The organism is Brachybacterium massiliense (genome assembly GCF_900184245.1).
In the GTDB taxonomy this organism is placed as follows: domain Bacteria; phylum Actinomycetota; class Actinomycetes; order Actinomycetales; family Dermabacteraceae; genus Brachybacterium; species Brachybacterium massiliense.
The window spans coordinates 1-55,887 of sequence record NZ_FXXB01000002.1 but is presented as its reverse complement, the minus strand read 5'-3'; the positions used below and the strand labels follow the sequence as shown (position 1 = coordinate 55,887).

Annotated in this window: 52 protein-coding genes and 1 pseudogene (1 of these 53 only partly in view); 22 read left to right on the top strand and 31 right to left on the bottom strand. The window is 68.3% G+C overall.

Translation table 11 applies throughout. The features are described 5' to 3' along the window. From BN4251_RS00320 to BN4251_RS00280, 11 genes are all read right to left on the bottom strand, one after another. Nucleotides 1–825: the 5' portion of a ParB/RepB/Spo0J family partition protein gene (locus tag BN4251_RS00320; RefSeq protein ID WP_170931755.1), read on the bottom strand. It extends 486 nt beyond the left edge of the window; the window shows 825 of its 1,311 coding nt (coding positions 1–825); its start codon is at nt 823–825; its stop codon lies off the left edge, out of view. A gap of 436 nt (nt 826–1,261) precedes the next feature. Beyond that, nucleotides 1,262–1,684: a hypothetical protein gene (locus BN4251_RS18135; protein ID WP_170931754.1), complete on the bottom strand. Its 423-nt coding sequence runs from the start codon at nt 1,682–1,684 to the stop codon at nt 1,262–1,264. A 578-nt stretch (nt 1,685–2,262) separates the two neighbouring features. Further along, nucleotides 2,263–3,108, bottom strand: a complete 846-nt coding sequence (locus BN4251_RS00315; protein WP_087483188.1) for a hypothetical protein — start codon at nt 3,106–3,108, stop codon at nt 2,263–2,265. Between the two features lie 466 nt (nt 3,109–3,574). Further along, entirely contained in the window at nt 3,575–3,826 is a 252-nt protein-coding gene (locus BN4251_RS00310; protein ID WP_087483187.1) for a hypothetical protein, read from the bottom strand. Nucleotides 3,827–4,264: 438 nt separating this feature from the next. Next, nucleotides 4,265–4,408, bottom strand: coding sequence for a hypothetical protein (locus BN4251_RS18130; protein ID WP_170931753.1), 144 nt, complete (start codon nt 4,406–4,408; stop codon nt 4,265–4,267). Continuing rightward, nucleotides 4,405–5,004 carry a hypothetical protein gene (locus BN4251_RS00305; RefSeq protein ID WP_087483186.1) on the bottom strand — a complete coding sequence of 200 codons (600 nt, stop codon included), beginning with the start codon at nt 5,002–5,004 and terminating at the stop codon, nt 4,405–4,407. The genes BN4251_RS18130 and BN4251_RS00305 overlap by 4 nt, the downstream gene beginning before the upstream one ends. Then, nucleotides 5,004–5,774, bottom strand: a complete 771-nt coding sequence (locus tag BN4251_RS00300; RefSeq protein ID WP_087483185.1) for a ParA family protein — start codon at nt 5,772–5,774, stop codon at nt 5,004–5,006. Before BN4251_RS00300 ends, BN4251_RS00305 begins: the two co-directional genes overlap by 1 nt. Nucleotides 5,775–5,929: 155 nt before the next feature. Beyond that, entirely contained in the window at nt 5,930–6,496 is a 567-nt protein-coding gene (locus tag BN4251_RS00295) for a hypothetical protein (RefSeq protein WP_087483184.1), read from the bottom strand. A gap of 111 nt (nt 6,497–6,607) precedes the next feature. Continuing rightward, nucleotides 6,608–8,587: a hypothetical protein gene (locus BN4251_RS00290; protein ID WP_087483183.1), complete on the bottom strand. Its 1,980-nt coding sequence runs from the start codon at nt 8,585–8,587 to the stop codon at nt 6,608–6,610. Nucleotides 8,588–8,699: 112 nt separating this feature from the next. Next, entirely contained in the window at nt 8,700–8,933 is a 234-nt protein-coding gene (locus BN4251_RS00285) for a hypothetical protein (RefSeq protein ID WP_087483182.1), read from the bottom strand. A 59-nt stretch (nt 8,934–8,992) separates the two neighbouring features. Next, entirely contained in the window at nt 8,993–9,235 is a 243-nt protein-coding gene (locus BN4251_RS00280) for a hypothetical protein (RefSeq protein ID WP_140398351.1), read from the bottom strand. 449 nt (nt 9,236–9,684) lie between these two features. Here BN4251_RS00280 and BN4251_RS00275 point away from each other — a divergent pair, with 449 nt between their 5' ends. Continuing rightward, nucleotides 9,685–9,918: a glutaredoxin domain-containing protein gene (locus BN4251_RS00275; protein WP_010552472.1), complete on the top strand. Its 234-nt coding sequence runs from the start codon at nt 9,685–9,687 to the stop codon at nt 9,916–9,918. 102 nt (nt 9,919–10,020) lie between these two features. On the opposite strand, the gene BN4251_RS00270 is transcribed toward BN4251_RS00275, so the two are convergent. Genes BN4251_RS00270 through BN4251_RS00255 form a run of 4 tightly spaced genes read right to left on the bottom strand, consistent with a single transcriptional unit; the run spans nt 10,021 to nt 13,672 of the window. Next, the gene (locus BN4251_RS00270; protein ID WP_087483180.1) at nt 10,021–11,712 is read right to left on the bottom strand and encodes a MinD/ParA family ATP-binding protein; all 1,692 of its coding nucleotides are present in this window, start codon (nt 11,710–11,712) and stop codon (nt 10,021–10,023) included. Between the two features lie 16 nt (nt 11,713–11,728). Further along, on the bottom strand, nt 11,729–12,271 hold the full coding sequence (locus BN4251_RS00265; RefSeq protein ID WP_087483179.1) for a hypothetical protein: 543 nt from the start codon (nt 12,269–12,271) through the stop codon (nt 11,729–11,731). Further along, nucleotides 12,268–13,419, bottom strand: a complete 1,152-nt coding sequence (locus tag BN4251_RS00260; protein ID WP_087483178.1) for a C40 family peptidase — start codon at nt 13,417–13,419, stop codon at nt 12,268–12,270. Before BN4251_RS00260 ends, BN4251_RS00265 begins: the two co-directional genes overlap by 4 nt. Before the next feature lie 7 nt (nt 13,420–13,426). After that, entirely contained in the window at nt 13,427–13,672 is a 246-nt protein-coding gene (locus tag BN4251_RS00255; protein ID WP_140398350.1) for a hypothetical protein, read from the bottom strand. 273 nt (nt 13,673–13,945) lie between these two features. On the opposite strand from BN4251_RS00255, the gene BN4251_RS00250 reads away from it, so the two are divergent. The 10 genes from BN4251_RS00250 (at nt 13,946) to BN4251_RS00205 (ending at nt 25,270) form a co-directional block, all read left to right on the top strand. Further along, nucleotides 13,946–14,947, top strand: a complete 1,002-nt coding sequence (locus BN4251_RS00250) for a MinD/ParA family ATP-binding protein (RefSeq protein WP_140398349.1) — start codon at nt 13,946–13,948, stop codon at nt 14,945–14,947. 1 nt (nt 14,948) lies between these two features. Next, a complete protein-coding gene (locus tag BN4251_RS00245) occupies nt 14,949–15,245 on the top strand; it encodes a hypothetical protein (RefSeq protein ID WP_087483175.1) in 297 nt (98 codons plus the stop codon). Further along, the gene (locus BN4251_RS00240; RefSeq protein ID WP_087483174.1) at nt 15,245–16,015 is read left to right on the top strand and encodes a DUF8175 domain-containg protein; all 771 of its coding nucleotides are present in this window, start codon (nt 15,245–15,247) and stop codon (nt 16,013–16,015) included. The genes BN4251_RS00245 and BN4251_RS00240 overlap by 1 nt, the downstream gene beginning before the upstream one ends. Continuing rightward, nucleotides 15,999–17,738 carry a hypothetical protein gene (locus BN4251_RS00235; protein ID WP_140398348.1) on the top strand — a complete coding sequence of 580 codons (1,740 nt, stop codon included), beginning with the start codon at nt 15,999–16,001 and terminating at the stop codon, nt 17,736–17,738. The genes BN4251_RS00240 and BN4251_RS00235 overlap by 17 nt, the downstream gene beginning before the upstream one ends. Further along, a complete protein-coding gene (locus BN4251_RS00230) occupies nt 17,738–19,309 on the top strand; it encodes an SCO6880 family protein (protein ID WP_087483172.1) in 1,572 nt (523 codons plus the stop codon). Before BN4251_RS00235 ends, BN4251_RS00230 begins: the two co-directional genes overlap by 1 nt. Nucleotides 19,310–19,376: 67 nt before the next feature. Continuing rightward, nucleotides 19,377–20,876: an ATP-binding protein gene (locus BN4251_RS00225; protein ID WP_087483171.1), complete on the top strand. Its 1,500-nt coding sequence runs from the start codon at nt 19,377–19,379 to the stop codon at nt 20,874–20,876. Continuing rightward, the gene (locus BN4251_RS00220) at nt 20,873–21,502 is read left to right on the top strand and encodes a hypothetical protein (protein ID WP_087483170.1); all 630 of its coding nucleotides are present in this window, start codon (nt 20,873–20,875) and stop codon (nt 21,500–21,502) included. The genes BN4251_RS00225 and BN4251_RS00220 overlap by 4 nt, the downstream gene beginning before the upstream one ends. Further along, the gene (locus BN4251_RS00215) at nt 21,502–23,310 is read left to right on the top strand and encodes a type IV secretory system conjugative DNA transfer family protein (RefSeq protein WP_087483169.1); all 1,809 of its coding nucleotides are present in this window, start codon (nt 21,502–21,504) and stop codon (nt 23,308–23,310) included. The genes BN4251_RS00220 and BN4251_RS00215 overlap by 1 nt, the downstream gene beginning before the upstream one ends. A gap of 10 nt (nt 23,311–23,320) precedes the next feature. Then, nucleotides 23,321–23,914: a hypothetical protein gene (locus BN4251_RS00210; protein WP_087483168.1), complete on the top strand. Its 594-nt coding sequence runs from the start codon at nt 23,321–23,323 to the stop codon at nt 23,912–23,914. Between the two features lie 30 nt (nt 23,915–23,944). Next, on the top strand, nt 23,945–25,270 hold the full coding sequence (locus BN4251_RS00205; RefSeq protein WP_140398347.1) for a hypothetical protein: 1,326 nt from the start codon (nt 23,945–23,947) through the stop codon (nt 25,268–25,270). A 127-nt stretch (nt 25,271–25,397) separates the two neighbouring features. On the opposite strand, the gene BN4251_RS00200 is transcribed toward BN4251_RS00205, so the two are convergent. Next, nucleotides 25,398–26,339 (bottom strand): hypothetical protein, encoded by a 942-nt coding sequence (locus BN4251_RS00200; protein ID WP_087483166.1) that lies wholly within the window; start codon nt 26,337–26,339, stop codon nt 25,398–25,400. Beyond that, on the bottom strand, nt 26,336–30,778 hold the full coding sequence (gene mobF, locus BN4251_RS00195) for a MobF family relaxase (protein WP_087483165.1): 4,443 nt from the start codon (nt 30,776–30,778) through the stop codon (nt 26,336–26,338). The genes BN4251_RS00200 and mobF overlap by 4 nt, the downstream gene beginning before the upstream one ends. Before the next feature lie 1,020 nt (nt 30,779–31,798). Between mobF and BN4251_RS00185 the strand changes: the two genes are divergently transcribed. The 3 genes from BN4251_RS00185 to BN4251_RS18405 are packed head-to-tail and all read left to right on the top strand — an operon-like array spanning nt 31,799 to nt 33,446. Next, a complete protein-coding gene (locus BN4251_RS00185) occupies nt 31,799–32,398 on the top strand; it encodes a hypothetical protein (RefSeq protein ID WP_087483163.1) in 600 nt (199 codons plus the stop codon). Between the two features lie 14 nt (nt 32,399–32,412). Beyond that, the gene (locus BN4251_RS00180) at nt 32,413–32,976 is read left to right on the top strand and encodes a hypothetical protein (protein ID WP_087483162.1); all 564 of its coding nucleotides are present in this window, start codon (nt 32,413–32,415) and stop codon (nt 32,974–32,976) included. Nucleotides 32,977–32,987: 11 nt separating this feature from the next. Continuing rightward, on the top strand, nt 32,988–33,446 hold the full coding sequence (locus tag BN4251_RS18405; RefSeq protein WP_010552445.1) for a hypothetical protein: 459 nt from the start codon (nt 32,988–32,990) through the stop codon (nt 33,444–33,446). Between the two features lie 52 nt (nt 33,447–33,498). Here BN4251_RS18405 and BN4251_RS00170 read toward each other — a convergent pair whose 3' ends face one another. The 3 genes from BN4251_RS00170 to BN4251_RS00160 all read right to left on the bottom strand — a co-directional run bounded on the left by BN4251_RS00170 (nt 33,499) and on the right by BN4251_RS00160 (nt 35,543). Next, complete coding sequence (locus tag BN4251_RS00170) at nt 33,499–33,930, bottom strand: single-stranded DNA-binding protein (protein ID WP_087483161.1); 432 nt, start codon at nt 33,928–33,930, stop codon at nt 33,499–33,501. 113 nt (nt 33,931–34,043) lie between these two features. After that, nucleotides 34,044–34,265, bottom strand: coding sequence for a glutaredoxin-like protein NrdH (gene nrdH / locus BN4251_RS00165; RefSeq protein WP_087483160.1), 222 nt, complete (start codon nt 34,263–34,265; stop codon nt 34,044–34,046). Nucleotides 34,266–34,952: 687 nt separating this feature from the next. Next, nucleotides 34,953–35,543, bottom strand: coding sequence for a recombinase family protein (locus BN4251_RS00160; protein ID WP_087483159.1), 591 nt, complete (start codon nt 35,541–35,543; stop codon nt 34,953–34,955). A 258-nt stretch (nt 35,544–35,801) separates the two neighbouring features. On the opposite strand from BN4251_RS00160, the gene manD reads away from it, so the two are divergent. Next, complete coding sequence (gene manD / locus BN4251_RS00155) at nt 35,802–37,034, top strand: D-mannonate dehydratase ManD (RefSeq protein ID WP_425426169.1); 1,233 nt, start codon at nt 35,802–35,804, stop codon at nt 37,032–37,034. A gap of 72 nt (nt 37,035–37,106) precedes the next feature. Here manD and BN4251_RS00150 read toward each other — a convergent pair whose 3' ends face one another. Together BN4251_RS00150 and BN4251_RS00145 are read right to left on the bottom strand one after the other, a co-directional pair. After that, nucleotides 37,107–38,468, bottom strand: coding sequence for a PepSY-associated TM helix domain-containing protein (locus tag BN4251_RS00150; protein WP_087483158.1), 1,362 nt, complete (start codon nt 38,466–38,468; stop codon nt 37,107–37,109). Nucleotides 38,469–38,511: 43 nt separating this feature from the next. Further along, nucleotides 38,512–39,042 (bottom strand): DUF5134 domain-containing protein, encoded by a 531-nt coding sequence (locus BN4251_RS00145; RefSeq protein ID WP_140398346.1) that lies wholly within the window; start codon nt 39,040–39,042, stop codon nt 38,512–38,514. Between the two features lie 210 nt (nt 39,043–39,252). On the opposite strand from BN4251_RS00145, the gene BN4251_RS00140 reads away from it, so the two are divergent. The 4 genes from BN4251_RS00140 (at nt 39,253) to BN4251_RS00125 (ending at nt 44,767) form a co-directional block, all read left to right on the top strand. Next, a complete protein-coding gene (locus BN4251_RS00140; RefSeq protein ID WP_087483156.1) occupies nt 39,253–39,639 on the top strand; it encodes a BlaI/MecI/CopY family transcriptional regulator in 387 nt (128 codons plus the stop codon). A gap of 143 nt (nt 39,640–39,782) precedes the next feature. Then, nucleotides 39,783–40,481, top strand: coding sequence for a M56 family metallopeptidase (locus BN4251_RS00135; RefSeq protein WP_170931751.1), 699 nt, complete (start codon nt 39,783–39,785; stop codon nt 40,479–40,481). 78 nt (nt 40,482–40,559) lie between these two features. Beyond that, nucleotides 40,560–42,488 carry a cytochrome c oxidase assembly protein gene (locus BN4251_RS00130; protein WP_212647566.1) on the top strand — a complete coding sequence of 643 codons (1,929 nt, stop codon included), beginning with the start codon at nt 40,560–40,562 and terminating at the stop codon, nt 42,486–42,488. Next, the gene (locus BN4251_RS00125) at nt 42,485–44,767 is read left to right on the top strand and encodes a heavy metal translocating P-type ATPase (RefSeq protein WP_087483154.1); all 2,283 of its coding nucleotides are present in this window, start codon (nt 42,485–42,487) and stop codon (nt 44,765–44,767) included. The genes BN4251_RS00130 and BN4251_RS00125 overlap by 4 nt, the downstream gene beginning before the upstream one ends. Nucleotides 44,768–44,854: 87 nt before the next feature. On the opposite strand, the gene BN4251_RS00120 is transcribed toward BN4251_RS00125, so the two are convergent. The 5 genes from BN4251_RS00120 to nrdI all read right to left on the bottom strand — a co-directional run bounded on the left by BN4251_RS00120 (nt 44,855) and on the right by nrdI (nt 49,950). After that, a protein-coding gene (locus BN4251_RS00120) for an IS3 family transposase (protein ID WP_087483193.1) occupies nt 44,855–46,113 on the bottom strand; the annotation gives its coding sequence in 2 pieces (ribosomal slippage) (nt 44,855–45,777 and nt 45,777–46,113; 1,260 coding nt in all). Then, entirely contained in the window at nt 46,079–47,470 is a 1,392-nt protein-coding gene (locus BN4251_RS00115; RefSeq protein WP_087483192.1) for an alanine--tRNA ligase-related protein, read from the bottom strand. The genes BN4251_RS00120 and BN4251_RS00115 overlap by 35 nt, the downstream gene beginning before the upstream one ends. Nucleotides 47,471–47,792: 322 nt before the next feature. Next, nucleotides 47,793–48,386: an NADPH-dependent FMN reductase gene (locus tag BN4251_RS00110; protein ID WP_087483153.1), complete on the bottom strand. Its 594-nt coding sequence runs from the start codon at nt 48,384–48,386 to the stop codon at nt 47,793–47,795. A gap of 47 nt (nt 48,387–48,433) precedes the next feature. Next, nucleotides 48,434–49,444, bottom strand: a complete 1,011-nt coding sequence (gene nrdF / locus BN4251_RS00105; RefSeq protein WP_087483152.1) for a class 1b ribonucleoside-diphosphate reductase subunit beta — start codon at nt 49,442–49,444, stop codon at nt 48,434–48,436. Continuing rightward, a complete protein-coding gene (gene nrdI / locus BN4251_RS00100; RefSeq protein WP_087483151.1) occupies nt 49,441–49,950 on the bottom strand; it encodes a class Ib ribonucleoside-diphosphate reductase assembly flavoprotein NrdI in 510 nt (169 codons plus the stop codon). The genes nrdF and nrdI overlap by 4 nt, the downstream gene beginning before the upstream one ends. Nucleotides 49,951–50,161: 211 nt before the next feature. Between nrdI and BN4251_RS00095 the strand changes: the two genes are divergently transcribed. The 3 genes from BN4251_RS00095 to BN4251_RS00085 are packed head-to-tail and all read left to right on the top strand — an operon-like array spanning nt 50,162 to nt 52,736. Next, on the top strand, nt 50,162–51,097 hold the full coding sequence (locus BN4251_RS00095; RefSeq protein WP_087483150.1) for a metal ABC transporter substrate-binding protein: 936 nt from the start codon (nt 50,162–50,164) through the stop codon (nt 51,095–51,097). Beyond that, complete coding sequence (locus BN4251_RS00090; protein WP_087483149.1) at nt 51,094–51,837, top strand: metal ABC transporter ATP-binding protein; 744 nt, start codon at nt 51,094–51,096, stop codon at nt 51,835–51,837. Before BN4251_RS00095 ends, BN4251_RS00090 begins: the two co-directional genes overlap by 4 nt. Then, the gene (locus BN4251_RS00085) at nt 51,834–52,736 is read left to right on the top strand and encodes a metal ABC transporter permease (protein WP_087483148.1); all 903 of its coding nucleotides are present in this window, start codon (nt 51,834–51,836) and stop codon (nt 52,734–52,736) included. Before BN4251_RS00090 ends, BN4251_RS00085 begins: the two co-directional genes overlap by 4 nt. Here BN4251_RS00085 and BN4251_RS00080 read toward each other — a convergent pair. The 4 genes and pseudogenes from BN4251_RS00080 to BN4251_RS00065 form a co-directional block, all read right to left on the bottom strand. Beyond that, complete coding sequence (locus BN4251_RS00080) at nt 52,712–53,392, bottom strand: metal-dependent transcriptional regulator (protein ID WP_087483147.1); 681 nt, start codon at nt 53,390–53,392, stop codon at nt 52,712–52,714. The two genes, BN4251_RS00085 and BN4251_RS00080, sit on opposite strands and share 25 nt — an antisense overlap. 116 nt (nt 53,393–53,508) lie before the next feature. Next, nucleotides 53,509–53,823 (bottom strand): annotated as a pseudogene (locus BN4251_RS00075) (heavy metal translocating P-type ATPase); the annotation flags it as partial. A gap of 465 nt (nt 53,824–54,288) precedes the next feature. After that, complete coding sequence (locus BN4251_RS00070; RefSeq protein ID WP_087483146.1) at nt 54,289–55,251, bottom strand: hypothetical protein; 963 nt, start codon at nt 55,249–55,251, stop codon at nt 54,289–54,291. Nucleotides 55,252–55,257: 6 nt separating this feature from the next. Continuing rightward, nucleotides 55,258–55,797, bottom strand: a complete 540-nt coding sequence (locus BN4251_RS00065; RefSeq protein WP_087483145.1) for a thermonuclease family protein — start codon at nt 55,795–55,797, stop codon at nt 55,258–55,260. Nucleotides 55,798–55,887: the final 90 nt, after the last annotated feature.

The window sequence follows — 55,887 nt, the reverse complement described above, 5'->3', positions numbered from 1 at the left end:
CTTCCAGTCCGTGCAGATCTCCTGGGTCTGGGCCTCCCCCGCCCATGTGGCGGTGACGATGACTGCGTGGCCGGGGCAGGTGGTGTGCTGCTCCTCGTCCGCGTCGAGGGCGCGGAGCGGGGCGGCTGCTCCGCGGCCGTCGTAGTAGTAGTCCCACGGGGTCTTGTCGAGGACGGTGATGCCTTCGGCGGTGAGGCGGTCGACCTCGGCGGCGACGGCGCGTGCGGCCTCGCGCCGCTGGCGGAGGCGGGAGGCGGTGTGTTCGAAACCGCCGCGCTGGGCGGACTGGACGAGGGAGTCGATGGCCTCCTCGTCGTCGTCGAACTCCGCGAGCACTGCGGCCTGCTCGATGGTGAGGCCAGCGGTGAGGTGATCGCGGGCGATTTGACTCCGGCGCGCGGTGATTCCCTGCTCCACGGTCTCCTTGCGAGTGTGGGTGCACTTGGCGATCTGGGAAGCGGAGAGGCCGAGCAGGAAGAGCTGCTCGTAGCCGTCGGCGCGCTCGGCTTCGGTGATTCCGGTGCGCTGGTCGTTCTCGACCATCTGGGTGATGATCCGTCCGGCCTCGTCGGGGTTCTCGGCGAGGTAGACGGGGATGGTCTCGCGCTGGGTCTCGACGGCGGCGAGGGTGCGGCGCTGGCCCTGTAGGACGTGCACGGCTCCGTCGTCGTCGCGGTACCCGACGACGGGTTGCATGACGCCGTGGTTGCGGATGGAGGCGAGGAAGGCCTTGTCGAGGCGGGCGTCGGCGCGGACGTTGGTGTCCAGCACGATGCTGGCGGGGTCGACGTGCACGAGCGTGCGCGTGGTGTCGGTGGTGGTCATGGTGTGCTCCTTTCGGCCAGTGGCCGGGATCGTTTTTCCCCGTCCTCCTGGTGCTTGTGAACGGGCCCCGGAGCCGCGGAGCGCACCCGGAGGGCGGTGAGGCCGAGAAGTTCCCGGCGAAATAAGCGCAGCGCGTCGGGAAGTTCTCGGCCTCCGCCGACCCCGCGGAGCGGGGTTGCGTGCAGTCGCGGAGGGGTCATAGTGGAAAGCCCAGGAGGACGGGGAACATGAAGGGCCGATCCGGGGCGGGCCCCGGATCGGTGAGGGCCGGCGGAGCCGGCAGCCGTCAGGGTGCTGCCCGCTGGGCAGTGCCCCGAACTGCACGGAGTGCATGGGTCGCACGGAGTGCGGTGTGGGCACGGCACGAGCGCAGCGAGTTCCGATTGGGCGGCACGGACCGCCCGCACCGGACTGGTGCGTGCGGCCCGCGCAGTGGTCAGCTGCCGCAGGGGGTTCCGGCTGCTGCCTCGGCGTCGGCCGCCCAGGCGGCGGCCTCGCCGGCGTCGAGGGCCATACCGGTGCCGGGCGAGTTGTCGCTGAGGGTGCGTGCGGCCCGGGCGCAGAGGGAGGCGTAGCGCGCGAGGCGGGTGGCTCGGTGCGGGTCTGCGCCGTCGATCTGCTGCGCGGCATCCCTTGCGCGGTGCGCGTAGTCGGAGGTCCAGCGCACGGTGCGGTGCAGGGTCTGGGTGGTGATGGAGTCATGACCGACGTTCTCGAGGTAGTACGTCTCCCTTCCGCTTCGAACGGTGACGCGGGCGTAGCGATCTCCGCCGGGCTCGGCCATGGTCACCTCCGCCCCGCGCAGGAAGTCGATGGAGCCGGTGTAGGTCCGGCGGGTGATGGTGAACTCGCGGGTCATGGTGTGCTCCTTGGTGGTGTGGGACCGGAATCGTTTTTTCCCCGTCCTCCTGGTGCTTGTGAACGGCGCCGCGATCGAGCGGAGCGCACCCGCAGGGCATCGGGGGCGAGAAGTTCTCGGCGATGAGAGGGAGCGTGCGACCGCGTCGAGAAGTTCTCGCGCTCGGATGACTCCGCGGCGCGGAGTTGCGTGGAGGGAGGAGCGAGCACAGTGGGAAGCCCAGGAGGACGGGAAATCGAAGGGCTCGAGCCGGGTGGGCCCGGCTCGAGCTGAGGGGCCGGCGAGGCCGGTCTCCGTCAGTCGTCAGCGACAGCTGACGATATGCAGTGCAGATGGTGCACGCAGTGCATTGGGTTGAGGGCGAGCGGATGCGAGTGCGTTGGGAGGGGCGGCCAGGGATGTCCGCAGCGGCAGCTCGCAGGCGCGGAGCGTCTGCGCATAATGCTCGCAAGGCAGCACGGGTCGCCCCTCCCCCTCGCTCGCGCGGAGCGCGAGGACGTGCGCAGCACGGAAGTGCCCGCCCCGGAGGGGGCGGGCACTGCGGGACGGGCCGGGAAGGCCCGTCCCGCGTTGCCGGCTCAGCCGGTGAACCAGTCCGGGTACATCAGGGTGTTCACGAGCGCGCGTGCCGTGTTCGCGAGCGAGCACGAGCGGTCGTACAGCAGCGCGGCCGCCTGCATGTCGGTGGTGTGAGCGGCCACGTACTGAGCCGCGAGTGCTCCGGTGACGAGCTGTTCGCCCAGCGGGCGACCGCGTCCGCCCAGCAGCGCGGCCATGACGTCCTCGTCGGCGCTGGCGTCGTCGAGCTCGTCGAACCCGAGCCGGGCGACGGCCAGCAGCAACTGGTCTCGCGTAGACGAGTCGCTGATCGCCGCGGCGATCTGCCCGACCAGTGCCTGGTCGGGACGACGCCCGGTGACGACGGTGTGGACCCATGCGTCCACGACCGTCTCGGTGTCGACCGCGCCGACGTCCGGCTCGATCGGCTCGAAGGCGAGGCCGCGAACCGGTGCCCACCGCCGCAGCTCGGTGGGTCGGCCGAGCGAGGCCGGCAGCGATGCACTGGCGGCCTCGAGCGTTGTGGTGCGCTTGGTCTCGAGGTCCAGCAGGTACTCGCCCGAGGCGAGGATGGTGGCGGCGATGTTGATCCCGTCAAGCCGGCGGACGACGGTCTCGACGTCCTGCACCGCGGCCTTGAGCCCGCTCTCGTTGACGACCGTGAGCACCACCTCGTGCCCGACCAGTTGCGAGTACTCGTGCGCGGGCGGAACGGCCGGGTACTCGGCGTCGGGATCGACACCGGAGATGGCGGACAGACCGCCCCTGCCGGTGCTGACGAGGATGAAGCCGCGAGGCAGCGGCTCCATCAGCGATGCGAGCGTGTAGGCCGCGAACTGCGCGGGCGTGAGATTGGTCTGGGTCATGGTGTGCTCCTTCGGTTGTTGGCGCGGTAGCGCCTGGCGACCCCGCTGTTGCGGGACCTCCCCTTTGGGGACTCCGAAGCGGGGTGGGTGTCAACCCCGAAGAGTGCAGGTCTTGGGCGACTTTTTCGCCCGAGCTTGCGAGGGTAAAAAGTGGCTCATGACCTGCACGTGGGTTGACACTCGGGGTCCCCTCTCGGAGTAGCCTGAGAGGGCCTGCAGCAGCAGCTTGGTAACCACGCTGGAAGCCCCGCCGACGTGGCGGGAAGCGGAGCGAAGGCGGAGCTTTGACCGCCGCAGAACACCGCCCGCAGCGCGGGGCCTCAGCAGGCAAGAAAGCACGGTGCGTGCGACAGTGGCGAAGCCGCTCGCGCCGTTCCGCGGAGCACGGAGTGCTCCACAGACAGCACGAGCCACGCGAGTTCCGTTTCAGGACAGAGCGGAGCCCTCCTGAAAGGGCTCCGCTTGGTCAGTCCTCGAGGTCCCCGAAGAGGGAGTCCCAGCACTCCGTGTGGATCCCGGAGATGAACTGCTCGCGGACCGCGCGGGGCAGTCGTCCGGCGGCGTCCTGGATGGCGGCGCCGGCCTCGAGGTCGGCGAACTCCTCGTCGGTGAGGGTGATGGAGCCCGCGTGGCCGCAGAAGGTGCAGCAGGGGGTCTCCACCAGGGTGTGTCCGTCGAGCGTCTCGAGGACGCGGTTAGTGAGGTTGCGAGTAGTCATGGTGTGCTCCTTGTTCGGCGGGTCCCCTGGCGAGGGGTGCTGACGTGGAGCGGGGGATGCGCTGGTGGGGGTGGTGCACCCCGAAGGGTCGAGCCGTAGGCGAGAGCCCGGGCAGCCGGTGAGCATCCGAGAAGATTCCGGCGAAATAAGCGCAGCGCGTCGGCATCTTGTCGGGGACCGCCGGCCGAGCGCAGCGAGCCGGGTGTGCTCCTCCCCCACCAGTGCGTCAAGATCCCCCGATCCAGCACCCCGGGAGCCCGTCACCTCGGCATGGAGCACACTGCGCACCTCTCTCCCCTACCGATCTGGCGACGTGGCAGGGTTGGCTGGTCACTGCGCAATGCATCGCTCGCACTGCGAGCCGAAGTGCGAACGATGCACATAGTGCATTCCGTCCCCGCGCAGCGGTCCGGCTCCACAAGGCGGAGGGTCTGTGCTCTAGCGCAGCTCGTCAGGGACGTCGTTGAGGTCCGCGCGAGCGGCCTCGCCTCGACTGTCCTCGTGCGAGGGATCGAGCAGGAGGAGGGAGAGCTCGTCTTCGACGACGCTCCGTCGTGCGTCGGCGTTGTCGGCGGCGTTCATCGCAGATCCAATCGTGGCAGGCGAGCCGGAGGCTCGGGCAGCTGGTCCATTCCGGCGCGGCGGGCTGCTTCCCGAGCCTGCCAGCGCAGGGCGTAGCTGTAGAAGACGCTGCGGGAGCGGTCGACGACGCCGGCGAGCCGGTCCTGACGCATGGCGTCCCCGACGGCGCCCGCGACGTCGTCGGGGACGAGGAGCTGCTGCGAGCGGTTCGCGCCGGCACCTGCGGGGCCGAGGATCTCTCGAACGGCCTGGCGCTCTTCGACGGTGAGGGCGGCGAGCTCGCCGATGGCGCCGGCGGCCCACAGGCCGAAGCTTCCCGGCGAGCCGGGCCGGTGGTCGAAGTCGACGATGTACGCCGAGCGCACGTCGCGAAGATCGTCGGGCGTGAGGTAGACACTGCTGCGGCGGGTGGGCTCCTCGGAGGCCGGCGGCGCGGGGCTCACCGCTGCGGGGCGGTCTGCCGGAGCCGGTGCGGGCGGCTGGGGCGCGGGGGGCTGCTCCGCTCCCCCGTCCTCACGGGTCGACGTGTTGTCGACGGCGCCGGCGATCGCCTCCGCGTTGCGCTCGGAGAGGCTGCGTCGCTTGGGCTTGGCCATCAGTGGGCTCCCATCGTGAGGTTGAGCAGGTGATCGGTCGCGGCGCGGTAGTCGGCGGCGACCGCGCTGTCGGGGTCGTAGACGCTCACGCCCATGCCGGCGGTGTAGGCGTCGCGCACGGCGACGGCCTGCCGCACCGGCGGCGTGACGCGATCGCCGTAGCGCTGCGCGAGGAGCTCGAGGATCTCCCGATCGAGCAGGCGGCGGGAGTCGACCATGGCCGGGACGACAGCGCTGATCTGCAGGCCGGGGCGGATGCGGCGCGTCAAGCGCTCGGCGATCACGGCCTCGAGGCGGTCGAGCTGGTCGTAGGCCTCGGTGGCGGCCTGCAGGCTGACGATCACGTGGTCGGCGGCGGCGAGTCCCGCCATGGTCAGGGCGCCGACGTTCGGGGGCGTGTCGATGACGACGTGGTCCCACCGGTCCCCCACCGTCGGGAGCATGTCGCGCAGGCTGGTGACCAGGTCCGGCGGCGGCTGCTCCTCAAGGGCGGTCAGGTCGTGGGCTCCGACGATCACGTCGACGCCCTGCGCAGTCGGCGCGGGCTCGGCCGCTTCCCGCAGGGTGGCGGAGGCATCCAGCACCTCGGCGGCGGTCGCTTCGATGGGCGCCTCCGGGGTGATCCCCAGGCGGGTGGACAGGTTGCCCTGCTGGTCGAGGTCGATGGCGAGGACTCGGAAGCCGCGGCGCGTCAGGGCGAGGGCGATCTCGGCTGCGGTACTGGTCTTCGTGGACCCGCCCTTGGGTAGGGCGCAGGTGTAGACGGCCATGGGGCTCCTCTCGATGGAAACAGGTTATATCACTGTGTGCACTAGTGCGAACCGTGCAGGCGGTGCACAGCACGCACGGGCAGGTGGAGAGCGATGCACGCACCATCGACAGTGCAGGTAGTGTGCGTGCCGCGATTAGTGCATTCAAGGGATGACTAGTCCGCGATCTTGTACTGACGGGGCCGCTGCGCGGTGTAGTGGAGGCGCCGCGCCCACTGGTCGAGCTCGGGGACGATCTCGACGTCGGGCCGCACCAGGAGCGCGTTGGAGCCTGCGGTGCCGGCGGTCAGGATCGGACCGGGCACGCAGGCGATGCGTGGCGAGTGGGGAAGGGCGGAGTGCGCCTGCTCGATGACGAGCGCCGCGTCGGCGAGATGCGCGAGGAGGCGGCTGGTGGGTCCTTCGAGCACCAGGGCCCCGCTCGAGGCGAGCGTCTCGTGCCATGGGGTGACGCCGCGCCGGGCGATGACGACTGCGCGGTCGGGGGCGCTCAGGGTGAGCGCATCGAGCGCGGCGCCGGGGATGCCGGGGCCGTCGTGCAGCAGCACGCAGCTGTCGCTGTGCTCGACAACGGCCAGCGCAGCGTGCTCGGCGACGCATGCGCCGTGAGGGGTGGGGTCCAGAGATCCGAGGATGTGGACCAGCCGGGTCTCGAGAAGGTCGAGGCGGCCATAGGCGCGGACGGAGAGTCCATCGATCGCCAGGCGCGTGGGGATGGGCATGGGTCCTCCTGTCGAGGAAATACACTTTGTGCACTATCAGCACTCCGCACCCTAACTGCACTAGTGCATACAGTGCAAGTGGTGGCGAGAGTGCGGTTAGTGCAGGGGGTGCTAGCCCGCTTCCCGGGCCTGCCCCGGTGGCTCGTCGAGAGAGTCGAGGTACATCTGGGCGAGAGTCTCCTCGACCTCGGGGTCGGTCTCGTCGACGTCGCGGACGACGCGGATCCAGGGTCGTTCGCGGCGGAGCTGCTCGAGCTTGGCCCAGTAGGCAGCTCGCTCGCGGCGGTGCTGGTGGATGCGGCGCACGCGGGCCTCGATGGCACCGAGCTGCTGCGCCAGGAGCTCGAGGCGGGCGTCGTCGGCGGCGAGCTCGTAGCCGTCGCGGTCGTTGCCGGTGATCAGCCCGTAGGCGAGGGCGGTGTCGCGGGCGTCGCGATAGGCGTCGGCGCTCAGGCCGGTGACCAGGGCGATGCGCGCGCGTGAGGTGGCGCCGCGCTCGACGGCCTCGAAGAGCAGCCCGGTGGCCTTGCCGAGCACCGTGAACACGGGGCGGACGGCCTGGGTCTTCCCGGGCCGCCAGCGCAGCTCCTCGACGAGGGAGGCGTGCCGGTCGGGGATGCGCAGCTCGTACTGATCGGCGTAGATCCCGCGGCCGCGGGCGACGAGGACCACCCACGGGTCGTCCTCGGCCGCGAGAGCGCGCAGGAGGGCGGCAGCACCGGTGCGGGAGTCACCGAGGGCTACGGAGTGCCAGCGAACTCCCATGGCGGTGACAGTGGATCCGACTGTGCTGGCGGCCTGGCCGAGGGCGCGCAGTGCCATCTGGTAGTCCCAGCCCTGAGCTCCGGGGTACTCGCCGGCGGCGTAGCGCTCCACGAGCGTGATCCATGCGCGGATCACGCCGTACGTGTCGTGCACTGAGGGGGAATCCCCCCCGCCCCGGGTGTGTGTATTGGCGCTAGTGTCAGAGCTGACGGCAGTATCGTCCCTGGTCACGATGACTCGGCCGGCTTTCTGGCGTTCGCGGCGGGCGATCTCGGCGGCCGCGCGGGCGTACTCGTCGCGCAGGCGGTCGAGGCCCTTGTGCTCGAGCAGGGAGCGGAGGCCCGGCCACTGGGGCTCCTCGCCGAGCATGCGAGCGCGGACGTCGGTCTCGGTGAGGCCCGTGGCGATCGCGGACATGAGGACCGCGCGGCGGGCCTCGGAGGCGCTGGGGTAGCCGTGGGCTCGCCAGTCGCCGCGCTGGGCGAGGTCGGTGCACGTAGTGCTCATGTGGCGGCCGATGCCGCGCACGAGCACGGCGCGGATCTCCTCGTCGGTGATCGCGTCGGCGATCGGATCGGCGGAGCCGGCTTCACGCGCCCGTGTGCGGCGCTCTGCGCCGCGTTCACGGTCTTCCTCGAGGAGTGCGCGCAGCTCGTCCGCCAGGGCCGCACGGAGGCGCGTGAGGGCTCTGGCGGGGGAGTGGGGGCCGGCGGCGATCGCGCGCGCCGAGTCGGCGTCGTGCGCGAGCTCTCGGTGGCCGCCGCGCTTGTGGGCGCTGCCGGGGATGGTGATCAGCCCATCGCTGACGTTGCTCGTCGGCTTGAGGTCCAGGGTGGGGAGGCGCCGGCCGAGGGCGAGCACGAGCGAGTGCGCGTCCTGGGCGCCGAGGGGTTCCTCGAGCAGGACGTAGATGTGCGCGCCGCCGTGGGCCCGGTCCACGAGGTAGATGAAGCCGCACTCATCCAGGAGCGAGGTCGCCACGGCGAGGTCGTTCTCGACGGCGACGATCTGATCCCCGGTGCGGTCGTGAGCGTCGAAGTCCAGTGGGAGGAACCGGGTGCGGCCCTGGGCGTCGTAGACGTGGACCGCGACGGGCTGCGAGGGCGGCGCGTCGGTGAACCGCTCGACCCTTCGGCCGAGTCGTCGGGGGAAGGCGACGCTCGTGCTGCGCCGCTCTGCCAGGCGGATCAACGGTCGCTGGTTCAGCAGCTCGAGGCACAGCCGCCACGTGTCGGTGGGGGAGAGGGTGGCGTCGGAGGCGGCGCGAGACACACCGGTGGTGTCGTACTTGCCTACGACGACGCGACCCCCGTATCCTGGGGGCATCAAGTGAATGGACCTCCTTACTGGTTCGCCCCGGGTCGTCAGCGGTAACTGACTCCCGAAGACTTCTGAATCGCCCTCGCACCTGCGCCAACAGGTTCGGGGGCGAAGTCTTTTACGCGGTTCTTCGGTCGATGCTGAGGCTCTGCTGTGCGCCACCACTGCGAGCCTGTTCAAGGTCGAGAGCGTCAATCCACGGCACCAGCTGCTCCGCAGCGAGGTCTGTGACTGGACGGCCCACCAGCTCCGCGTAAGCGAACAGCTTGTCGCGGCGCTCCGCGGGGATGCGGACCTTGATATCGGCTCGCTCCCCCTTGCTGGGGCGGCCTGGGCGTCTGCTCTGGGTCATGTCAAGAACACTACACAGGCGAGCGAGTTCCGGGAACTGTGTGGCGCGGCGTGTCGTGGTCATGACTCGCGCTCCCAGGGGCTGTGAGCGCTGATCGCGCCGTCGAGCAGGTGGCCGTAGTAGGTCGCATCGCTGGCGAGGGTAGTCAGGGCGATCCAGTCGGCGGGCCATCCGGGGACGCCTCGGATGAGGGCGTCGCGGTAGACGTGGCCGTTGTAGTAGCCGGGGATTCCGTCGATGACGCGGAAGAGCTTGTCGGAGTCTCGGGGGACGAGCAGGCTCTCGCTCTGGCTCAGAGTCACGCTCCATTCGGCGATGTCTGGGTGCTCAGAGCGTGCGTGCTCGAGCAGGGCATCGACGAGTCCGTGAACGGTGGCGCGCTGGCCGGCGTGTGCGTGGTGCTGGGGGTCCATGGTCAGTGCCTGTTCATGCCGCTGCGGCGGAGTGGGTGCCTGGGGGTCCGTGCGGTGATGGGCGATCGCGGTGTGCGGGCTCCTGCCAGGGCTTGGGCGGTGAGCAGACCACGCTGCCACCTCGGGCGGTTCCGCAACCCGGCTCGCTGCGCTCGGCCCGCGGCGGGTGAGAACTTCTCCGACGCGGTCGCAAGCTCCCTTATTTCGCCGGAGAACTTCTCTCCCTTGGGGCTGCCCGGGTCCTCCGCTGCGCTGCGGCCCTGTGGGTGCTCCACCGCCTGATCGAGGCGGCGTCTGTGTCCTGTCACCACCCGGACAGCCCAGGCAGGAGAGCCACCATGAACAGCGAGATCGTCACCATCTACACCCGTCCCGACTGTGGTCCGTGCACCGCGACGAAGCGGGCGCTGGCGAAGGCCGGCCTGGCCTTCGTGGAGGTGTCCCTCGAGGACGTGACCGACGAGCAGCGGGCCGCGTTCCAGGCGGCGGGCTTCATGCAGGCGCCGGTCGTGCTGACCCCAGGCGGAGACGCTTGGGCGGGGTTCCGGCCGGACCGGATCAAGCAGCAGTGAGGCTGAGGGGTCCGTCCCTTCGGGGGCGGGCCCCGGGCCTCGCCCGCGGCCGCGGGTCGTGGCCGCGGCCACGGTCGCCTCGGAGGAGATGTCCATCGTGGGTCAGTTCCTCTTGGCGAGGCCGTCGGCGATCGCGGCGGTGGCTTCCTGGAAGGCGGCGCGGGTGGAGGGCTGCAGGGCGTCGAAGTCGATCTCGTCGCCGCTGTCGAGGGCGGGGTCGAAGGGGATCGGGATGATGGCTCGCACGCGCTGCTCGAACTTGGCGGCGATTCCGGTGGCGTCGCCGCGGCGGGTGGCGGAGTCGTTGAGGAGGACGACGGCGCCCTCGACCAGGTCGCTGTGGCCGAGGCTCTCGAAGGAGTCGAGCATGGCCTCGGCAGCGTGGGCGCCGTCGGCGCCGGCGGAGACGGGGATGACGAGCTGGTCGGCGGCCTCGAGCGCGGCCTTGAAGTGGGAGACGCGGTGGTTGTTGCCGGTGTCGATGAGGATCAGGGAGTAGAACCGCCCGAGGATCTCGTGGACCTTCTCGAAGGCGTCTGCGTCGACGAGGTCCTGGCGGTCGCGGGACTCGTCCGAGGCGAGGACGGTGAAGAGGTTGTCGCCCTGGGAGCGGGTGAAGCGCGCGAGGGTGGCGCGCTTGCTGCCCTCGACGGTGGTGAAGTCGTCGGCGGCTTCCTCGAGGAGGTCGACGACGCTGCGAGCGGTGGGGGCCTTCTTCGCGCGGAAGCCGAGGTTGCCCTGGGTCTCGTTCGCGTCCCAGGCGATGACGTCGCCGCCGCGGATCCGGCCGGCGGTGGCACCGATGCCGTAGGTGACGGTGGTCTTGCCCTGCCCGCCCTTATGGTTCGCGATGATGACCTTCTTGGGCTCCTCGAACGGGGTCTGGATGATGGCGCGCTCGGCGCGGTCCTTCTCGGCCGCGGCGCGTTCGCGGATGACACGGCGGGTCTCCCGCGCTGCCTCTTCCTGGGCCAGCTGCTCGGCGGCGCGGCGCGCCTCCTCCTCCCGTGCGATCTTCTGACGCAGGCTCTCGCGTCGCTCGGCGAGCTCCTCGTCGGTGGGGGCGAGCTTGAGCCCGACACCGTTGAGGGTGCCTCGGAAGCCGCGCGTAGCGGGCTGCTGCGAGATGTCGGCCCAGCGAGGGTCGGCGTCGACGGCGTCGGCAGCGGCGGGCGGATCGACGACCGGGGCGTGTTGGCTCTCGTTCTGCTGGGTCGGGGCCACGGAGGAGTGGACGTCGGCCTGCACCTCGCGGAAGGTGTGCAGCTCGTCGACGGGGGAGCCCTGGCCGGCGTCAGGGGAGGGGATCTGCGGCGCCTGAGCGGAGTGCCGTGGTGCTGCGGGAGGCTCGGTGGCGATCGCGCGGGGGCGCGTGGCCTCGAGGTCGTCCTGCGCTCCGGGGACCTCGCTGATGATGGGATCGGTGGCCGACTGCTCCCAGGAGGGCGCGGGCTGACCCGTGACGGAGCGGGAGCGCGTCACGTCGAGGTCCGCCTGGGCGTCGGGAATCTCGACGGACGGCGCACTGACGGTGCTCGGCCGCGCGGCTGCAGCGGCGTCCTGGGGGCGAGGGGTGACGGTGCCGTCTGTCGAGATGAGCAGGGGCCAGGTGCGGCCGTTCTCGGCGGCGGTCGCGGGAAGTGGGCGGCCGAGCTCGGCCGCGCGCTTGGCGATGCGCGCGGTGGCCTCCCGGCGCGCCTCGGCGGCGCCCGAGGCGGCGATCGTCGTGGTCTCGCCGTCGACGGTGACGGATCCGGTGCCGTCGTGGTTGATGGTGATCTGGGCGTCGGTCATCGCATGTCTCCTAGGGTCACTGCTCGGTGGTGGCGGGCTCGATGCCGCTGGTGAGCCATTGGTCGGTGGGGGTGGGACGGGTGACGGTGAGGGTGAGGTCGCCGGCGTTGGTGGGGATCGTGACAGTGGCGCTGGCCATCGTTGCGGCGACGATCTCGGGTTCGCCGGTGAGCTCGGTCTCGGCGACTCGGTAACCCCACCAGCGGTCGCGGTACGAGTCCTGCGCGATCGGAGTCAGGGTCTCCATGAGCCGCTCCTGCCACTCACGCTGATCGAGAGTCGAACCCTGCACCCAGATCTCTGCGGTGACGGTCGCGGCCGCGGCCGCGCCCTCTCGTGCGTCCTGGTCGGCCTCCTCGTCGATGAGGCTGTCGTCCGGGATGTCGTCGGGGCCATCGCTGGTCGGGGAAGGTGTGCTGTAGGTCCAGTCCGGCTCGTCCGGGGTGGACTCGGTCGGCGCCGGCGGGGGCGTCGTCGGAGTCGGCTCGGAAGGGGTGCACCCTGCCGCGAGCACGAGAAGCGCGGTGGCGGCGACGTGCGGGAGGCGTCGGCGGATCATGCGGCCTCCTCGGAGGTGCTGGGGAGACGGCGCACATCGACGAAGCCTCGACCGTCCTCGACCTGGGCATCGATCTCCTGCACGCCGGGCTCGGTGCCGCCGTTGTACCGGGTGGACTCGATCATCTTCCCGTCGCCGCTATAGATCGCGACGTGGCTGATGGCATCGGGAGACCCGACGGTGCCGGTGCGGCCCTTGGCGTAGAAGATGAGGTCGCCGGGCTGGATCTGGTCGGGGGGAACGCTGGTTGAGGCGAGGCTGTCGAACTGGGCCTGGGCCGTGCGACCGATCTCGTCGGGGTCAAGCCCGAAGGCGAAGAGCACGAAGCCGCTGCAGTCGATGCCGGTGTCAGGTCCGTGCTTGCCTCCACCGCCGAACTCGTAGGGCGTCCCGAGCAGGGTGCGGCCGCGTGCGATGGCCTCCGCGGCGTCTCCGGTGGCCTCGACGGCGGGGGCGGCGCAGGAGTCGCCCCCGGCGTCGCTAGCGCCCCCAGCGTCGCTGGTGCTGGCGCTGTCCACGTTGACGTTCGCGTTCGCCAGTCCCTCGAGGATTGCTTCCGCCTCGTCGAGGTGCTCGGCATAAGCGTCGGGATGGGCCGAGCGCTGCACGGCCTGAGCTGCTTCGGCAGGGGGCATGGACTCCCACCCGGAGATATCCGTCAGGCCAGGGATGTGGCCGTAGCCAGTGCCACCGCCCACCGAGCCGTAGTCGCCGGCACTCTCGGCCGTCACGCCGTTGTAGAACGCCGTCGCGGCGTAGGAGACATCGTTGACCTCTTCGAGGGAGCCGTACCAACCATCCAGCTGTCGCTGCTGGAACACGCCGGCGTCCCCGTTCTCGTCGGGGCTGGCGGTGCTGGGGTTGTTACCGAGTTGACTCTCCTGCATCGCGGTGATCAGGGCGATGAGCTGTCCCTGCTTTCCGACTCCCAGCTCCTCGCCGACTTGGGCGATGACTGCGGCGTTGTGGAGCGCGTCGCCGCTGTAGCCGGCGATCTCCTCGGGCAGGCCGTCGACGTTGACGGTGACCGCTGCGCCACCTGGGAGGCATGCCGCTGTGACGTCCTGTTCGTCGAGCACAGCAGCGCCGACGACGGTCACGCCGAGGAGCATGACTCCCCCGACGCCGAGTGCGAGGACCTTCTTCACGCTGCCATCACCCCTGTGCGCTGAGGCCCTGGCGAGGGTCGAGCTGTGCGAAGACGAGCTCGCGGGGGATCAGGACGGTCGACTTCGGGGCGTCCGAGAGCGTCAGCGCTCCGGTGAGCTGTCCTTCCTTGATCCAGTTCAGGATCGTCAGCTTCGTCCATCCGGTGAACTCGGCGATGTCGGCGGCGTCCATCATCATCGGCCAGTCGCGGCGCATCGCCCGATCGAACTGAGGTTGTGCAAGTTTCCGCATGCTTGCATGCTACGGGAACATGCGAGACTATGGAAGCATGATGAGAGGTAACTACAGGGGGCTACGGTGAACGACTGGCAGGGCGGGAGCTACGAGCGTCGTCAGAGCGCTGCCCATGAGCTTCTTCAACAGTCCGGGCACCTCCCTGGTGCGGCCACCCCCGCGGAGGCGGAGACGGCAGAGTCGCGGGAGGACCGAGCGGATGCGACGAAGGGGCCCGCTTCCCCCTCGATTCCCCCGAATCGTTCAGATGCCGCGCAGACTTCCACAGGTGTGAGTGAGCGCACAAATCAGCCGTCATACGCCGCCCTCGAGGTGGCCCCTTCCGGGGACCACCGACTGGTGGCGTCGGAGGGGTGGCGTCGCCGCCTCGCGCTGGCCACCTTCGGTCTGGTGAAGCTGCGTCCGGGCAAGGAGGAGCTGTCGCGGCTCGACGACGAGCGGGACGCGGGCCTGCAGCTCTCACGCCCCATGACGGTCGCGGTCGCGAACCACAAGGGCTCGGCCGGAAAGACTCCCGTGGTGGCGCTGCTCGCCGCGATCCTCGGTGAGCATCGCGGCGGCGGGGTTGTCGCCTGGGACAACAACGAGAACCAGGGCACGCTGGGGTTGCGCACCGCAGCAGGGCGGTTCCCCACCACGGCGGTCGACCTCCTGGACAGCGCGGAGCTCTTCGAGACGGGGCGTGGAGGGATGGGCGATCTGGGCCGGTTCCTGCGCCACCAGCAGGTGGGCAAGTTCGACGTGCTCGCCTCCGCGGAGGACTCCCGCAGTATGCGGATGATCGGCCACGACGAGTTCATGAGGCTGCACGCGATCCTCTCGCGCTTCTATCAGCTGATCGTGGTCGACACCGGCAACTCGCTGCTGGCCCCGAACTGGACCGCGGCCGCTGATACCGCTGACGTGCTGGTGATCCCCCTGCGCTGGTCGTACGACCACGTTCGCTCTGCGCAGCAGATGATCGTGCAGCTGCACGAGATGGGCCGCGACGACCTGGTCCGCAACGCGGTCACGGTGATCTCTCACGTGCGCGGCGCCGCGGTTGATCGTGAGAACGCACCGAAGTGGCGGGAATGGTTCGAGGAGAACACCGCTGACGTGCTCGAGATCCCGTACGACTCGCACATCGACGCCGGCTCACGGCTGTCCTTCGATCGTCTCGCTGCCCCCACGCAGCGAGCATTCCTGCGTCTGGGAGCAACGGTCTCCCGGACGCTGGCGTCCATCGACAACCCCTACCTGACCGCATCACCCACCACGGAAGGAAACTGACATGAACCCGTTTGAGGGAGTGACTCCCAGCCTGGATATCTTCGGCGCGGAGGTGAACAGCCTCGTGGCCCTGGTCCTCGGCGGACTGTGGGCCCTCGCGTTCGTAGGGTGTGCGATCGGCGCGCTCATCGGCACAGGGAAGTGGGCCGTCGCGCGCCACTCCAACCGCAGCGAGGAGATGACCGAGGCTGCGGGGCAGCTCAAGGTCGCGCTCATCGCGTTCGGCGCCTGTGCGGCGCTGGGCATCATCTTCGCCGCCATCCTGTTCATCGTGGGCACCGTGCAGGGCGGTGAGTGATGTCTGAGCTCCGGGACGAGCAGCAGGACCGGCACCGGCTCCGCCGGGGGCCGGTCATCGCGGTGCTCTCGGTGGCCGTTCTGGTGCTGCTCACACTGTCGGGCGTGCTTGGGGCGCAGCTGCTGTTCTCCGACGACGAGGAGCCGCCAGCGGGCGGGGCGACGACGTCGTCCGCGCCCCCGTCGAGTCAGCCCGTGATTCGGGACGACCTCAAGGTCACGGTCGGGGAAGGCGGCTCGGCAGCTTCCGAGCATGATCCCTCCGTGCCCGTGGGGTACGAGCCGACCTGCAAGGGAGCGGTCGAGGCCGCGACCAACTACCTCGTCGGACTGGACTACACGAAGGTCACCTCCGGAGAGCTGAGCCAAGAGGAATACGTTGCGCTCACCGAGGAGCTGACCACCGGCGAGTACCAGGAAAGTTCAGTCCAGAGCACGCGAGAGATGCTCGAAGAGTTTGGTGACGCAGAGAGCCCCCGCGGTTCGATCCGTCCCGACTGGGGCGGTTTCACCGTTGCTGAGTGCACGGAGGAAGAGTCGGCCACCGTGCAGATCGTGCACGCCTACGACTACTGGGGAGAGGGCGAGTTCTATTACGCCACCTCCTCGACGACGCTGGCCTGGGTGGATGGTGACTGGAAGATCAGCGGAACTGACCAGGCGGAGGCACCGACCACGTTGCCTGAGGAGCCTGTTACCGAGCCGGACGATGAGGTGTCGACCCTGGTGGGAACGCACACCCAGTGGGAGAACTATGAAGACGCGAGCTGAGCACCCCCGCCGCCTTTTGGTGGCGGCGTTGACTCTGTTTCTGGCGGTCATGATCGGTGGAGGTCCTGCCCTCGCTGAACCGTCTGCGGAGGACGAGGAAGCGGCTCGCGCCGCCGGCAACACCGCTGCGGCAGAGTTCGCGTGCGACCTGTTGCCGATCGGCAACGGGGATCTCCTGGAGAAGTGTGTCGGGCTGGCTGAGGGAGCGATCGCGAAAGCTCCGTCGTTCGAGGAGATCCAGCCTCAGATCATGTGCGGCGCGCTACTGCCGCTCGGCCCCGTCCCTACGGCGGGCTGTGTCGCCCTGGTGACTGCCAACATCGGTGGCCTGCGAGATGCCGCGCAGACGGCCTACGACGCGACGATCGGCCAGGCCGAGGAGGTCATCGACACCGCCAAGAAGGCGAAGGAGTTCATCGACGATCCGCAGAGCGCGTTCGAGGACATCGTGAACATGCTCAAGGAAGGTGCGGTCGACTTCCTGAACAAGGTCATGGGCGAACTGGTGAACATCGGAAACGCCGATTTCAGCGCCGAGTGGTGGCGGAACGCTTACGCCGCTGCCGGGGGGATCGGGCTGTTCGTCGCGGCGGTCATGATGATCATGGTGCTCAAGGACGCGGCCCGTGACCGTATCTCTGCGCACCAGTTGGGCGAGAGCTTCCAGTACCTCATGGGCGGGATCATCTCGATGGTCTGGGCGCCGGTGCTGGCCTACGTCGTCCAGAACATGATCGCGGCGTTCAACCGGGGGATCATTGCCTGGGGTGGCGAGGATATCTACGAGACAGTGCTCGAGGGGGCGATCTTCTCGATCACCGCGAATCTGATGCCGGGCGGTGTGCTGATGGGCCTGGTGTTCTGGTTCATCCTGTTCATCGGCGCCGTCTTGGTGTTCGTGATGTTCATTGCGCAGGGCATGGCGGTCTACATGACGTCGGTGGGGATGGCGATCGCGTTCGGGATGCTCGCCCATCCGCGGTGGAGGTCGAAGGCGCTGCGCGTCCCCATGCTGGTCCTCGGGATCATGCTCGCCAAGCCGACGCTGCTGTTCGTGATCACGGTGCTGTTCATGATGATCCAGTCGTTCAAGCCGCTGAATCTGCTGGGGCAGGACGCGCTGCAGACCCTCGGTGAGGGCTGCATGATCATCCTGGCGCTTCTCGCGGTGGGGCTGGCTCCCTGGGTGGCGTTCAAGTTCATCCCGCTCCTGCCCGATGGCTCGGAGGTCGACGGCGGCGGGTTCAACCCGGCGTCGGCCGCCGCCGGCGCGGCCGGCGGGATGATGATGACCCTCGGGATGCGCCGTATGCAGACCGCCGGTGCGGGAGCCGGGGGAGACGGCGGCTCGCCGCCGTCGGGGAAGAGCTCCTCCACGATGAAGTCGGCCCCGAGCGCGCCGGCGTCAGGCACCCCGGGTGGGAAGAACCCGGCGTCGGCGACGGTGGGCTCTGCCGGTGGAGGAGTCGGCAAAGCGGGTGCCGCTGGCGCCTCTGGCGCCAGCAAGGCAGGTGCTGCCGGTGCCGCGGGCAAGGCCGGTGTGGCTGCGGGCGGTGCGGCCACGGGCGGCGCACTGATCCTGGCGGCCATGGCCGCCAGGGGCACGCAGACCGCTGCCGCGACCGCGAAGACGGCCGCGGAGAGCACGGCACCGCCTTCGCAGGGCCCGTCGCAGGAAGAGCAGCAGAGCTCACTGCATGATCGACGGAAGTGGAGCGAGTGATGGCCGTGACGCATGTGCAGCTCGGTGGCGAGCTGCAGGGCCGCTCGATCTTCGGGAGCAGCCGCAACCGCCTCGAGCGGATCGGTATGTGGTCGACCCTGGCAGTGCTGGTGGTCGCGCAGCTGATGGTGATGCGCTGGTCCTGGACCGTCCTGCTGGGCGCTGTTCTGCTGGCCACGACCGTGTTCGTGTGGTCACCGAGGCCGAGCTTCGGCCACAAGTCCGTGGTCGGGATGCTCGCGATCCCCCTGCGTCGACGCTGGAACCGCCGGATGAAGACGCTGGACACGGTCGGGGGAGAGGCGGCCGAGGCCGCTGAGGGGAATGTCCCTCACCTGCCGGCTGCCGTCGGGACGTTGCGTGGCTTCGAGATCGAGCTGTGGCCGGGGGCGGAGCATCCTGGACGTGTGGCTGTGCTTCGTCAGCGGATCCACGACCAGACCCAGTTCACGATGGTGCTCGAGTTCCGAGCACAGCAGTCTGGTGTTGTCGACGGGCTTGAGGGGCTACGGAACCACGCGGGGTGGGCGAAGTTCCAGGCCGTGATGGCGCGTCAAGGTTCGCTGGCGAGGCATCTGCAGCCGGTGGCGCGGATCGTGCCGTTCGACCCGGCCGATCACGTGCAATGGCTCATCGATGCGCTGCCGGACAACGCACCGGAGATCCTCGTGCGTTCGTACGCCGAGCTCGTGGACGGAGTGATCAGCGAGCAGGAGCAGAACCGCACCTGGTTGACGATCGGTGTGCCGGCGAGTCGCGAGTTCTACGCGGCGGCCGATCGCGTGGTCCTCCCGGACGACATGAACGAGGCCAGTGACCGGGAGCGGGCCGATGCCCGCACGGCCGTGGTCCTGGCCACCGAGCTGCGGCGGATCATCTCCGCGGGCCGCGCCAACGGGTTCTCGTTCCGGGAGCTCGACGAGCGACGGCTCGCCGCGGTGACGCGCAGCCTGCAGGATCCCGATCAGCCGTTGGATCGCCTCGAGGGCGCTGACCGGTTCTCGATGTGGCTGCCGTGGATCGGCTCGGAGTCCTCCCGGTACCTGGTGATCGAGGGGAGCCAGAAGCGGTGGTACACCCGCACGGCCGTGGTGCCGCGCGACGGGTTCGCGGCGGGAGAACTGCCGGTCGACATGCTGGTGCCGCTCCTGACGGGCGTGAACCCGGCAGTGGTACGCACCGTGAGTACCCACGTGACGGTGGTGCCGGCGACGACCGCCCGCGCCGAGGCCCGGGACGACCTGACGATGGACCGCTCGGCGGTGCAGCAGAAGGCCAAGGAGGTCTCGGACGGGACGAGCGAGGCCCAGCTGACAGCGTCGCAGCGACGGCTGCAAGACCTGCAGCCGGGATCGGGCGTCCACGGGGCGGAGTGGGCACTGGCCGTGACGATCCAGGCTCCCGACCTCGAGGAGCTCGAGCGGGCGGTCAACGCGATCGAGGAGGCCGCTGCCGAGTCGCACATCTCGAACCTCGACTGGCAGGACCACGCGCACCACCTGGCGATGCCGCTGACGCTGCCGCTGGCTACCGGAGTGCGCCGGCGTAAGAAGAAGTGGCTGCCGACGTGATCGCCAGCGCAGCAAGCCCACAGGCCCCCGCCGCCACTTGCGAGCGGCATAGACGAGGAGAGCACCGATGAAGGTGAAGCAGCGGAAGAAGCGAAAGGGCGGCACCCCGCCCTCCTCTGCAGAGACGAAGCCTCCCGAGCCGTGGCTGCAGGCGGCTCGCCGGAAGGGGTGGCTCGACTTCCTGGGAGCCTATGACCAGCAGGTCACCATGCTGCGGTCGACGACGTCGCAGACCTCGGCGCTGCATCTCGCAGTGGCCGGGGCGCCGACGTCATCGTTCGGCCTCTACGCCGGAGATGACCTGATCACCGGCTGGCCGGTCTTCCACGATCCGATCGAGGGCTACCGGTCCAAGGTCATCGGATCGCCGAACTGCGTCTCGATCGGCGATGTCGGCTACGGCAAGTCCTCGTTCTCCAAGACCTGGGTCACGATGCGCAACCTCATGCTGGGACGCCGCGTCGTGATCGTGGACAAGAAGATGCAGTCGGCCGGAGATGAAGACTCCGAGCACGAGGGCGAGTACGCCTCACTGGCCCGAGCCCTCGGCGTGGAGCCCATCCGCTTCACCGGCGAAGAGGGAGGGCTGAGGATCAACCCGCTGGACCCGGTGATCACGGGATCCGACCGACTCACGGCGAACCACAGCGACCTGCTCAAGGCGATCCTCGAAGAGGTGATCGGCGAGGTCCTCAGCGCGGACGAGCGCAAGGCCCTGCGGGTCGCGCGGGACGCCGCGGTCACGCGGGCGCGGGAGCGCGGCGCGGTCGCGACGATCCATGACGTCACCAGGTACCTCCTGGAACCGGACGAGGAGATCGTCGAGGCGCAGCTGGGACGCTACGGAGTCGACGACTACGCAACCTGGGGTCGTCGCGTCGGGTTCGCGCTCGAGGAGTGCATCGAAGGCGAGCTCGCCGGGCTGATCGACGGGGAGACCAGTGAGGAGATCCGTGTCCACGCGGGGCTGACGGTCTTCGATATCTCAGCGCTGCCGGACAGCGGCCCGGCGGTGCCGGTGGTCATGGCGATCATCAACACGTGGCTGCGGGCCACCCTCCTGCGGCAGAAGTCGGCGGTCCCGACGTTCTTCGTGATCGAGGAGGGTTGGCACCTGGTGGACGGGTCCTTCGCCAAGGTGTCCCAGCAGAACACGAAGAAGTCTCGCGGACTCGCCCTGTCGACCGTGACCAACTACCAGCATCTCTCCGATGTGCCGGCGAACTCGCCGGCCATCGCCACGATCAAGGAGGCCGGCACCATCGCGATGTTCCGCCAGGCACGCCGAGAGGACGCCGAGGCGTGCCAACGACTGTTCGGCATGCCCCCGTCGTCGATCGACCTGCTGATGAACCTCGAGCAGGGCTGCTGCCTGCTGAAGATCGGCAACAAGCCCGCCGTGCTCATGCGCGCGTCGCGCTCGAGCATTGAGGCGCAGCTGGCTGACACCGACGGCGCACTGCTGTCGCAGGCGCGCGTCGGGCTGCAGGGTGACGACTTCACGGCCGGGGAACAGGACGACGCCGAGGATCTCGCCCTGGCGGGTGCGGGGAGTGATGTCGCATGAGCGCCGCCGAAGTTGTGCCCTCGACCCGAATCCCGACGGTCACCTCGACCTACCTCGATCCGACCTCCGAGTCGGGTCGCACCCCGCTGTACATCGCGCGGCGCGGCCGCCTGGATGGGGTGATGCTGCGCCTGGACGTGTGGGAGCAGCTCCGGGACGAGGCGACGCGCTCACTGGACCTGCGTGAGCGCGACGAGCTGCAGGACCGCCTCAGTGCCGGCGTGCTGCTCGAGGGGTCTCTGGGGGAGGTCGCAGCGCCTCTACGGCCCCCGGCCGTCCTGGCGTCGCTGCCGATTCGCTACGTCGCGCACGCCGCCTCGGACATCCTCACGGCCTCGCGCAGAACGACGAACGCCCGGAACCTCGCCGGCTTCCTGGCGCACTGGACACGCGGTTACCTGCGCGGGTCGGCGGTCACCGACCCCGACCGTCCAGGGCCCGTGATCGAGCGGGAAGTGGCGCCTGCCTACCACGACGACCAGGTGCCGTTCCGGATCGTCTGGGCGCGGGCGGGGGAACACCGCGAGCACCGCACGCTGCTGGCGGTGCGCCCGCTCGAGGGCGTGCTCGCCCGGGCGTGGACGTTCCCGCCCCCGATGGATGCCACCACCGAAGGAGATGCCTGATGGCTCAGCGAGGTCGCTACGACAAGACCCCCTCGACGCTCCTGCTGCTGATCGCCGACTACTGGTGGGCGTTCCTGCTGATCCTCGTCGCCGGCTTGCTGGGGGTGTGGCACACCGCAGTGGTGCTGTCCACGCCCGCGGAGTGGGGCGACTTCGAGGTGAGCATGACCGGACTCGTGGGCGTGGTCCGTGGGCAGGGCCTGGCAGAGGTCCCCGGCGGCGGCACCTGGACCTACGTGCTCTTAGGCCTCCTCCTCGCGCTGATCGCCGTCGTGATCGTGGCCGTCTCGGCACTGCTGACGAAATGGCGGCTGCGCGCACCGGGCAAGGGCATGGCCACGAAGGCTGAGGTGAAGAGAGCGCTCGGCCGCGAAGCGATCCTCTCCGAGGACCGTGACGGCCGGCTGTGGCCCGCCAACTCGAAGGTCCCCGCGAAGGAGCGGACGTTCTGCGTGGGTACCGCGTCCTTCGCGCGCGGTGCCGTCGAGGCGCATCTCGGCCAGGAGCAGCATCTCGGGGTCGTTGCGCCGACCGGGGGAGGCAAGACGTTCCGCGTCCTGAGCCGGGCAGCGCTGAACGCGCCCGGTGCCCTCGTGGTGACGTCGACGAAGGCGGATCTGCTGGATGTGATCGCCGAACCCCGTGCGAAGAAGGGCAAGGTGTGGGTGTTCGACCTGCTGAACCTCGTATCCTGGCCCGAGTCGATGCGGTGGAACATCCTGCGCGGCTGCGAGGACACGGTCGTGGCTCGAGCTCGCGCGGGACAGCTGGTCAAGGGAGGCAAGAAGGACTCCCACACAGCCGGCGGTGGCGACTCCAACTCCGAGTTCTTCCTCGGCCGTGCCCGGACGGTCCTGCAGTCGTACCTGCACGCGGCCGCGCTGGGCGGCCACTCGATCGACGACGTGCTGAAGTGGGCGGCTGAGCTCGAGACCGACGACACCGCGCTGAAGATCCTCGACAAGCACCCGGGCGCCGACCCGTTGCTCGCACGCCGCCTGCGCTCGGCGGTCACCGGCGCGTCGGACACCGTCTCCTCGATCCGCCAGACGCTCGACGACGCTCTCGACGCTCTCTCGCTGCAGAAGATCAACCAGCAGTTCGTCGAGGACGAGCAGATCCCCACCTTTGATCCCGACGAGTTCGTGCGGTCCACCGACACGCTGGCGATCATCGCGGACGACAACGACCCCACCGACGTGACCACGCTGGTCGCGGTGCTGGTGGACTCGGTGTTCCAGGCGGCCAAGACGGCGGCCCGGCACACGGAGTCGGGCCGGCTGAGCCCCCCGCTGCGCGCGGTGCTCGATGAGGTCGCGAACATCTGCCCGCTGCCCGATTTCCCCAAGATGCTCTCGGATCTGCGCGGCTACGGGGTCCAGATCATCTACGGCCTGCAGGGACGTGCGCAGACTCGGAAGACCTGGGGCCCCGAAGGTTCCCAGATGATCGTGGATAACTCCTTCGCTCAGCTGATCCTCGGAGGGATCAAGGACGCCGAGCAGCTCGAGGATCTCTCCAAGCTCACCGGCATGGTCGAGGTGAAGGGCCTCTCCACGCAGGTCCGCGACCACGGCATGTCCCGGGGCAACCAGACGGTGAGTGATCAGGAGAAGCGGATCCTGCGTCCTGAGGAGATCGGGCGGCTCGAGGTGGGGGAGGGGATGCTCCTGACCGGAGTCGTTCCCGCCGTCGTGATCAGCTTGCCCGGCTGGACGCAGCTGCCCGACGGCGACGAGCTCAAGAAGTCCGCCCAGCGCACCGCGAAGTCTCGCGTCGCTGCGGGACAACGCCGCGCTGCGGCATGAGGAGGAGACGATGATGACCGAGGATGCGACGCCGGCCCCCGGCGATACCGACTTCACCTACCTCACCGAGGTCGAGCAGCACTACCTCAACGAGCTCGGCGAGGCGGTCGCCGATCACGAGGTGCGCCTCGAGCGGCTCGAGGAGAAGGAGAAGGAGCCGCCCGTCCCGCGGGACTGGATCACGCGACACCAGGGCGTGCAGGCCTGGAACGAGCTCGCGGACTGGGTGGACTGGCTCAACGCGAACTACTCCATGCCCCACGCCCGCCGCGTGCAGGAGTGCTGGCCGGCCCATCCGGGGCTGGTGCACGTCCTCGCGGGGCTCCGCTCCGCATGGCGCGCGTCGGTGCTCTCCGATGAGCAGAGCAAGGAGCAGGGCAACGCGATGGCGGCGTTCCACGACTACCACCTGTTCCCGTTCTTCCAGCGGCTCGAGGACACCAAGCTGTTCAAGTGCTCGAACGGTCACAGGGCCGATGATGAGCACGCCGCGACTGACCGCGAGCTGTTCCCGGAGGGGCTCGAGGTCGCCAGCGAGGACGGACAGGACTCGGACGCGCCGGAGATCGACTCTCCCAGCGGACGAGAGCTCCGGCGCGATTGAGGACGACGACACGTGGGGAGAGGACGAGACATGATCTGGAACCGACGCTGGCCTGGCGCTTCATTGCACGATTGCGTGCTGATGATCTGCGACGAGTGGGAAGAACACGGAATCAGCCGGCACCGGCTCGCCCGGGAGCTCAAGCTCCCGGGCGCTGTTCTGCAGCGCACGCTGGATCGGCTCGTCAGCCAGGACTGGCTCAGCGTCGAGCACCCGGACGGGCAGCCCTCGCGCGACAGCCACTACACGCGGAACGAGGTGCGCCCGGGCTACAGCCAGCTCCGCGGTCTCTGGTTCATTGACTACGGCTACGTGCCTAAGGCCGGCCCTCTGGGGAGGGGCCGGGTGGAAGCGCCGACGCCCGAGGTGGCCGAGGCTGCCCGGCACTCCCCGGATTCTCTCTCGGAGCAGTCCATGCGGAAGGTGCGGAGCCTGTACGTCGAGGCTGCTCGGCAGGCGGGGCGTTCCCTCGAGGTCTGGGATCTGATGCAGGCGGTATACGCGGACGGGTGGGCGGCGAGGGAGCGAGCCCGCGACATCATCCATCTGCCGCCGCACCACAAGGAGACGGACCTTCCTTCGCGAGCGGGCATCGCGGACGCCTCCCCGACGTCGGCGCTGGCCCTCGCACTCGCGTGCCGCAAGTTGGCGCGCGAGGATGCCTGGAAGTTCGCAACGCTTTCTGCTACCTCGGGAGCGGGCTATGCGCGAGCGGCGGCGATGTCCCAGGTTGTACACGGCGGGACCAAAGCGCTGGACTCGCTGCGGGTCGCGCACGAGCTGCAGCGCAGTGAAGCGCTGCGAGCCGGTGTGCGCATGGCCCAGGCGGGCACGGTGCTGGGCCGGCAGGGTTGGGCTGTCGACCGTCCGACTGTCGGGTTCGCCGGTGAGGTCGCATTGGCTTACTCCTACCGCGACATGGCGCAGCGTCTCGAGGGCATCGTCGAGGAGGTCTTGGCTCTCCCCGAGCTCGCCGCGGCCGCGACATCGCCAAGGTTCCGGGAAGTTCTCGGCGCCGCGCCGAGCTACGAGGTGCCGGAGGACCCGTGGGCGGGAGGAACCTACGAACTGGACGCGAAGGCCGCTCTTCCCGTCGACGGCGCGGAGCCGCCTGCTGTGGTGGAGCTCGAGGGTCCCGGGGACCTGCGCGAGGGAGACGTGATCGTGACGGCGGGGGATCGGGACCTCACCGCGAGAGTCCTCGTTGTCCGCACCGACGCCGAAGGTGAGACAGTGGATCTCGCCGTCCCGGAATCACGCACTGCGAGTGAAGTCGCGTTCTCGCTGCTCGATTATCACGGTGGCCTGGTCGTTGCTCGTGGCCGCGAGTCGGTGGCGAGCCCCTTGGCGGAGTGAATCTGCGGCGCTATACTGGCGGTGCGGCAACTGCCTGGAGCTCACGCAAGTGGGTGAACCCAGGAGGCCGGGGGGGTTGTGCGGGACGGATGAGCCCGCCGAACCTCGGTGCCGCCCAGCTTCTCCCCTAGAGGGAGCGTGAAGGCCCCTCCGGCCCCTGGACCGGAGGGGCCTTCGGCGCGTCCAGCCGCGGCGCCGCCGCGGGCCTGGACACCGGCGAGCTGCCCTGGGCGCGGAGCTGCTGGACGCGCTGCGCGAGCGAGTGGATGGGGGCGCGACGTTCTCGCTGCCCCTCACGGCCCACCAGGTCGGCTCTCATTGCCGTCCGTAGTTCGCGCTTCTTCCCGGTCAGCGCGTGCACCTCCTGCAGGCGCCCGCTGAGGGGGACAACGTGCTGGGAGTCCCTCGCCTTCATCCCGAAGTGGTGGCGCTGCACGGACCAGGCCACGGTGTCGGCGCTCCACAGCGCGTGCTCTTCGCTCATCCGCCCGTGGTGCATCCACATCTGCTCGCTGACCTCGCCCCTCTCGCGGAGCTCGTGGACGATCGCCTGGTCGAGACGGACATTGCGCTGCTGGGCCTGCGGGAAGTTGTCCAGGACGACGTCGGTGATTCCCTGCTCGTCGAGTGTTCTGAGCGCACCTCTGAGGCAGACATCTCGCACGGCACGCTCCTGCGCCTCGGTGATCTCGTGGTCGCGGACGTCGAAGACGACCACGGGCATCGCGGTCTTCGCGGCGATGTACTCGTTCATGTCGCCGATGCGGCCGCGGAGCCGCTGGTCCTTGACGGCCTCCTTGGAGTGCCAGAACGTGCCGCCTGCGATCTCCTCGAGGTCGCGCCGGATCTCCGGCAGGTCGTCCGCGTGGAAGACCACGGCGCTGAGGCCGTAGTACCCGATCTGACCGTCCTCGGTTGCGCGATGGGTTTCGTCGACGAACGCGACGAGATCCTGCCGGGTCGTGTACCGCTCCAGGAGGGTGTCGTCCCACAGGCCGCTATCGCGGTGGCGGGCGCGCAGTTCCTCGCGCCGGAGATGCTCGTCGATGCCGCCCTCGACCTCGCTCATCGCTGGACCGGTCCCTTCCCCTGCTCGCGATCGCGCGCCTGCTGCGCGAGGCGCTGTCGCATCTGGTCGTCGGCGCGCTTTTGCCCTTCGGAGAGCCTAGAGGTCCCCTCGGCCGCTCGCTGCGCGGCCACGCGCTCCTTGAGCGAGGGCAGGGGAACTCCGCGGCTCTTCGCCGGCGCCCCGGGCGCCGGCGCGAGCCGGGAGCGGAGCTGTTCGAGGTCGGCGCGGTCGTGTGCGGGGACCTCGGTGGGCTCGGGCAGGGCGCGCTGCTCGTCGGAGTAGTCGTGCAGCTGTCGCCAGGCCTTGATCTGGCCGGCCGTGTCCTCCCAGCGCGCGCGCTCGGGGGTGCCCTGGGCGGGAGTCGGGCCGAGATCCCGCGTCCAGGGCTCTCGCCGGAGGGCCAGGGCTTGGCCGTCGGACCGCAGCCGCGTCGCGAGGAGGCGTCGGCGTTCGGCGAGGTGGTCGCGCCAGGCCGGGGACAGGGCCGGGTCGTCCATGCCGCGGTCAGGGGCCAGCCAGCGCGGAAGACCGTCGGCGGCCGCCACCACGGGGCGATCGGGCTCGACCTCTCGACGTCGCTGCTCGGCGCGGATCGTCCGGTCTAGCGTGGACTCGCGTTCGAGGATGCGGCGGGCGTCCTCGAGGTCCAGGACGTGGCCGGCACGGGCACGGATGTGCTCGCGGTCGGTGTGGCCGTGGCGTCGCTGGGCGTCGCGCTGCACGTTCTCGAGGACCCAGCTGCGCGTGGGCATCGCTCGCCGTATTCCCTGTTCGCGGCGCAGCTCGGTGAGGTCGGTGTGTCCGGCGCGCAGCTTCTCGCGCAGCGCGGAGACGGTCTCCTCGACGTGCTGGATCCTCGCCGCGGTGGTCTCCATGCGCGGGTCTCGCAGGCTGACCTCGGCGCGACGGTACGTGCTCCACTCGCGCTGCAGCTCATGGAGCTCGCGGCGGGCGTCGGTCAGCTGGTGTTGGTCCTCGGACGCGACGACGCGCGCCGCAGCGACCATGTCGGAGAGCTCGCCCGCGGTGAGGCTGCCGTGGGGACGGTCTGTCCAGGCCGGGACCGTGCGGTCCTTGAGGTCGATCGGCTTCGCGTCGAGGGAGTGTCGGGCCTCAGCGATGTTGACGGCCTCCCGAGCGGCCGCGCGACGCTCGGCCGACTCCGCGCTGAGCTCGACGAGCCGCTCGCGTGGCATCTCGCGCAGGGGCCTGTGCTCGGCCGAGCGCGCCTGCTCAGAGCCCCGGCGGAGGTCGTTACGCAGCCGCCAGGCGAGGAGCTTGCCGGGGTCCTCGGCCTTGTCAGGCTCGAGGACGTCGCTGTGGCGGCGCAGGAGCCGGTCGATGTCGTAGCCGGCGTCCTCGGCGCTGCGCAGCGCAGCGTCGACAGCGGAGCGGGCGTCGGAGGTCACCACGCGCTCGGCGCCGGCGCCGAGGCTCTCGCGGAGGTGGCTGCTGTACCGCTGCTCGTCGGCGCGACTTGTGACGTCCTGGTGCTGTCGGCCGAGCTCGGCGGGGGAGTCCACGCGCTCGGCTTCGGTGAGCATCGCGTCACGGGCGGCGACGTCGCGGCGATCGGAGCGCGTGATCCTCGAGAGGACCACGTCGCGGGGCTGGTCGTCGGTGCCGACGAAGAGCTCGTTGGAGTGACGGCCGCGGGTCATGGCCACGTAGAGGCCCTCGCGGCTAGTGGCGGTGGTGGCCAGGGCTCGGGCGACGTCGACGGTGCGGCCCTGGGCGCGGTGCACGGTGCTCGCGTAGCCCAGTTCGGTGGACTCGCGCACGTACTCGGCCGGGAGGTGGACGGGGCGCTCGTCGGTGAGTCGGGCGGCGGTGATCGAGCCGTCGTCGTGGATGCGCTGCACCGTCCAGGCGTCGCCGTTCTTCACGCAGTCCCGGGTGCCGTTGACGGTGAGGGTACGGTCCACGCGCCGAGTCACCACGACGTCCCCGATCCCGGCGTCGTGGCCGTCGCGGAGGGCGGTGCTCGCGCCGAGGTCGACCTGCCCGCGGGCGATCCGGCGTTCCTGGGCGAGGCCGTTCAGCTCGGCGACCCGCACGTTGGTGTCGGCCATCATGAGCGATTCGCGTCCGGCGGCGTCGTCGGCGTCCCATGCGCGAACGATCTGGTCGACGAGATCCTCGTGGCGGCCGGAGTGGATCCGGCCGGCGGACTCGTACCAGCTGATATCGCCCTGTCGGAGGGCGAGGGAGGCCTGGGCCTCGGCGTCGTTGCGCGTGCCGTCGGTGTGGCGGAAGCGGTGCAGCTGGGTGAGCTCGACGGCGCCGACCTCGGAGGCGATCATGCGCAGCGCGCCCCCGGACTCGACCGCCTGCAGCTGACGGTCATCGCCGATGAGGCGGACGTGGGCACCGACGGTCCGGGCGTCGCTCACGAGCTGCTCGAGGTTCAGGGTGCCAGCCATCCCGGCCTCGTCGACGAGGACGACGTCGCCGCTGCGGAGCGCGAAGCGCTCGGGGACGGGGTCGCCCTCGCGGGCGCGGCCGCGCCAGTGCAGCCACTGGGCGAGGGTGGTGGATTCCGCCCCCGTGGCGTCCTCGAGCTGTGCGGCCGCGGTGGCGGCGACGGACAGGCCGACGACGCGGCCGCCTCCGGCCTGGACCGTCTCGACGGCGAGCTTCATGGCGGTGGTCTTGCCGGCACCGGCGGGACCGATGCCGACGGCGAGCACGTGCTCTCCGCACGCGAAGGCTCGTGCGAGTTCGATCTGTCCGTCGTCGAGGGGCACGTCCTGGCGGGCGAGGACCTCGTCGAAGGTGGCGGGGGCGGCTGCCGGGATGGCCTCCTCGCGGGCGGCGTCGAGCAGCGTGTACTCGGCGTCGATCATCCGTGCGGAGGTGTAGATGTTCCGGTCTCGCGGCTCGTAGATGGAGGTGCCGTCGGCACGGGTCAGGTCCGGGAGGACCGGCGCCTCGGAGCGGGGTGTGAGGTTGACGCTGCCGACGTCGCGGGCGTACTGGGCGATCGCCTCGCGCTGGAATCCGCTGAGCATCCAGCCGTCGTTCCGTGCTACCCAGCGGTCGACCTCGGCGCGGATGTCGCGCTCTGCCCACGTCGAGCGACGGGTCGACAGTTCGGCGATCACGTTCTCGCCGGCGCCGATAATGTCCAGGCCGTCCCGCACCGCGAGGGCCCGCTCTCGAGAGCCGACGGCGGCCTGCCGGGCGACGTCGGCGATCCCCTCCACGTCGGTGCTGCCGATGATCTCCGCCGCCTCGGCGCGCCACTGCTCGCGCATCTCGGCGAGGGAGCGGTGCGGTCCCTTGGGGGTGCGGGTCTCGAGGGTTGCCTGCTGACGCAGCTTGTGCATCAGCTTCGTGTCGGGCTCTCGCCCGTGCTCGCGCACGTAGGCGTCGACGAGTTCGCGAGTCCGCGCTCGGATCGCGGCCGAACGTTTCGCGGACTGCGACATGAGGCGCGGATCGATGCCGTCGACCTCCATCACGGGCCGCTTGCCCGGTCCGGTGGAGCGGGGCGAGAAGCTGAATCCGCGTGCGGAGAGATGGGCGACCAGGCGCTGGTTGTAGTGCTCGCTAGCGGAGACGGCGGAGCGGTAGAGCGCGGCGCCGTCGAGAGTCCTCCACCGGTCGCCGCGGGCGTCGTAGACCTTATTCGCAACGACGACGTGATCGTGGAGCTGCGGGTCTCCGTCGCGGGAGTCGTGGTGGCGGAAGCGGGTGGCGATCATGCCGGTGACGTCCAGCTGGGCGACTCCACCGGCGCCTGCGCGGGTGCCGATGGCGTGCTCCTCGAGGTACTCCACGGCGTCGTCGATAGCAGCCTCATGAGCTGCCGCCACGGCCTCGGCGGTGTCCTTGTCGGCGAGTCCCCACAGGACGGAGACGCTCTTGGGTGGGGAGAAGGTCAGGTCATAGCCGGCCACGGAGTTCGACCCCTTGGACAGCTCCTTGGACAGGAAGGTGGCGAGTTCCTTGTCGTCCGTCGGCCGGTGGGAGAAGCGTTCCTCGTAGACCTCGGAGGCGACGCGCATCCGGGTCTGGCGGATCTCGTCCACGGAGAGCTCGCGGCCCAGCCGGATCTCTTGAGCGTCACGGGCGGACTGGATCCGCTGCCCGATCTCGCTCGTCGACGAGTCGTACTTGTACGGCCGTCGGCCGAGTCGGGACGCCCGCTCGGCGTCCTTCGCCGAGCCGCCGCCGGCGATCACCGAGGCCTCGATCGCGTCGGCGTTGGGGTGCCGACCCTCCCCGAAAAGGGCCTTCATCTGCTGCTCGGACACGACGCCGGAGACGCCGAGCGCGGCGGTGCCCTTGCCGATCCAGCGGCCCTCGGGGGTGCCGGAGTCGAGGTAGTAGTCCGTGAGCTCTTGGCCATCCTGGCGGCGCTGATCGCCGGACGCGGTCATCGCCGAGTAGTAGGCATAGCCGTCCCCATGGGACAGCTTGCTCACGGACATCATGCGCTGATACTAGCCCGCACTTCGCGTCAGCGACACCGAGGACATTCATAATGCAAGAGGTGTGACGTTGCTGTGGTCCTGATCGGCCGTGAGCGAAGCGAGCCTCGGGGAGGCGCGAAGCGTCCTCTGGATCGAGCTTGCTCGATCTGCCGATCGGACCTAAAGCGTCGGCGCATGCCGTGCATGCTCGCTGTCCACACGTAGTGTGGTCAGCGATGAGCAGTGAGTTGCGCTGTGGACTGTGGGCTGGGGACGGTGTTAGGAGACATCCGCAGTCCACAGGGAGTAGCGCAACTCATCCGGGCCGTCGGCGCGGGCCGGCAGATCCATGGCGACACTGGTGCGGTCGAGGCCTCGCGCGCGCGGGAGTGCGCAAGTACACTCGGGCCAGGAGGCCTTCATGAGCACCCCCACAGTGGATGAGCCAGTCCGACGGCAGACACGGCCCGAGCAGCCCAGACGAGCGATCGACGTCGACCGCCTTCGTCAGAGAGCGGCAGCGGTGCGCCGCGCTCGACCGCACCCTGGTCGATCACAAGCAGCGCAGGCTGAGTCTCACGGCACTGCGGCACGCCAGCGCGCGATCCCGCTTCATGAATTGAGAGAGGACGAGCGCAGCACTCGTCGGAAGCCGAACGCGAAGGCGGGCAATGCTCCGCACCGACGGGAGCTCGAGAGCGTGCAGGAGCGAACGGATCGCGTCCGCGCCGAGAGGGCGCTCGCACAGGTTCGCGATCCTCGATGGTGGGATCGCGCGAGCGCCAGCGATCTCGAGCGGGCGCGCCTCGCAGCCAACGCCTCGGGAGTCGCGCCGGGGAGCCGAGCGGCAATCAGGAGCGAGATGCGGGAGGTCGCGCAGCGCCGATACGGGACGAGCGTCGACGGCGCGATCCTCTACGAACGCGAGAACCCGCGCCAGCCACCACCGGACATTCGTTTTAGCGGTGGCCGAGCGCTGACCTAAGTCGAGAACGATGAGAGGGGAAGACGATGGGAAGCGATGCTCCGTGGAGGCGAGAGGTGCCCTGGGAACAGGACGTCGTCTCGCAGCGCGTGATCAAGATCAACGACCACATCGCGCGAGGACTCGAGCGCGCCGTGGAAGAGGCCCGAGCGAACGGCGTCCACGCCCCGGGCCGCGATGGCGAGGGCAGGAGTGCGCAGATTCCTGCCGGCGCCGCGGATCGTCTTCGCCGCGCCGGAGACGAGGCGACCCGCGCGGTGCAGCCTGATCTCGATGACTCCCTGGACGGAATGTACCGCGCCGTAGAGGAGCTGACGGCCCACCCTTGGGACACGTCGCCAGCCAGAGCGGCGGCGACGGAGAGGATGGACCTGATTCTGCGCCGCTGGGGCGCTGGGACTCTCGACGCGATGATGCGAACGAACCACGACAACGAAGTCTCGCGCGAGGTGCGCAGGGTCATGGGTCTGGTGAGGGGACACGAGCGAGCTCGTGGATCTGGTCTCGAGAGCGTGAGCAGCCGGATCGAGAACGCCAAGAGGTCGGAGCGTTCGGTCGCGCGATCGAGTGCAGCGAGGGAAGCGGAGGGGCCGCCGGCCAACGTCCGCGCGCAAGCGGTGACTAACCGCGCACAGCACACGACTCGGAAGATGTGAAGGAGACAGCAGGAGTGGCACGGAAGAGCACGAAGGCGGCCGCGGCCCGCGAGCGGGCGCGAGAGCGCGCGAATCGGTTCCTCGAGCGCGAGCAGAAGCTGCTGCGGATCGCGGAACGGTTCGAAGAGGCACAGCTCGAGATCGAAGGCGTCGACGCCGCCACCGAGGCGAAGGTCGCGAAGATCCGGGAGCAGGCCGAGGCGAGAATCGCCGAGGCTCGCGAGCAGGCGGAGAAGGACGCGGCAGAAGCGCGCCGGCGCGCCGAGGAGCTGCAGCGAGAGATGCTCGCGCTCGGGATCAACCGGCGCGAGGTCGGCGAGAGACTGGGGATCTCGACACGAAGTGTGGTGCGGACGGAAGGGAAGAAGCCGGCGAAGAAGCTGAGTGACGAGCAGGCCGAGGCCGAAGCGGCGGCGCTTGTCCGCGAGGGCGTCATGATCCAGCTGGACGGAGACGTGCACCGACAGCTGTCGCCGACCTCTGCGGACGGCACCGAGCTGCACGGCATGCTGTACCAGGACGGTGAGGAGCAGGGCGAGGCCACTGTTGACCTCGCCACCGCCGAGTGGAGTCGGTGAGGGGTCCTCTCATGCTCGACATCGTCGCGGCTGCGGCCGATCCAGCCATCCGGGACCGGTACTTCGAGAAGGTCCGCCGGATCGAGGGTGGATGCTGGCTGTGGACCGGGGCGATCTCAGGCAGGGGCCACGGCAGGTTCTGGATCGGCGACGGCCTGGTGGTGATCGCCCACCGCTTCGCTTGGTCGATCGCACACCCGGGAGCCGAGCTGCCGCCCGTCGTGGCCCACGGGGACTGCGACAACCCGCTGTGCCAGAACCCGGCCCACCTCTCGGCGAGCACGAGCGGCGAGAACCGGCGGGAGTGGGCAGCTCGCCGGCACCGGCTCGGGAGCGCGCTACGGGACGTGCGCGGCGCCCGCGGCCGCGCACGGGAGCTGCGCGACGCAGCGCGCGAGGGCGCCGACATCGATGGGGTGATGGCGGATGGTGTTAGGCCGATCGACCGGGATCAACTCCCGCTGTGGTGACAGCAGAACGCCCCCGACCGGAGCACGGGCCGGGGGCGTTCTGGGTCTGGGGTCAGCCGGCGGAGCCCGATCCGGGCTGCGCGGCCTCCGGCCACGGCGGGGCGGCCTCCTCGGAGGGAGCGGGAGCCGCGGCGGCCTGGGGGGACGACTTGAGGAACCGCCAGGACTCGCCGACCGCCTTGACGTCGAGGTACTCGGCGGTGCGGCGGTTGCCGTCCCTGTCGGTGTACTCGCGGGCCTTGAGGGCACCCCAGACGAGGAGCCGGGTGCCCTTCTCGGCGTTGGCGGCGATGGTCCGTGCGAACGGGTCGCGGGCGACACAGGACTGGCCGAGGGGCGTCTCCTTGACCACCTCGCCGGTGCGGCGGTCAGTGCGCGTGGGGTTGTTGATGAGGCGGAAGCGCACGGAGGCGTTCCCGTCCTCGAACTCCTTGAGCTCGGGATCTGCGGCGAGGTTCCCCTCGAAGGCGGCGAAGCGGTCCATGCTGTCCTCCCTGGTCGATGGTGACCCCAGCCTATCGGACTAGTGCAGACAGTGCAAGCGGTGCAGTTAGTGGCAACAGTGCGGGAGGGAGGGGCTGCCTCCCGCCCGCAGTGTTAGACGAGCTCCTTGAGCTTGTCGGGTCGGTACCCGGACCAGTGGTCGTCGCTGGTGACGACGACCGGCGCCTGCGCGTACCCGAGAGCCTTGACCTGCTGGAGGGCGTGCTCGTCCTCGGTGAGGTCGACGAGGTCGTAGACGATGCCGGACTTGTTGAGGGCTCGCTTGGTGGCGTCGCACTGGACGCAGTGGGGCTTGGTGTAGACGGTGATGCTCATGGTGTGCTCCTTCGTTCCGCTGTTCGGGGGGTGCTGACAAGGAGCGGGGGATGCGCTGGTGGGGGTGGTGCACCCCGAAGGGTTGAGCCGGAGGCGAGAGCCCGGGCAGCCGGCGAGGACCCGAGAAGATCCCGGCGAAATAAGCGCAGCGCGTCGGGATCTTGTTGGGGACCGTCGGCCGAGCGGAGCGAGCCGGGTGTGCTCCTCCCCCGCCAGTGCGTCAAGATCCCCCGGTCCAGCACCCCCAGCGGAACCGAGATGGGATCACGGTGATCGCCGGCCGGCACCTCGCCCACCCGAGCCACATCCGTACGCCTCCATCGGGCCCGGGTCAGCGCTGCCCCGGCATCCCAGCGCGACACGCTGACCACAGGCGGTGCACTCCCAGGTGCGGTGCCCCGGAGCGAGAGTGTCGGTGCGGCACGCGCAGGCCGCCCATCCGATCAGGAACCGCTCTTCGCCGCAGGCGCACGCCGCCGGCCGCTCCTCCGCCCACCCCTCGGGCGTGCGGCACAACGGGGGGATCACCTGCAGCCCCTCGAACTCCGTGATGCGCTCAGCCATGAAGCGGAGCCTAGGCAGGCAGTGCGACATCTGCTTCGAGATTGCGCGGCTCGAGGGCCTCGAGCGACTCAGGCTCGCGTCGACGTCGCGCGCCGCGCACTCTGAGGGAAGAGCCGGCAGCGCCTACATCGCAAGCGGGAGTGCTGGCTGCTCGAGGTACGAGTACAGCGTAGTTCGGCTGATTCCGTACTCACGTGCCAGTTGGGCTTTGGGGACACCATCGAGGGCTCGAGTCCGCAGCTCCTTGATCTGCTCGCTCGACAGCTTGCGCGACCGCCCCTTGTACTTGCCGGGCACCTGCTTCGCGAGGGCGATCCCCTCGGCCTGACGTTCTCGGATCATCTCGCGCTCGGACTGGGCGACGGCCGTGATGATGTGCAGGATGAGCCGGGTGGTGAGGTCTCCCCCGTCCGGTCGGATCGTGAGGCCCTGGGAGACGAACTCGACCGTGACGCCCTTCTGCTCGAGCTCCTCCATGATCTCGAGCATGTCCCGGAGTGAGCGGGCGAGGCGGTCGATCGAGGCGACGACGAGAGTGTCCCCCTCGCGCACGTAGTCCAGGGCCTCCCGCAGTTGCGGGCGCTCCGAGGCCGTGGCGGCGGACTGGTACTCGCGGTAGGTCTTGTCGACGGCGCCGACGGCCTCGAGCTGCCGATCGAGGTTCTGGCCGGCGGAGGACACTCGGACGTAGGAGACGCGCTGCGTGGTGGGCATAGGGCGATTCTGTCCGACAAGGGTAGGCGACACGCGCAGGTGAGCAGATGTGTCCGGAAATGGCCGCCGAGGACCCTATCCGTAACCGTCCGAGCTACAGGCCAGGGGTGTCCGGTTGAGGTATACCCCAACGCAACGTCACCCGCGGAGCGATGATTGCAAGACTGTGCAATCAATGGAAACTCAGCAGTTCCGGCTCCAAGATCTCGAGTGCGCCCCTGAGAGGTGGCGCGACCTTGAGAAGAGAGCGAGTGGACTGTGAGCACGATCGAGAGCGTCGAAGTTCTCCTGACGAACCCCGGGCGGAACTTTGTGACGGTCCGGATCACCACATCGGACGGGGCCACGGGATTGGGTGACGCAACCCTCAACGGGCGCGAGCTCGCGGTAGCGTCCTACCTTCGCGATCATGTGGCGCCGATCCTGATCGGGCACGATCCGGCGGCGATCGAAGGCACGTGGCAGTACCTCTACCGCGGGGCGTACTGGCGCCGGGGACCTGTCACGATGGCTTCGATCGCAGCCGTCGATATGGCGCTGTGGGATATCAAGGGCAAGGTCGCGGGTCTTCCCGTGTATCAGCTCCTAGGCGGCGCCGTCCGTCGCGGGCTCCTCACCTACGGTCACGCCTCCGGCGCTGAGATCCCTCAGATCTTTGACTCGATCCGTGAGCACCTCGACGAGGGGTATCGGGCTGTGCGGGTTCAGACCGCGGTACCGGGGCTTGGCCAGGTGTACGGGGTTTCGGCAGCCGGTGCGAGCGGATCCGGCCGCTACGACTACGAGCCGGCCCGCCCGGGCACGCGGCCCACGGAGGAACAGTGGGACACCCGCGCGTACATGCGGCATCTGCCGACTGTGTTCGAGGCCGTGCGCGGAGAGTTCGGTCCCGAGCTTCCTCTGCTCCATGACGGCCACCACCGGATGACGCCGAACCAGGCTGGCCAGCTCGGGCGAGCCCTCGAGCCCTATGACCTGTTCTGGCTGGAGGACTGCACCCCGGCGGAGAACCAGCAGAGCTTGCGGCGGGTCCGCGACCTGACGAGCCAGCCGCTCGCGATCGGGGAGATCTTCAACTCGATCTGGGACTACCAGACGCTGATCACCGAACAGCTCATTGACTATGTGCGCAGCGCAGTGACGCACACCGGCGGCATCACCCACCTGAAGAAGATCATGGACTTCGCGTCGCTCTATCAGATCAAGTCGGGCTTCCACGGCCCCACGGACATCTCCCCGGTCGGGCAGGCCGCTGCCCTGCACCTGGGCCTTGCAATCCACAACTTCGGGATCCAGGAGTACATGCGTCACAGCGACCCAACGCTCGAGGTGTTCCACACGAGCTATACCTTCGCCGATGGCCTCCTGCACCCTGGCGACGTGCCGGGGCTCGGCGTCGAGTACGACGACCAGGCCGGAGATGCCCACGGCTACTCGCCCGCTTACCTGCCGGTGAACCGACTCACCGATGGCACCATGCACGACTGGTGAGCTTCGCCGCAGCGACTCGGCTCCAACCATCTCTTGGAAGGTTGGGGCCGTTGCTGTGTTGCAGGTGTCGCATCAGCCGCTCTTACGGCGCGTTCCCAGCACCCGACAGGCTAGGTCCAGCGCGACGAAGGCGACGAGGGTGACTCCGAGCAGGGGGAGCGCGAGGCCGACGACTGCGGCGATCGCGATGAGGATGCCGTAGGCCGCGGCGGTGTCGACGTGACGGCCGAGTGGTCGAGGGAGGCCGGTGCGCGGCGGCTTGGGGCGGCGTCGCCACCACATGCGGTACCCGATGACGATGAGCGTGATGACGGCCCCTGCGATAGTGATGAGTAGGAGCTGATTGGGCCAGCCGAAGAGGATGCCCATGTGGAAGGAGATTCCGGCTTCGGCGAGCTTTCCGGCGGCGGGCCAGTCGGCGAAACGCACGGTCTCGACGACCGTTCCTGAGGCGGGGTCGATCGCCACGGAGTCCTGCTTCAAGGGCCACGATCTCTGCACCTGCGAGACCACCCACGCCCCTCCGTCGGTGCTCGGAGTGATCGCCACCGGGTCCGTCAGGCCCTCGGCATGGGCCACGTCGAGCACGCTCTGCGCGGTGGCAGGGAGCTCCGCTTCGGCGAGCGGGGTGGTGGTCGCCGCCTCGGAGGAGAGGTAGGGCGTTGACCAGCTCAGGCTCTGGCGCAGCGCGCTGAAGTTGCCGCCCGCGAACTGGGACCAGGTCAGTCCGGTGGCGGAGAGGAAGAACAGCCCGATCGCGGCCCAGACGCCGATGGTGGCGTGCAGGCTCATGGAGCGCTGGCGCTGCGGTCCTTTCCGCTGGGGAAGGAGGTAGGCGCGGGCTGTACGCGCGCGGACCTTGCGGGTGACCCAGATGATGAGTCCGCTGAGGGCGAGGACCCACAGCCAGCTGGCGGCGACTTCGCTGTACCAGCGGCCGGCATCGCCGAGATGGAGGTTGCGGTGGAGATCGTCGAACCAGGTCCGCAGCGGCAACCACTCACCGAAGGTGTTCAGCACACCGGTGACCTCCCCGGTGTAAGGGTCGACGAACGCGGTGAGCTGCCGATCCTCTCGAGCCGAGGGGGAATCGAAGGTGACACGAGTGGTGGACTCGGAATCCTTGGGCGGGCGGATCTGCGTGATCGTGCCGTCGGCGACCTCGCTCTGCGCCGCCTCGATCTGATGCTCCAGCGGCACCATCTCTGCTCCGGCCGGGGCGCTGGCATGGAGTTCCTTGTCGTAGACGACCTGTTCGATCTGCGGGGTCAGCGCGTAGAGGATCCCGGTCGCAGCGGCGACGAGGAGGAACGGGGCAATGAAGAGCCCCACGTAGAAATGCAGGCGGAGGGTGAGCTCTCGCAGCTCATCGCGCAGTCGGCGCGGACGGGAGGTGTTGCCTCCGGTGGGGCGGGGCGGGGCCTGGGTGGCCATGGTTCGAGCCTTTCACAGCGAGGTGAGGACGTCGGGGACTGGCTCACATGAGGGCGAGCATGAGCGCCATGCCCGCGGCCATGAGGAGGTGGCAGGCTGAGTGGGCGCGGTGCGCCGGATCGCGGAGAAGGCGCACGAGCCACCACACGGCGATCACGGCGCTGAGAACAACGGCGCCCCAGTTCACGGCCTCGACCCAGGCCGGAGTCGGCGTCATCTCCATCGCCATCTCGTCTCCGGTACCGCCGCCGTGGTGTCCGGCGTGCGCATCGACGGGCCCGCCCATGTCGTGGCCCATCAGCAGCGGCATCGCCAGCAGCATCCAGATCATCGCGGCGTTGAGCATCACGTGGCTGACCACTGCGACACGCTCACCCACGGCGTGGACGGTGGGGAGGCCGAGCAGCATCACAACACCAAAGAGCGCGAAGAGGGCGACCTGAATCCACGTCCCGGCCGTGCCGACTGGCCGCCACACCATCAGCAGCATCGCCAGGCTCATCACGAGATGGTTCACGTGCACTGCCGTCGCTATCGGCCCATTGTGGGAGTCGTGCACGGACTCGGTGGTCATTGCGGCGGGCACACGACGGCTCTGAGCGAGGTGCAGTGCGCAAAGTACGGCCGTTGCGAGGAAGATGGCGGTCAGCACGAAGGACCAGGGAGACTCAATCACAGTACTTAACTCTACACGTCGTAGAACTAGTAAGGCGCGGCGCGTCCACTGGACTGCGATACCGTGTGGCACGCTGCAGGCATACAGACAACAGGAAGCGGTGGGGTCATGGCGGGCGTGAGATCTCGGTCTGCCGGCGCGCTAGAGGCTCTGGTGATGCGCGCCTTATGGACCGCCGCCGCACCACTTAGTGCCAGCGCGATTCAGGCGACCTTCGATGATCCCGCACCCGCCCAGACCACGGTCCTGACGGTGCTGTCCCGGCTCGAGACGAAGGGGATGGTCACCCGACGAGCCCTTTCCCCCCGTCGAGTCACCTTCGAAGCAGCCGTCAGCAGTGCGCAGGCGCATGCCGCAGATATGGTCGAGGTGCTCGAGGACGCGCAGGACCGCAAGGATGCGCTGATGGCTTTCACGGACAACCTCTCTGAGGCCGACCTCGATCTGGTGATGGATGCGATCACCTCACGGCGCTCTCGCCGCGATCGACAATGATCTGGGCGATCGTCGGGCCTATGGTGGCAGGCCTCGCCGCCGTCCCGCTATCGGCGTGTCTTCTCACACGTGGGGGGTGGCAGATCCGTCGTCCACGTCGCGCGCTGATGGCGTGGGCTCTCGCCGGTGCACTGGGGTTAGTCGTGACGATCGTGGCCGTTCTCGTCGCGGCCGCGCTGTCGCTGTCGACGAGCTCTGCTGGCGCTCCGATCGAGGGGTTGGCCCTGACGCTCATCGCCTGGGCCGGGCTCGGAGGTCTTGGTATCGCGGGATCTCTTGCCCAGCCGGGTCGGGTCGATCTCGGCGAGGAAGATGGCGAACGGCCGAGCATCATTGAACTGCTCTCCCGTCGACGGACAGACTCCTGGCAGATGGGCGCCATCACCGTCGTGGAGATCGAGGACCCGCGCTATGTGGCCGTGGCCGTCCCGGGCGCGAGGCCATCGATCTTCGTCTCGCGCGCTGTCCGGCACGCGCTGCCGCCCTCATACCTGTCCGCTGTTCTCGCCCATGAGGCAGCGCATCTCAGACAGCACCACACGCTGCTGAGGAGGCTTGGAGCGTGGCACGCCGCATGCTTGCCCAAACGCTCCGGCCTGCGACGAGAGCTCGCTTCACGGATCACGCTGCTCACCGAGCTGGCTGCGGATGACGCTGCAGCCTCGAAGGTGGGTCCGGCCCACCTGCGGGAGGCCCTGGCCGCCCTCAACCGCCTTGCCCCCTCCCGTGAACTGGGAGTTCGTGCTGCTCGAGTCAGCGCGCTCCATCCGCAGGGCTGTGCGCCGGAAGCCTTGCCGTCTTCGCGCGCACTGAGCCGACAGCTGCGCCCCGAGCATCGCTGAGTCGCGCGCGGGAGACGTCCGCGACATCGCGACCTGGCTCTCCGAGACCCTTATTCGACATCTTGTAGAGTCGGCGTGGTGAAGCAAAGAGCAGGGGCCGTGGCGCTCGGTGCGCTCCTCCTCGCGGCGCTGCCCGCTGTGGTGGCGAGCCTGCTCGGCGGCCCCTCCCTGTACGAGGACATCCACCGAGGTTTCCCCGGGACGGGGACGGCCGTGACTTCTGCTGCGCTACGCGGCGCCGCCGATCTCGCGGCAGTGGTCTCCCTGGGCGCCGTCGTCGCGGTGCTGTTCCTGCATCCGCGCGGGAAGAGCGAGGCAGGTCGTCTGCGATTCGGCCCGGACCTGCGCCTCCTCACTTGGGCGTCGGGCGCCTGGACCGTGCTGGCGGCGGCGAACGTGATCGTCGCTGCACCCGAGTCCAACGGTGTCGAGCTGGGACGCCTCTTGGAGCCGGGGGCGTTCGGGCCGCTCTACATGTTCGGCTACATGCCCCGCGCGTGGACGGTGACCCTGATCGGAGCATTGGTCCTGTGGCTGTGCTCCTACTGGGGAACGCGCTGGACGACGCTGCTGCCGGGGCTGTGGGCGGGGATCGTCGGCGCGCTGGCGCCGGTGGTGGTGGGGCAGATCCTCGTCGGTCCGAACCATGACATCGGCGGGGATGCCGGCGCGCTCCAGACCATCGCGGCAGGAGTCCTCCTCGGACCGGTCCTGGTCACCGCCGCGGTGCGGCTGATCCGCACCGGGGAGCGGGGCCCTCTCGATGAGGGGCTCGTCCTCCGCGTCGGTCTGGTCGGGGCGGCTGTCGTGCTCGCGGCGGAGCTCGTGGTGACGTGGTTCAAGCTCGCGGGGAGCGATCCGTGGGAGAGCGTGACCGGCGTTCTGGCCCTGGTGCGTCTTGCTCTTCTGGCAGCGCTCGTGGTCTCTCTCGTGGTGATGCGTCGCAGGGGATCGCATCGGATGGCGGTCCCGGCCCTGCTGATCACCATGTGGGTGACTACCGGTGCGGCGATGACTCGCATTCCGCCGCCGCAGTACTTCGTGCCCACGAGCATCCCTGAGGTGTTCATGGGGTTCGAGGTCCCGGATCCCCCGACCTTCGCGACGCTGGTGAGCACAGGGAGGCTCAACCTGCTGTTCGCCGTCCTCGCGGTCGTCGGCATCGCGTCCTATCTTGCGATGGTGATCGTCCTGCGCCGCCGGGGCACGAGATGGCCCATCAGCCGCGTACTGCTGTGGTGTGGCGGCTGGCTGGTCGTCCTCGGGGCCACGAGCTCCGGGTTCGGAAAGTACTCCGCTCCCGACTTCGGCGTGCACATGGTGGTCCACATGAGCCTGTCGATGCTCGCTCCGATCCTCCTGGTCCAGGGCGGGGCGATCACGTTGATCCTGCGCACCGCGCGCGCGGATCGACGCCGGGCGGGCGTGCACTCGTGGGTGACGCAGGTCCTGCACTGGCGGCTGCTGCGGACCCTCTACCACCCGGCGGTCGTGTTCATCATCTTCATCGGCTCCTACTACGGCCTGTACTTCACCCCGCTGTTCGGCACGATGATGCGCTTCCACTGGGCCCACCAGCTGATGAACCTCCATTTCCTGGCCACGGGATACGCGTACTACAGCCTGATCATCGGCGTGGACCGTCCGCCGCGCCCGCTGCCCCACATCGGGAAGCTCGGCTACACCTTCGCCGCGATGCCCTTCCACGCCTTCTTCGGAGTGGCGATCTACTCCGCACCCACGCTGTTCGCCCAGACCTACTACGACTACCTCGCACTGCCCTGGGCGAACCTGTGGGAGTCGCAGAAGATGGCCGGCGCGGTGGCCTGGGCGGGCGGGGAGATCCCGCTGATCATCGCGATCGTCGCACTGTGCATCCAATGGGCACGCCAGGACGACAAGGAGGCCCGCCGACGGGATCGGCACCTCGACCGCGGCCTGGACACCGAGTTCGACGCCTACAACGACATGCTCAAGAGACTCTCGGACAGGGAGCGCACCCGATGAACCACACGCCCACCGCACAGGCCGCCCCGACGGCCCCCTCCCTGGAGGAGCGGTACACCTTCGACGTCTCCGGGATGACCTGCGCGGCATGCGCGAACCGCATCGAGCGGAAGCTGAACAAGCTCGACGGCGTCAGCGCCACCGTCAACTACGCCACCGAGCGCGCCGTCGTCGCGGGCATCGCCTCGCCGGCGCAGGCGGTCGACGTCATCCGCGGCGCCGGGTACGACGCTGCCGTGCACGACGACCAGGACGACGAGTGGTCGCGCCGCGCCAACGAGAACCGCATCGTGAGCCTGCGGCGCAGGCTCATCGCCGCAGCCCTGCTCACCGTTCCGCTGATGGACGTCACCATCGCCTTGGCGCTCGTGGAGCAGTGGCGTTTCCCCGGCTGGGAGCTGCTGTGCGTTCTCCTGGCGGTCCCCGTGGTCACGTGGGCGGCATGGCCCTTCCACCGGGCCGCCTGGAGGAACCTGCAGAACCGCTCCGTCAGCATGGACACCCTGGTCTCCATCGGCATCCTCACCTCGTTCGGCTGGGCCCTGGTCTCGATGCTCGCGGGCATCGACGCCGCCGACGGCGTGTGGCTCGGCATCGGAGAGGTCCCCGAGGGCGCCAACGCCCTGTACCTCGATGTCGCCGCGGGACTGACGACCTTCCAGCTCGCAGGCCGCTACTTCGAGACCCGTAGCCGGCGCCGCGCCGGCGACGTGCTCGGCGCGCTGTCCGCCCTCGGGGCACGGGAGGCCCGCCGTCGACGTGACGGGGTCGAGACGATTGTGCCGGTCGAGGAGCTCCGCACCGGGGACGTCGTGATCGTGCGCCCCGGCGAGACGATCGCCGTCGACGGCCGGATCATCGAGGGCACCGCCTCCCTCGACACCGGTGCGATGACCGGGGAATCCCTCCACCGCACCGTAGGACCGGGCGTCGAGGTCATAGGCGGCACCGTCTCCGCGGACGGGATCCTCGCCCTCGAGGCGACCCGGGTCGGTGCCCACACTCAGCTCGCACAGATGGCCGCCATCGCCGAGCAGGCGCAGATCCGCAAGGCCCAGGTCCAGCACCTCGTCGACGCCGTGGTGCGAGTCTTCGTGCCCGTCGTCCTCGTCCTCACCGTGCTCGTCGCGTGTGCCTGGCTCCTCTCCGGTGCAGACCTGTCCACTGCGGTGACCAACGGGATCAGCGTGCTGATCATCGCCTGCCCCTGCGCCCTCGGCCTCGCCACCCCCACCGCGCTGATGGTCGGCGTCGGACGCGGCGCGCTGCTCGGGGTCCTGGTCAAGGGCCAGGACGCTCTCGAAGCCAGCGGCAAGGTCACCACCGTCGTCCTGGACAAGACCGGAACCCTCACGATCGGCGCTCCGCGCGTCGTCGACATCCACCCCCACGGAGTCACAGCTGAGCAGCTGATGCGTCTGGCCGCGGGCGTCGAGGCGTCCTCCGAGCACGCCGTCGCCGAAGCGCTCCGCACCCACGCCGCGACCATGGTCGCCGACATCCCCGCCGCCACCGAGCACATCGTCTCCCCCGGTCACGGGATCAGCGCAACGATCGATGGTGAGATCATCGCCGTCGGAAGCCCCGCCTTCATGCACGAACTGGGCGCCCACCTCAGCGGGCCGATGGAGGAAGTCGTCAGCGAGGCCGAGCAGACAGGTCGCTCCACAGCGCTGGTCGCGCGAGGCGCCGAGGTCATCGGAGTGGTCACCCTCTCCGATGCGGTCAAGGAGGACGCCGCGGAGGCCGTCGCCGCACTGCACGGGCTCGGGCTGCGGACGGTGCTGCTCACAGGGGACACCCCGGCGGCTGCCGAGCGGGTCGCAGGCTCCCTCGGCATCCCGGACGTCCGTGCCGGCGTCTTGCCCGCCGAGAAGGTCGCCGTGATCGAACAGCTCCAGGCCGAGGGGCACCGCGTCGCCATGGTCGGCGACGGCATCAACGACGCACCCGCCCTCGCCGCCGCGGACCTCGGACTCGGAATCGTCACCGGCACCGACGTCGCCCTGAAGAGCGCTGACATCATCCTCGTCCGAGATGATCTCTACGCGATCGCGGACGCCATCACGCTCGCCCGCGCGACCAACCGCACCATCCGCACCAACCTGATCTGGGCCTTCGCCTACAACATCGCTGCCATCCCGATCGCCGCCGCCGGTCTGCTGAACCCTCTGATCGCCGCCGCTGCGATGTCCCTCTCCTCCGTCTTCGTCGTCCACAACAGCCTCCGACTCCAAAACATCCAGAGTCTCCGCCCAGACAGGCGACGGGACGCGTAACCAACTGGGGATCTGAACCACGGCCTAGCGACCCAAGGAACCTTCGTCACCAGGGCCCTACCCCCGGTTCGTGGACACGGGGGTTGTTTACGCTGCGAGCGCGAGCTTATCGGAGTAGGCGCGTTCGTAGGTGTTCGGGGGCTGATAGCGGCACCAGGAGTGGCGGCGCTTGGTGTTGTAGCGGGTCAACCAGCGGAACATCTTTCGACGGCAGGTTAGTTCGTCGGTGAAGCACGCAGCGTCGCGGAGGACTTCGCGCTTCGCTGTCGCGTTGAAGGACTCCGCCATTGCGTTGTCGGCGCTGGAAACGACAGCTCCCATCGACTGGGTCAGTCCGAGCTGGGCGCAGAGCTCGGCATAGGCCTTCGAGGTGTAGACCGGGCCGTGGTCGCTGTGGAAGATCGCGCCGGCCAGCGATCCGCGGGTCTCGGCAGCGGCCTTGAGCGCGTCGGCGACGAGGTCGGTGCGCATGTGATCGGTGATGGCCCAGCCCAGCAAGCGGCGGCTGTAGCAGTCGATCACGGTCGCGAGATATAGGTTGCCGCCCCCGCCGGCCTCGGACAGCGGCAGGTAGGTGATGTCGCCGACGTAGCGCTGGTTCGGTGCCTCGGCGGTGAAGTCCCGGCCCAGCAGGTCGGGGACTGCCTGGTCGGCTGGCTCCGGCACCGTCGTGCGATGCTGGCGCTTCTTGACGAACCCCGCGAGTCCAGCGGCCCGCATCACGCGGGCGACCCGCTTGTGGTTCACGCGGTCTTCGAGTGCGGCACCGTCGTTGAGCTCGGCCGTGATCCGCGGAACACCCTGAGCATCGTCCTCGCTGTGGATGACACGGATCCGCTCCAGCAGCTCCGCATCGTGGGCGGCTCTCTCGGCCCGTGCGGGGGCCCCGCTCTGCCAGGCGTAGTAGGAGGAACGCTCGATCTCGACGAGCTCGCACAGTCGCTTCACCGGGTAGGTGGCGGAATGGTCGGCGACGAACTGGAAGCGACTCACCAGCGCGTCTCCCCGGCGAAGTACTTCGCGGCCTTCTGGAGGATCTCCCGTTCCGTGGTGAGCTTGGTCGTCTCGGCTCTGAGCTGAGCGTTCTCTGCTTCCAGGCGGGCAACGCGCTGCTCGAGCGACTCATCAGGATCGACCGTGCTGGGCCTCGGCGCGGACCACAACGGACTGTCGGTCAGCGTGCCGTCGGCCGCGGTCTTCTTCCCACTCCCGTGGGTCTCCAGCCACTGCCGCAGCGCGCCTCGGACGATCCCGAGGTCCTCCGCGATACCGCGGAGAGTCGCTCCCGGAGTCGATTCGTACAGGTCTACCTTACAGAGTTGATCGAGATCGCGCGCGCTGCTTATGCATACCCCGCTCAAATTCTTCCCGCCAGTCCGAAGACAGTTCGTAACCGTGCTTGAGCACCTCCTCCACTGCTAGCTCGGAGGGGAACCCGAAGGTATCGTAGAGGGTAAAGATATCCTCTCCAGTCACCCCCGCGGGGCCTCGCCGATGCAATTCCCTCAGCCCCCTTCGGAGGGTTTGCCGAAAAACACGTTCTTCCTTTTCAAGTACCCTCACAATCGTCTCAGAGTTCTCGCTGACCTCCGGATAATCTCGGGCGTAGAGGGAGATGACTACCGGAACCGTAGCGGGCAGAGAGTACTCCCGAATGTCAAGGTCTTGCGCATAAATAATTGCCCGGCGGATGAGACGACGTAGGACATACCCTCGATCCTTGTTCGTCGGCCGCACGCCGTCCACGATCATGAAGACCGAAGCTCGTAGGTGGTCGGCGACAATACGCATACTAGCCATACATTGCCGGTAGGAGCGGCCACTGAGATTCTCCAAGTGCTCGATAATTGGGCGCAACAGACTAACCAGGAACACATCTGGGTTGTTGTTTGCAGCCGCCGCGATCCTTTCCAGGCCACCACCAAAGTCGACGTTTCGGTGAGCAAGCGGAGCGAAGCTTCCATCACGCCGCCGCTGGTACTGCATGAACACTTGATTTCCGATCTCCATAAACCGGCCACTTTCGCTAGCCGGATGCGGAAGACCATAGGACGGGTCATGGTGTTCGGGACCGAAATCGTAGAACACCTCGCTGTCCGGCCCGCATGGGTCACGAAGCGGGGTACCTGCCAGGCCCCTTCCGCGACTCCACCAGTTCTCTCCATCGCCATAGAAGAAAATTCTCTCGCCCGAACGAATTCCACGGACGTCCCCATCGGCCTGGCTGCCGACCACCGCGATCTGGGCGTCAATTGCATGCTCAGCGAAAACCCGCTGCCAGATCTGTGCGGCCTCCTCGTCTCGCGGGATGCCCGCTTGCTCATCACCGGCGAACGCGGTCACATACAACCGGCAAGGATCCAACCCGACGATGCGGGTAAGGAAGTCAAAGAACCAACGGATCTGTTCTTCCTTGTAATAGTCTCCGAGGCTCCAGTTTCCTAGCATTTCGAAGAAAGTGGTATGTCGATTGTCGCCGACTTCATCGATATCCTGCACGCGCACTGCCGGCTGACTGTTCGTCAACTTCGTCCCGGCCGGATGGGGCGCACCAAGCAGGTAGGGCATCAGCGGCTGCATCCCGCTACCGGTAAACAATGTGCCATCACCTTCTTTAGAGATGAGGCTGGCGCGGGGGAGAAGAGCGTGACCACGTTCCTGAAAATACTGAAAGTAGGCAGTCCGAATCTGACGTGCATCCATAAGCATAAACGTAGCTACCCTAGATAAGGCAAGAGGCGGGGGTTGGTGCAATGAGTAACCTCAAACTGCCGTTATATATAACGAACAGAGAGGAGCTTGAGTCGGTGTAAAAATAGGAGATTCTCTACAGCGAGGGCGGCACCAGGGAAACCAAGTCCATAATATCCGACAGGTGGCGAAACTGCGTCCGGCGAAGATGAGGCCTGCGGGCGCTGTGGATCCGTTGATAGTTTTCGGCGAACCTTTGCTCACCACGTTTTCTGACTACGAGCAGCAGGCTGGCAGCGTAGGTTCGTCTCCACAAGCTTTCGCAAGGTTTAGCCTAGCTAGGCCTGCCCCCTCGGTTAATGTCGCGGCGAGCGTCGACTAGCTCAATAAATCGGTGAACATAATCCCGAAGGAACTCAATAGTTTTTTCGGAAGTAATAGCCCCGCTCGCGCTGACCAAGGTCGGAGATTGGCCAATAAAAACTTCGGGCTGGCCGGGCATAGGCATGTCGAAGTAAGACAAGGCTAGCTTAAGATTTTTCTGCGAGCTATACCCTCCCATGCGCCCAACCGAATGGCTAATTATTCCCGCGGGCAGGTTCTTCCAAGCTACGTCATTATTGGGCTTAGAGCCAATGTCGATGGCGTTCTTTAGGCAAGCGGGGATGGTGCGGTTATTCTCTGGCGTAACGAACAGAACGCCTGCCGAAGCCTTGATATCGCGCCGAAACGTCGTATACTCCGGCGGAGTGGCTTTGTCGACCACTTCGGGGTCGTCATAATCGAAATCATAGAGCGGTAAATGACGAATTTCAAGGATGCGCGCGCTGTACCCGTCGGGGAAGTGCTTGATTGCGTTTAGCGCGATTTTGCGCGCGTAAGATTCACGACGCAAGCTGCCGACTATGACGGAGATGCTCTTACACAAGGGGAGGTGATCCTTACTTGAGGGTTTTTCGTGGGGCAATTCTTAGGTCAGAAGTCCCAGTCGTCGTCGCTGGTGTGCTCGGCCTTACCGATGACGTAGCTGGAGCCGGAACCGCTGAAGAAGTCATGGTTCTCGTCAGCGCCGGGGGCGAGGGCTGCGAGGATTTCGGGGCGGACCGCCGTCTCATCGGCGGTGAATCGTGCGGGGTAGCCGAGGTTCATGAGGGATTTGTTTGCGTTATAGCGCACGAAGCCAGCGACATCGTCCATAAGGCCGAGGGGTTCGTAGAGTTCGCCGGAGTAGTCGAGTTCGAGTTCATAGAGCTCCTCGAGCAGGGCGTACGTGAACTCCTCCATCTCGTCCCGGCGGTCGGGGTGCGCCTCGAGCCCTCGCTGGTACTTGTACCCCGAGTAGTAGCCGTGCACGGCCTTGTCGCGCAGGATTAGGCGAATCATGTCGGCGGTGTTGGTGAGCGTGGCGCGCACGGAGAAGTGCAGTGGCAGGTAGAAGCCGGCGTAGAGCAGCAGGCTGGAGAGCAGGGTGGAGGACACCTTCCGCTTGAGGGGGTCGGGTCCGTAGTAGTGGTGCAGCACCTTCTTGCATCGCGTCTGGAGCAGGTCGTTGCCAATCGCCCACTGGTAGGCCTCGTCGATCTCGCGGGTACTGGTCAGTGTTGAGAACACGGAAGAGTACGAGCGGGCGTGGACGGACTGCATGAAGGCGATGTTGGTGTAGACGGCTTCCTCGTGCTCGGTGCGGGCGTCCTGGATCTGGCAGATCTCTCCGACTGTGGCCTGCACGGTGTCGAGCATGGTGAGTCCGGTGAAGACTCGCATGGTGAGGGTGCGTTCATGAGGTGCTAGTGCTTGCCAGGCCTGGTGGTCGTTGGACAGGGGCACCTTCTCGGGCAGCCAGAAGTTCGAGGTTAGGCGGTTCCAGATCTCGAGGTCCTTCTCGTCGCTCACGCGGTTCCAGTTGATCGGCCGTAGCGGTGCGCTGGGGTCGTGCCGGTATCCCGGAGGCGTGATGGAGCCCTCTGCAGCTGTTGTGGCGGTCATGCTGTTCTCCTCTGTTCGTTGTTCATTTCGTTCGTCGCGGCTGTCCGTGACCAGAAGAGGTCGAGCCCTTCGTTCACGCGCTCAATGTCGCGCTGGGTGCCCAGGAGCTCGAAGCGATAGAGCTCCGGGACGCCGCACTTGCGCGAGATGACGGGGCCGGCGAGGCAGTAGTGCTCGCCGAAGTTGGTGTTGCCCGCGGTGATGACCCCGCGCAGCAGCGCGCGATTGACGGAATCGTTGAGGAAGGCGATGACCTGCTTCGGCACGGCCCCGGCCTGCTCGCCTCCGCCGTAGGTGGGAACCACCAGAACGAAGGGGCGACACACGCGGATCATCCCCTCGACACGGGGTCGGAGCGGGATCCGCACCGCAGGCCGCCCCAGCCTCTCCACGAAGCGCAGCGTGTTCTCGGAGACGCTCGAGAAGAACACGAGATCTGCTGACTCCTGTGGCGTCAGGTCACGTGTTCCGAGCTCCGGCGCTGCGCGCTCGATACCTGCCGTCATTGATCCCTCCTTAGCCGTCGTCACACCCACCCGACCTCGAACTACTAGATGTTGGGTCCGCACCCCATAGGGATGCCACATGTAGTGATATCAAGCCCGACGGCCGCCAAGTGTACGCCACGCCGGGTTTGGGACTTCGGCATGGCGAACCTTAGGATCTGACGGTCCGGAAGTGACCACGCCTGTGGTCATGAACGAAGAGAGGTCACCGATGCACGTGCAAGGGCGATGGAAGGCTGTGCTCGGCGCAGTCGTTGCGAGTGCGGCGCTGGTGCTCACCGGCTGCTCCGGTGGTGCCCGACAGGATCCTGCCGACGACGGAGAGAAGCCGGTGGTGTTGACGACGTTCACCGTGCTGGAGGACATCGCGGAGAATGTCGCGGGCGACCACCTCGTGGTCGAGTCGATCACGAAGCCTGGCGCGGAGATCCACGGGTACGAGCCGACGCCGGGAGACATCCGGAAGGCCTCGGATGCCGACCTGATCCTGGACAACGGCTTGAACCTGGAGGTGTGGTTCGGCCAGTTCGTCGAGGAAGTCGATGTGCCTCATGTCGTGGTCTCGGAGGGGATCGATCCCATCGACATCGCGGGGGACGCCTACGCGGGCAAGCCCAACCCGCACGCCTGGATGAGCCCGAAGAACGTGCAGGTCTACGTCGACAACATGGTCGCGGCGTTCAGCGATCTCGACCCGGAACACGCTGAGGACTACGAGAGGAACGGGGAGACCTACAAGCAGCAGCTCCAGCAGGTCCAAGATGACCTGACGGGCGAGCTCGAAAGTCTTCCGACCAGCCAGAGAGCGCTGGTGACCTGCGAGGGCGCATTCTCCTACCTCGCCCGAGATGCCGGGCTGACCGAGAAGTACATCTGGCCCGTCAACGCCGAGCAGCAGGCGACCCCGCAGCAGATCACCTCCGCGATCGAGTTCGTCGACGAGAACGAGGTCCCCGCCGTGTTCTGCGAGTCGACGGTCTCCGACGACCCCATGCAGCAGGTTGTGGGTGCTACGAATGCACGCTTCGGAGGAACGCTGTTCGTGGACTCGCTCTCCGAGGAAGGCGGCCCGGTGCCCACGTACCTGGATCTGATCCGCCACGATGCGGACACCATCACTGCGGGACTCACCGGAGAGGACTCATGACGACAGCGGCGATCGATGTCAAAGGTGTCACCGTCCGCTACGGCGATGTACTCGCCCTCGACGACGTATCTGTTGCGGTGCGGGCGGGTGCGGTGACGGGGCTGATCGGAATGAACGGCTCCGGAAAGTCCACCTTGTTCAAGGCGATCACCGGCATGGTCCGGCCTGACGCAGGCAGCGTCCTGCTGAATGGCGCGCAGCCGGCGCAGGCCAGGCGGCGAGGACTCGTCGGATACGTCCCCCAGAGCGAGGACGTCGACTGGGCTTTCCCCGTCTCCGTCCGAGACGTCGTGATGATGGGAAGGTACGGCCACCAGGGCGCCACGCGCCGAGTTCGCCCCGCTGACCGCATCGCTGTGGACGAAGCCTTGGAGAGGGTGGAGCTCACGGAGTACGCCGATCGACAGATCGGCCAGCTCTCCGGCGGGCAGAAGAAACGCGCCTTCGTCGCCCGCGGGATCGCCCAGGACGCACGGATCATGCTGCTGGATGAGCCCTTCGCCGGCGTGGACAAGCGCAGCGAAGCCACCATCGTCGATCTTCTCCGCGCACTCGCTGACGACGGCCGTACCGTCCTGGTCTCCACCCACGACCTCCATGCTCTGCCGCAGCTCGCCGACGACGCCGTGCTGCTGCTGCGAACCATCCTCTTCCACGGCCCGGTGAAAGAGGCCCTCACACCCGAGAGGCTCGCTCTCGCCTTCGGCCTGGACGTTCTGCAGCAGGAGGGCGCCGCATGACGCCGCTCGACTGGCTCCTCGAGCCGCTCTCCTACGACTTCATGACCCGTGCGCTCGTCACGACCGTGATCGCCGCCGTGGTGTGCGCGCTGCTGTCGTGCTGGCTGGTGCTCATCGGATGGTCGCTCATGGGGGACGCCGTCTCTCACGCCGTCCTCCCCGGAGTCGTCCTCGCTTACATCCTCGGGGTCCCGTTCGCGATCGGCGCGGTCGTGTTCGGGTTCCTGGCGGTCGGAATGATCGGGCTCGTCCGAGGGACAAGCCGCGTGAAGGAGGACGCCGCTATCGGCATCGTCTTCACCACTCTCTTTGCTCTCGGGCTGGTCCTGATCTCGGTCACGCCCAGCCAGACCGATCTCAACCACATCATCTTCGGCAACATCCTCGGCGTCTCCCGCGCAGATCTCGTCCAGATCGCGATCCTGGCAGCCGTGGCTCTTATCGCCCTGGTGTTCAAACGTCGCGACCTCACGCTCTATGCCTTCGACCCGACACACGCCCACGCCATCGGCCTGTCTCCCCGCTTCCTCGGTGCGCTGCTGCTGGGCCTACTGGCACTGACTGCAGTTGCCGCCCTCCAGGTCGTGGGAGTGGTGCTCGTCGTCGCGATGCTCATCATTCCCGGAGCGACGGCCTACCTGCTCACCGACCGCTTCGGGCGAATGCTCGTGATCGCGCCGGTCCTCTCGTCACTCTGTTCCGTGGTCGGGATCTACATCAGCTACTGGGTCGACGCCTCACCCGGTGGCCTCGTCGTCCTCACCCAGGGATGCGCCTTCGCACTCGTCTACCTCATCAGTCCGAAGCACGGTCTGCTCAGCAAAAAGGTCGGAGCTCGCCGGTATCGGCGCGAGAAGGCTCGCCGGCGTGAGGATCAGGTCGGATCCGCTGAGACGTAGAGGGCATCTGTCGCGGGCTGTCCCAGCAACGTTGGAGAGCCCGATTCTTCAGCACGGACTTCCAGCGCATCGGAGAACGGGGCCCCTGCCGCGACCACAAGCGTGGCCCCGACTCCGATGCCCTGAGACTCGAAGAACTGCAACATCGCCGGGTCCGAGTCCGAGATCCGCTCGACCACAAACCTGCCCTCCGCTCCGACGTCGGTGAGACGCCGCGCATCCGGCACGGTTACCGTCCCGTCCGCTGCAGGGATCGGATCGCCGTGCGGATCACGCCGGGGACGGCCCAGAGTCTCATCGATCCTCTCCACCATCAAGTCCGAGACGGCGTGCTCGAGCTGCTCGGCCTCCTCGTGGACCTCGTCCCACCGATACCCGAGCATCTCCACCAGGAACGTCTCGATCAGTCGATGGCGCCGCACCATCACCAGGGCGTACGCGCGACCGACCTCCGTCAGCTCGACCGAGCCGTACCTCGCGTGGGACAGCAGACCCTGCTCGGTCAGCTTCCGCACCGCGTCAGAGGCGGACGACGGGGCGACTCCGGCACGCTGCGCGATCAGCGTCAACGTCACCGGCTCATCACTCCACTCGGACAGTCCCCAGATCGCCTTCAGATAGTTCTGGGCACTTACGGACAGCTCATCGACCGACATCACACGAGGATAGCCTCGAAGAATCTACTTCGCCTCCGGTAACTTCGACTTTCGCAGGGCGGTTCCTCGTGCGCGAGGCATCGTCGCCAGTGCGATCGTGCGCTCGGTGCTCCGCCTCATCGGGTGGCGGTCGTCTCGCGCAGATCCTTCTCAACAGGATCGCGAGGGTGTCTGGTCGAGAGGCCCGGGCGGCGCGCGGCGCGCATGCCGTTGGCGATGACGACGACTTCGGCCGCCTCGTGCACGAGCACCACCGCTGCCAGGCCCAGCACACCGAACAGCGCCAGGGGGAACAGCACCACGATGATCGCCAGGGCCAGGACGATGTTCCCGGTCATGATCCGTCGACCCCGACGGGCGTGAGCCAGGGCGGCGGGAAGGTGGCGCAGGTCGGTCCCGGTGAAAGCGACATCGGCCGATTCCACCGCCGCCGGGGGAAAGCGCTGGGATGCGGGCCACGTCGAATACGTTACCTGGGCGTGGGCGGCGGGCGGTGCTGGGCAGCGGCTCATCCCCGCTAGGAGCGCCGACGCAGTGCAGGCATCCGGCCGGCACTCCCGGGCCTCCGCCCATGTGGTGCTGAATATGCCTAGTCGGGAAGGTCGCGGCTACCGGGCAGCACCCCCTGCACGAGGGCGGCCGCGGGCAGGAGCAGCAGCAGGGTGCTCCCGCAACCGTCGGCGCCGGCCACTTGGTCCGTGTAGCGGCAGCGAGTGCCGGGCCGGGGTCGCTTGATCGGGTCACGTTCAGTGAACTGACACATGGGTGATCCTTTCCGCCCCGCCAGCCGGACGCTTCGCGTCCGATCGACCGGAGGGACATAGCGCCCAGTGGGCGGGTCTCACCGGTATGTGTGCCGCACCCGCGGACTACGGCACCGAAAGGATCTGCGACCTCTAGGAGGAGGTCATCCGGATCGTCAGGGCTCGCGCGTAGGCTGGCGCGCCCACTCGGCGGGAGGAGGTGAGTCGGGAGATCGCGGAGGCGCTGGTCATGGCGGTGGCACTGGTGACGGCGATGCTCAATCTCGGCGCAGCTGTGCTGCGGCTGCTCGAGGCGGAGCGGGGTCGGACTCGTCGGGGTCGCGGCGGGCGACACCGGCAGTGAGTAGGCGGGAGGGGTCGGCGGGCGAGGCGGCCCCTCCCGTTGCTGCACTCGGACCACGTGGCCGGGTCGCGATTCGGGACGATGTAGAAGAGCTGTCGTCCGCGGGCCGGGGTAAATCCGTACCGCATGTACTGCTTGTGCAGCTTGGTGGTGTGCGCGCTGGCGGTGACGATCGCGTGAGGAGGTACGACGGTGCGCAGGAGGGCGTGAGCGAGCCGCGCTGCGGTGGGGTCGGTGCCGGGGAGCTGCGCGAGCATCATGAGGTCCCAACGCTCCCCGGCCGGGATCTTCTGTCGGTGCTGGCGCAGCTGCTTCCTCTCTTGTCGGTTGTGGCGGCTGCCGATCATCGCGTCGATGAGTAGCGCGACACAGAGCGTCGCGGCGAGGACGGTCGCCACCTCAAGTACGTTCCCTGGTTCGAGCCTCGCGGCGAGACTGAGGGGCACGCCGACGGCAACGAGGAACGCGATCACGGCGATACCTCCGGTGAGGTTGCGAAGGCTGCGGCTGGGCGCGGCGGCGACCATCCCGGTGCGGGACGGGTCGAGGTAGAGATTCCGGGGCACGGTGCTGTAGATCCCGATGAGTAGGAAGAACGGCGTGACGGCGAGGGCGTGCAGCTGTGCGAGGCGTCGGTAGTGGATGCGGCGGCCGACGCGGGACTCGTTGGTGAAGGCGCGCGAGAGGATCCACGCGGCGAGGGGGATGTCTCGCCATCGTGCGGGTCGGAGGCTTGGTGTGGGTGCCGTCATGGCTGATCACTTGCTCTGGTCGAGGTCGGGGCAGGTGCCCCATGAGCCGGCACCGGCGTCACGGGCTGTGGCGGTGGCTACCTCGTAGTCTGCCGTGCGCGCTGGTGCGGGTTCGTTCGAGGGTGCCCAGGCATAGGCGTAGCCGGCGGCGATGAGGGCGGCGCCGGCGTCGGTGCCGTCCTCGAGCTCGACGTAGCGCAGGAGTCGGCCGTAGCGGTCTTCGTCGTCGGCCTCGGGGTCGCTGACGAGTTCGACGGTGGTGCCTTCGGGAAGCAGCGTGCGCAGCTGCTCGGCGGCGGCCTCTCCCCCGCACTGGCCAGGCTCGTCGTCGTGCGGCACCTCGGGGGTGTTGATGCCGAGGAGGCGCACGCGCTGGCTGCTGCCGGCGGCGTCGGTGACCTCGATGGTGTCGCCGTCCAGGACGTAGTTGACGGCGGTGGTGTCCTGGGTGGGCTCGGTGGGGGTGCGGGGCGTGCAGGCGACTGTGAGAGCTGCGAGGGCGGCGACGGTGAGAAGCGCTCGGAGCGGGAGCGGGGTGGTGGCCATGTAAGGGCTCCTGGTCGAAGGGGACGTGTCGAGTGTGCCGGGGGCGGGCGGGGGGCGGGGGGGGGCCCCCCCCCCCCCGGGGGCCTGCGG

Excerpts from the sequence above, each read along its gene's own strand:
- BN4251_RS18135 (WP_170931754.1), bottom strand. The coding sequence starts at position 1,684 with ATGACCCGCGAGTTCACCATCACCCGCCGGACCTACACCGGCTCCATC.
- BN4251_RS00315 (WP_087483188.1), bottom strand. The coding sequence starts at position 3,108 with ATGACCCAGACCAATCTCACGCCCGCGCAGTTCGCGGCCTACACGCTC.
- BN4251_RS00310 (WP_087483187.1), bottom strand. The coding sequence starts at position 3,826 with ATGACTACTCGCAACCTCACTAACCGCGTCCTCGAGACGCTCGACGGA.
- BN4251_RS18130 (WP_170931753.1), bottom strand. The coding sequence starts at position 4,408 with ATGAACGCCGCCGACAACGCCGACGCACGACGGAGCGTCGTCGAAGAC.
- BN4251_RS00305 (WP_087483186.1), bottom strand. The coding sequence starts at position 5,004 with ATGGCCAAGCCCAAGCGACGCAGCCTCTCCGAGCGCAACGCGGAGGCG.
- BN4251_RS00300 (WP_087483185.1), bottom strand. The coding sequence starts at position 5,774 with ATGGCCGTCTACACCTGCGCCCTACCCAAGGGCGGGTCCACGAAGACC.
- BN4251_RS00295 (WP_087483184.1), bottom strand. The coding sequence starts at position 6,496 with ATGCCCATCCCCACGCGCCTGGCGATCGATGGACTCTCCGTCCGCGCC.
- BN4251_RS00290 (WP_087483183.1), bottom strand. The coding sequence starts at position 8,587 with ATGCCCCCAGGATACGGGGGTCGCGTCGTCGTAGGCAAGTACGACACC.
- BN4251_RS00285 (WP_087483182.1), bottom strand. The coding sequence starts at position 8,933 with ATGACCCAGAGCAGACGCCCAGGCCGCCCCAGCAAGGGGGAGCGAGCC.
- BN4251_RS00275 (WP_010552472.1), top strand. The coding sequence starts at position 9,685 with ATGAACAGCGAGATCGTCACCATCTACACCCGTCCCGACTGTGGTCCG.
- BN4251_RS00270 (WP_087483180.1), bottom strand. The coding sequence starts at position 11,712 with ATGACCGACGCCCAGATCACCATCAACCACGACGGCACCGGATCCGTC.
- BN4251_RS00265 (WP_087483179.1), bottom strand. The coding sequence starts at position 12,271 with ATGATCCGCCGACGCCTCCCGCACGTCGCCGCCACCGCGCTTCTCGTG.
- BN4251_RS00255 (WP_140398350.1), bottom strand. The coding sequence starts at position 13,672 with ATGCGGAAACTTGCACAACCTCAGTTCGATCGGGCGATGCGCCGCGAC.
- BN4251_RS00245 (WP_087483175.1), top strand. The coding sequence starts at position 14,949 with ATGAACCCGTTTGAGGGAGTGACTCCCAGCCTGGATATCTTCGGCGCG.
- BN4251_RS00240 (WP_087483174.1), top strand. The coding sequence starts at position 15,245 with ATGTCTGAGCTCCGGGACGAGCAGCAGGACCGGCACCGGCTCCGCCGG.
- BN4251_RS00235 (WP_140398348.1), top strand. The coding sequence starts at position 15,999 with ATGAAGACGCGAGCTGAGCACCCCCGCCGCCTTTTGGTGGCGGCGTTG.
- BN4251_RS00230 (WP_087483172.1), top strand. The coding sequence starts at position 17,738 with ATGGCCGTGACGCATGTGCAGCTCGGTGGCGAGCTGCAGGGCCGCTCG.
- BN4251_RS00225 (WP_087483171.1), top strand. The coding sequence starts at position 19,377 with ATGAAGGTGAAGCAGCGGAAGAAGCGAAAGGGCGGCACCCCGCCCTCC.
- BN4251_RS00220 (WP_087483170.1), top strand. The coding sequence starts at position 20,873 with ATGAGCGCCGCCGAAGTTGTGCCCTCGACCCGAATCCCGACGGTCACC.
- BN4251_RS00215 (WP_087483169.1), top strand. The coding sequence starts at position 21,502 with ATGGCTCAGCGAGGTCGCTACGACAAGACCCCCTCGACGCTCCTGCTG.
- BN4251_RS00210 (WP_087483168.1), top strand. The coding sequence starts at position 23,321 with ATGATGACCGAGGATGCGACGCCGGCCCCCGGCGATACCGACTTCACC.
- BN4251_RS00205 (WP_140398347.1), top strand. The coding sequence starts at position 23,945 with ATGATCTGGAACCGACGCTGGCCTGGCGCTTCATTGCACGATTGCGTG.
- BN4251_RS00200 (WP_087483166.1), bottom strand. The coding sequence starts at position 26,339 with ATGAGCGAGGTCGAGGGCGGCATCGACGAGCATCTCCGGCGCGAGGAA.
- mobF (WP_087483165.1), bottom strand. The coding sequence starts at position 30,778 with ATGATGTCCGTGAGCAAGCTGTCCCATGGGGACGGCTATGCCTACTAC.
- BN4251_RS18405 (WP_010552445.1), top strand. The coding sequence starts at position 32,988 with ATGCTCGACATCGTCGCGGCTGCGGCCGATCCAGCCATCCGGGACCGG.
- BN4251_RS00170 (WP_087483161.1), bottom strand. The coding sequence starts at position 33,930 with ATGGACCGCTTCGCCGCCTTCGAGGGGAACCTCGCCGCAGATCCCGAG.
- nrdH (WP_087483160.1), bottom strand. The coding sequence starts at position 34,265 with ATGAGCATCACCGTCTACACCAAGCCCCACTGCGTCCAGTGCGACGCC.
- BN4251_RS00160 (WP_087483159.1), bottom strand. The coding sequence starts at position 35,543 with ATGCCCACCACGCAGCGCGTCTCCTACGTCCGAGTGTCCTCCGCCGGC.
- BN4251_RS00150 (WP_087483158.1), bottom strand. The coding sequence starts at position 38,468 with ATGGCCACCCAGGCCCCGCCCCGCCCCACCGGAGGCAACACCTCCCGT.
- BN4251_RS00145 (WP_140398346.1), bottom strand. The coding sequence starts at position 39,042 with ATGACCACCGAGTCCGTGCACGACTCCCACAATGGGCCGATAGCGACG.
- BN4251_RS00140 (WP_087483156.1), top strand. The coding sequence starts at position 39,253 with ATGGCGGGCGTGAGATCTCGGTCTGCCGGCGCGCTAGAGGCTCTGGTG.
- BN4251_RS00125 (WP_087483154.1), top strand. The coding sequence starts at position 42,485 with ATGAACCACACGCCCACCGCACAGGCCGCCCCGACGGCCCCCTCCCTG.
- BN4251_RS00115 (WP_087483192.1), bottom strand. The coding sequence starts at position 47,470 with ATGGATGCACGTCAGATTCGGACTGCCTACTTTCAGTATTTTCAGGAA.
- nrdF (WP_087483152.1), bottom strand. The coding sequence starts at position 49,444 with ATGACCGCCACAACAGCTGCAGAGGGCTCCATCACGCCTCCGGGATAC.
- nrdI (WP_087483151.1), bottom strand. The coding sequence starts at position 49,950 with ATGACGGCAGGTATCGAGCGCGCAGCGCCGGAGCTCGGAACACGTGAC.
- BN4251_RS00095 (WP_087483150.1), top strand. The coding sequence starts at position 50,162 with ATGCACGTGCAAGGGCGATGGAAGGCTGTGCTCGGCGCAGTCGTTGCG.
- BN4251_RS00090 (WP_087483149.1), top strand. The coding sequence starts at position 51,094 with ATGACGACAGCGGCGATCGATGTCAAAGGTGTCACCGTCCGCTACGGC.
- BN4251_RS00085 (WP_087483148.1), top strand. The coding sequence starts at position 51,834 with ATGACGCCGCTCGACTGGCTCCTCGAGCCGCTCTCCTACGACTTCATG.
- BN4251_RS00080 (WP_087483147.1), bottom strand. The coding sequence starts at position 53,392 with ATGTCGGTCGATGAGCTGTCCGTAAGTGCCCAGAACTATCTGAAGGCG.
- BN4251_RS00070 (WP_087483146.1), bottom strand. The coding sequence starts at position 55,251 with ATGACGGCACCCACACCAAGCCTCCGACCCGCACGATGGCGAGACATC.
- BN4251_RS00065 (WP_087483145.1), bottom strand. The coding sequence starts at position 55,797 with ATGGCCACCACCCCGCTCCCGCTCCGAGCGCTTCTCACCGTCGCCGCC.